The 57,671-nt window shown below is 41.1% G+C and carries 57 protein-coding genes and 6 pseudogenes (2 of these 63 only partly in view); 51 read left to right on the forward strand and 12 right to left on the reverse strand.

The genetic code is table 11. The annotated features are described in order from the left end of the window. Positions 1-235: the 5' portion of an AbrB/MazE/SpoVT family DNA-binding domain-containing protein gene (locus tag BW961_RS09310; protein ID WP_068585555.1), read on the reverse strand. 32 nt of this gene lie to the left of the window's left edge; 235 of the gene's 267 nt are visible here — the first part of the coding sequence; its start codon is at positions 233-235; the stop codon falls past the left edge of the window. Positions 236-662: 427 nt separating this feature from the next. Here BW961_RS09310 and BW961_RS09315 point away from each other — a divergent pair. The 5 genes and pseudogenes from BW961_RS09315 to BW961_RS09335 form a co-directional block, all read left to right on the forward strand. Further along, a pseudogene (locus tag BW961_RS09315) lies at positions 663-1,001 on the forward strand (toprim domain-containing protein); the annotation flags it as partial. A gap of 181 nt (positions 1,002-1,182) precedes the next feature. After that, a complete protein-coding gene (locus BW961_RS09320) occupies positions 1,183-2,817 on the forward strand; it encodes a tyrosine-type recombinase/integrase (RefSeq protein ID WP_068585549.1) in 1,635 nt (544 codons plus the stop codon). 89 nt (positions 2,818-2,906) lie between these two features. Then, positions 2,907-4,862 carry a site-specific integrase gene (locus BW961_RS09325; RefSeq protein WP_139331575.1) on the forward strand — a complete coding sequence of 652 codons (1,956 nt, stop codon included), beginning with the start codon at positions 2,907-2,909 and terminating at the stop codon, positions 4,860-4,862. Between the two features lie 27 nt (positions 4,863-4,889). Then, entirely contained in the window at positions 4,890-7,256 is a 2,367-nt protein-coding gene (locus tag BW961_RS09330) for a site-specific integrase (RefSeq protein ID WP_068585542.1), read from the forward strand. A gap of 56 nt (positions 7,257-7,312) precedes the next feature. Continuing rightward, positions 7,313-7,702 carry a hypothetical protein gene (locus BW961_RS09335; protein ID WP_156510133.1) on the forward strand — a complete coding sequence of 130 codons (390 nt, stop codon included), beginning with the start codon at positions 7,313-7,315 and terminating at the stop codon, positions 7,700-7,702. A 175-nt stretch (positions 7,703-7,877) separates the two neighbouring features. Here BW961_RS09335 and BW961_RS09340 read toward each other — a convergent pair. Further along, positions 7,878-9,020, reverse strand: a pseudogene (locus tag BW961_RS09340) (transposase); the annotation flags it as partial. 39 nt (positions 9,021-9,059) lie between these two features. Between BW961_RS09340 and BW961_RS09345 the strand changes: the two are divergent. Further along, positions 9,060-9,443 carry a GNAT family N-acetyltransferase gene (locus tag BW961_RS09345; RefSeq protein WP_082867479.1) on the forward strand — a complete coding sequence of 128 codons (384 nt, stop codon included), beginning with the start codon at positions 9,060-9,062 and terminating at the stop codon, positions 9,441-9,443. 136 nt (positions 9,444-9,579) lie between these two features. Here the strand turns inward: BW961_RS09345 and BW961_RS09350 are convergent. Next, positions 9,580-10,819: pseudogene (locus BW961_RS09350) on the reverse strand (IS110 family RNA-guided transposase). Between the two features lie 538 nt (positions 10,820-11,357). Here BW961_RS09350 and BW961_RS09355 point away from each other — a divergent pair. The 6 genes from BW961_RS09355 to BW961_RS09385 all read left to right on the forward strand — a co-directional run bounded on the left by BW961_RS09355 (position 11,358) and on the right by BW961_RS09385 (position 17,095). Further along, on the forward strand, positions 11,358-11,702 hold the full coding sequence (locus tag BW961_RS09355; RefSeq protein WP_068585534.1) for a hypothetical protein: 345 nt from the start codon (positions 11,358-11,360) through the stop codon (positions 11,700-11,702). A 142-nt stretch (positions 11,703-11,844) separates the two neighbouring features. Further along, positions 11,845-12,492, forward strand: coding sequence for a hypothetical protein (locus tag BW961_RS09360; protein WP_068585530.1), 648 nt, complete (start codon positions 11,845-11,847; stop codon positions 12,490-12,492). Further along, complete coding sequence (locus tag BW961_RS09365) at positions 12,489-12,962, forward strand: hypothetical protein (protein ID WP_076576755.1); 474 nt, start codon at positions 12,489-12,491, stop codon at positions 12,960-12,962. The genes BW961_RS09360 and BW961_RS09365 overlap by 4 nt, the downstream gene beginning before the upstream one ends. A 33-nt stretch (positions 12,963-12,995) precedes the next feature. Continuing rightward, entirely contained in the window at positions 12,996-13,760 is a 765-nt protein-coding gene (locus BW961_RS09370) for an SMI1/KNR4 family protein (protein WP_068585528.1), read from the forward strand. Between the two features lie 469 nt (positions 13,761-14,229). Next, positions 14,230-15,705, forward strand: coding sequence for a transposase (locus BW961_RS09380; protein ID WP_068585522.1), 1,476 nt, complete (start codon positions 14,230-14,232; stop codon positions 15,703-15,705). A gap of 589 nt (positions 15,706-16,294) precedes the next feature. Further along, positions 16,295-17,095: a class I SAM-dependent methyltransferase gene (locus BW961_RS09385; RefSeq protein ID WP_169810290.1), complete on the forward strand. Its 801-nt coding sequence runs from the start codon at positions 16,295-16,297 to the stop codon at positions 17,093-17,095. Positions 17,096-17,342: 247 nt separating this feature from the next. Here the strand turns inward: BW961_RS09385 and BW961_RS09390 are convergent, their stop codons facing one another. Further along, positions 17,343-18,581: an ISL3 family transposase gene (locus BW961_RS09390; RefSeq protein WP_068585517.1), complete on the reverse strand. Its 1,239-nt coding sequence runs from the start codon at positions 18,579-18,581 to the stop codon at positions 17,343-17,345. A gap of 376 nt (positions 18,582-18,957) precedes the next feature. On the opposite strand from BW961_RS09390, the gene BW961_RS09395 reads away from it, so the two are divergent. Genes BW961_RS09395 through BW961_RS09405 form a run of 3 tightly spaced genes read left to right on the forward strand, consistent with a single transcriptional unit; the run spans position 18,958 to position 23,279 of the window. Further along, positions 18,958-19,893, forward strand: a complete 936-nt coding sequence (locus BW961_RS09395; RefSeq protein WP_068585513.1) for a metallophosphoesterase family protein — start codon at positions 18,958-18,960, stop codon at positions 19,891-19,893. A 25-nt stretch (positions 19,894-19,918) separates the two neighbouring features. Next, a complete protein-coding gene (locus BW961_RS09400) occupies positions 19,919-22,057 on the forward strand; it encodes a right-handed parallel beta-helix repeat-containing protein (RefSeq protein ID WP_068585511.1) in 2,139 nt (712 codons plus the stop codon). Beyond that, complete coding sequence (locus tag BW961_RS09405) at positions 22,029-23,279, forward strand: Gfo/Idh/MocA family protein (protein ID WP_068585508.1); 1,251 nt, start codon at positions 22,029-22,031, stop codon at positions 23,277-23,279. Before BW961_RS09400 ends, BW961_RS09405 begins: the two co-directional genes overlap by 29 nt. Here BW961_RS09405 and BW961_RS09410 read toward each other — a convergent pair. Continuing rightward, complete coding sequence (locus BW961_RS09410; protein ID WP_068585506.1) at positions 23,248-24,159, reverse strand: LysR family transcriptional regulator; 912 nt, start codon at positions 24,157-24,159, stop codon at positions 23,248-23,250. The genes BW961_RS09405 and BW961_RS09410 overlap by 32 nt on opposite strands. 191 nt (positions 24,160-24,350) lie before the next feature. Here BW961_RS09410 and BW961_RS09415 point away from each other — a divergent pair, with 191 nt between their 5' ends. After that, on the forward strand, positions 24,351-24,830 hold the full coding sequence (locus tag BW961_RS09415; protein ID WP_068585503.1) for a DinB family protein: 480 nt from the start codon (positions 24,351-24,353) through the stop codon (positions 24,828-24,830). A gap of 138 nt (positions 24,831-24,968) precedes the next feature. On the opposite strand, the pseudogene BW961_RS09420 reads toward BW961_RS09415, so the two are convergent. Next, positions 24,969-25,375: pseudogene (locus BW961_RS09420) on the reverse strand (Lrp/AsnC family transcriptional regulator). A gap of 150 nt (positions 25,376-25,525) precedes the next feature. Between BW961_RS09420 and BW961_RS09425 the strand changes: the two are divergent. Then, positions 25,526-26,356 carry an alpha/beta fold hydrolase gene (locus tag BW961_RS09425; RefSeq protein WP_244555911.1) on the forward strand — a complete coding sequence of 277 codons (831 nt, stop codon included), beginning with the start codon at positions 25,526-25,528 and terminating at the stop codon, positions 26,354-26,356. A 49-nt stretch (positions 26,357-26,405) separates the two neighbouring features. On the opposite strand, the gene BW961_RS09430 is transcribed toward BW961_RS09425, so the two are convergent. Beyond that, on the reverse strand, positions 26,406-27,923 hold the full coding sequence (locus BW961_RS09430; RefSeq protein ID WP_068585499.1) for an FAD-dependent monooxygenase: 1,518 nt from the start codon (positions 27,921-27,923) through the stop codon (positions 26,406-26,408). A gap of 164 nt (positions 27,924-28,087) precedes the next feature. Here BW961_RS09430 and BW961_RS09435 point away from each other — a divergent pair, with 164 nt between their 5' ends. The 13 genes from BW961_RS09435 (at position 28,088) to BW961_RS09495 (ending at position 36,781) form a co-directional block, all read left to right on the forward strand. After that, a complete protein-coding gene (locus BW961_RS09435) occupies positions 28,088-28,810 on the forward strand; it encodes a helix-turn-helix domain-containing protein (protein ID WP_068585497.1) in 723 nt (240 codons plus the stop codon). A gap of 415 nt (positions 28,811-29,225) precedes the next feature. Next, positions 29,226-29,384 carry a hypothetical protein gene (locus BW961_RS29845; RefSeq protein ID WP_156510132.1) on the forward strand — a complete coding sequence of 53 codons (159 nt, stop codon included), beginning with the start codon at positions 29,226-29,228 and terminating at the stop codon, positions 29,382-29,384. A gap of 19 nt (positions 29,385-29,403) precedes the next feature. Beyond that, entirely contained in the window at positions 29,404-31,485 is a 2,082-nt protein-coding gene (locus BW961_RS09440; protein ID WP_068585494.1) for a DUF5054 domain-containing protein, read from the forward strand. 331 nt (positions 31,486-31,816) lie between these two features. Further along, positions 31,817-32,308, forward strand: coding sequence for a hypothetical protein (locus BW961_RS09445; RefSeq protein ID WP_156510131.1), 492 nt, complete (start codon positions 31,817-31,819; stop codon positions 32,306-32,308). Positions 32,309-32,379: 71 nt separating this feature from the next. Further along, positions 32,380-32,700, forward strand: coding sequence for a hypothetical protein (locus BW961_RS09450; RefSeq protein WP_068585488.1), 321 nt, complete (start codon positions 32,380-32,382; stop codon positions 32,698-32,700). Between the two features lie 59 nt (positions 32,701-32,759). Then, positions 32,760-33,143 carry a hypothetical protein gene (locus BW961_RS09455; protein ID WP_068585485.1) on the forward strand — a complete coding sequence of 128 codons (384 nt, stop codon included), beginning with the start codon at positions 32,760-32,762 and terminating at the stop codon, positions 33,141-33,143. Positions 33,144-33,187: 44 nt separating this feature from the next. Further along, complete coding sequence (locus tag BW961_RS09460) at positions 33,188-33,385, forward strand: hypothetical protein (protein ID WP_076576758.1); 198 nt, start codon at positions 33,188-33,190, stop codon at positions 33,383-33,385. Next, positions 33,382-33,852 carry a hypothetical protein gene (locus BW961_RS09465; protein ID WP_076576761.1) on the forward strand — a complete coding sequence of 157 codons (471 nt, stop codon included), beginning with the start codon at positions 33,382-33,384 and terminating at the stop codon, positions 33,850-33,852. Before BW961_RS09460 ends, BW961_RS09465 begins: the two co-directional genes overlap by 4 nt. Before the next feature lie 375 nt (positions 33,853-34,227). After that, a complete protein-coding gene (locus BW961_RS09470) occupies positions 34,228-34,554 on the forward strand; it encodes a hypothetical protein (RefSeq protein WP_068585480.1) in 327 nt (108 codons plus the stop codon). A gap of 65 nt (positions 34,555-34,619) precedes the next feature. Continuing rightward, positions 34,620-35,162, forward strand: coding sequence for a DUF2004 domain-containing protein (locus tag BW961_RS09475; protein ID WP_068585477.1), 543 nt, complete (start codon positions 34,620-34,622; stop codon positions 35,160-35,162). A gap of 59 nt (positions 35,163-35,221) precedes the next feature. After that, a complete protein-coding gene (locus BW961_RS09480) occupies positions 35,222-35,593 on the forward strand; it encodes a hypothetical protein (protein WP_068585475.1) in 372 nt (123 codons plus the stop codon). A gap of 76 nt (positions 35,594-35,669) precedes the next feature. Further along, positions 35,670-36,437, forward strand: coding sequence for a DUF5713 family protein (locus tag BW961_RS31875; protein ID WP_169810288.1), 768 nt, complete (start codon positions 35,670-35,672; stop codon positions 36,435-36,437). Between the two features lie 5 nt (positions 36,438-36,442). Beyond that, entirely contained in the window at positions 36,443-36,781 is a 339-nt protein-coding gene (locus BW961_RS09495) for a hypothetical protein (protein ID WP_139331582.1), read from the forward strand. A gap of 3 nt (positions 36,782-36,784) precedes the next feature. Here BW961_RS09495 and BW961_RS09500 read toward each other — a convergent pair whose 3' ends face one another. Next, complete coding sequence (locus tag BW961_RS09500) at positions 36,785-37,807, reverse strand: leucine-rich repeat domain-containing protein (protein WP_068585468.1); 1,023 nt, start codon at positions 37,805-37,807, stop codon at positions 36,785-36,787. 120 nt (positions 37,808-37,927) lie between these two features. Between BW961_RS09500 and BW961_RS09505 the strand changes: the two genes are divergently transcribed. The 4 genes from BW961_RS09505 to BW961_RS09515 all read left to right on the forward strand — a co-directional run bounded on the left by BW961_RS09505 (position 37,928) and on the right by BW961_RS09515 (position 40,538). Then, the gene (locus BW961_RS09505; protein WP_076576764.1) at positions 37,928-38,695 is read left to right on the forward strand and encodes an Imm51 family immunity protein; all 768 of its coding nucleotides are present in this window, start codon (positions 37,928-37,930) and stop codon (positions 38,693-38,695) included. Between the two features lie 37 nt (positions 38,696-38,732). Continuing rightward, positions 38,733-39,137, forward strand: coding sequence for a hypothetical protein (locus tag BW961_RS09510; RefSeq protein ID WP_139331583.1), 405 nt, complete (start codon positions 38,733-38,735; stop codon positions 39,135-39,137). Between the two features lie 583 nt (positions 39,138-39,720). Next, on the forward strand, positions 39,721-39,933 hold the full coding sequence (locus BW961_RS29490) for a hypothetical protein (RefSeq protein WP_082867478.1): 213 nt from the start codon (positions 39,721-39,723) through the stop codon (positions 39,931-39,933). Next, entirely contained in the window at positions 39,846-40,538 is a 693-nt protein-coding gene (locus BW961_RS09515) for a hypothetical protein (protein WP_156510130.1), read from the forward strand. The genes BW961_RS29490 and BW961_RS09515 overlap by 88 nt, the downstream gene beginning before the upstream one ends. A gap of 457 nt (positions 40,539-40,995) precedes the next feature. On the opposite strand, the gene BW961_RS09520 is transcribed toward BW961_RS09515, so the two are convergent. Then, positions 40,996-41,304 (reverse strand): DUF7677 family protein, encoded by a 309-nt coding sequence (locus BW961_RS09520; protein ID WP_068585464.1) that lies wholly within the window; start codon positions 41,302-41,304, stop codon positions 40,996-40,998. A gap of 170 nt (positions 41,305-41,474) precedes the next feature. Further along, on the reverse strand, positions 41,475-42,596 hold the full coding sequence (locus tag BW961_RS09525) for an ankyrin repeat domain-containing protein (protein WP_068585461.1): 1,122 nt from the start codon (positions 42,594-42,596) through the stop codon (positions 41,475-41,477). Positions 42,597-43,148: 552 nt separating this feature from the next. Between BW961_RS09525 and BW961_RS30415 the strand changes: the two genes are divergently transcribed. The 5 genes from BW961_RS30415 to BW961_RS09555 all read left to right on the forward strand — a co-directional run bounded on the left by BW961_RS30415 (position 43,149) and on the right by BW961_RS09555 (position 48,332). Continuing rightward, complete coding sequence (locus BW961_RS30415; protein WP_156510129.1) at positions 43,149-43,325, forward strand: hypothetical protein; 177 nt, start codon at positions 43,149-43,151, stop codon at positions 43,323-43,325. Positions 43,326-44,144: 819 nt separating this feature from the next. Beyond that, positions 44,145-45,704 carry a hypothetical protein gene (locus tag BW961_RS09535; RefSeq protein WP_068585454.1) on the forward strand — a complete coding sequence of 520 codons (1,560 nt, stop codon included), beginning with the start codon at positions 44,145-44,147 and terminating at the stop codon, positions 45,702-45,704. 248 nt (positions 45,705-45,952) lie between these two features. Then, complete coding sequence (locus BW961_RS09545) at positions 45,953-47,002, forward strand: hypothetical protein (protein WP_068585448.1); 1,050 nt, start codon at positions 45,953-45,955, stop codon at positions 47,000-47,002. 71 nt (positions 47,003-47,073) lie between these two features. Continuing rightward, positions 47,074-47,562, forward strand: coding sequence for a HEAT repeat domain-containing protein (locus tag BW961_RS09550; protein WP_068585445.1), 489 nt, complete (start codon positions 47,074-47,076; stop codon positions 47,560-47,562). A gap of 428 nt (positions 47,563-47,990) precedes the next feature. Next, the gene (locus BW961_RS09555; protein ID WP_068585442.1) at positions 47,991-48,332 is read left to right on the forward strand and encodes a hypothetical protein; all 342 of its coding nucleotides are present in this window, start codon (positions 47,991-47,993) and stop codon (positions 48,330-48,332) included. An 841-nt stretch (positions 48,333-49,173) separates the two neighbouring features. Here BW961_RS09555 and BW961_RS09560 read toward each other — a convergent pair. Then, positions 49,174-49,395, reverse strand: a pseudogene (locus tag BW961_RS09560) (transposase); the annotation flags it as partial. Positions 49,396-50,060: 665 nt separating this feature from the next. On the opposite strand from BW961_RS09560, the gene BW961_RS09565 reads away from it, so the two are divergent. From BW961_RS09565 to BW961_RS09590, 7 genes are all read left to right on the forward strand, one after another. Then, a complete protein-coding gene (locus BW961_RS09565) occupies positions 50,061-50,828 on the forward strand; it encodes an SMI1/KNR4 family protein (RefSeq protein ID WP_068585440.1) in 768 nt (255 codons plus the stop codon). Positions 50,829-50,983: 155 nt separating this feature from the next. Beyond that, the gene (locus BW961_RS09570) at positions 50,984-51,724 is read left to right on the forward strand and encodes a hypothetical protein (protein WP_068585438.1); all 741 of its coding nucleotides are present in this window, start codon (positions 50,984-50,986) and stop codon (positions 51,722-51,724) included. Positions 51,725-51,744: 20 nt separating this feature from the next. Continuing rightward, positions 51,745-51,933, forward strand: a complete 189-nt coding sequence (locus BW961_RS31140; RefSeq protein WP_244555913.1) for a hypothetical protein — start codon at positions 51,745-51,747, stop codon at positions 51,931-51,933. Positions 51,934-51,971: 38 nt separating this feature from the next. Beyond that, positions 51,972-52,310 (forward strand): hypothetical protein, encoded by a 339-nt coding sequence (locus BW961_RS31145; protein WP_244555914.1) that lies wholly within the window; start codon positions 51,972-51,974, stop codon positions 52,308-52,310. 166 nt (positions 52,311-52,476) lie between these two features. Continuing rightward, on the forward strand, positions 52,477-52,920 hold the full coding sequence (locus tag BW961_RS09580; RefSeq protein WP_068585435.1) for an SMI1/KNR4 family protein: 444 nt from the start codon (positions 52,477-52,479) through the stop codon (positions 52,918-52,920). Between the two features lie 45 nt (positions 52,921-52,965). After that, complete coding sequence (locus tag BW961_RS09585; protein ID WP_082867476.1) at positions 52,966-53,103, forward strand: DUF1963 domain-containing protein; 138 nt, start codon at positions 52,966-52,968, stop codon at positions 53,101-53,103. A gap of 34 nt (positions 53,104-53,137) precedes the next feature. Then, a complete protein-coding gene (locus BW961_RS09590; protein ID WP_068585432.1) occupies positions 53,138-54,052 on the forward strand; it encodes a DUF4261 domain-containing protein in 915 nt (304 codons plus the stop codon). 85 nt (positions 54,053-54,137) lie between these two features. Here the strand turns inward: BW961_RS09590 and BW961_RS09595 are convergent, their stop codons facing one another. Next, a complete protein-coding gene (locus BW961_RS09595) occupies positions 54,138-54,935 on the reverse strand; it encodes a metallophosphoesterase family protein (RefSeq protein WP_068585429.1) in 798 nt (265 codons plus the stop codon). Positions 54,936-55,106: 171 nt separating this feature from the next. Between BW961_RS09595 and BW961_RS09600 the strand changes: the two genes are divergently transcribed. The 5 genes and pseudogenes from BW961_RS09600 to BW961_RS09615 form a co-directional block, all read left to right on the forward strand. After that, entirely contained in the window at positions 55,107-55,253 is a 147-nt protein-coding gene (locus tag BW961_RS09600; protein ID WP_342190354.1) for a hypothetical protein, read from the forward strand. A gap of 141 nt (positions 55,254-55,394) precedes the next feature. Next, the gene (locus tag BW961_RS09605; RefSeq protein ID WP_068585427.1) at positions 55,395-56,189 is read left to right on the forward strand and encodes a hypothetical protein; all 795 of its coding nucleotides are present in this window, start codon (positions 55,395-55,397) and stop codon (positions 56,187-56,189) included. 116 nt (positions 56,190-56,305) lie between these two features. Next, the gene (locus tag BW961_RS31880; protein ID WP_394327617.1) at positions 56,306-56,488 is read left to right on the forward strand and encodes a hypothetical protein; all 183 of its coding nucleotides are present in this window, start codon (positions 56,306-56,308) and stop codon (positions 56,486-56,488) included. Continuing rightward, positions 56,452-56,874: pseudogene (locus tag BW961_RS09610) on the forward strand (ankyrin repeat domain-containing protein); the annotation flags it as partial. The gene BW961_RS31880 and the pseudogene BW961_RS09610, both read left to right, overlap by 37 nt. A 323-nt stretch (positions 56,875-57,197) precedes the next feature. Next, positions 57,198-57,671, forward strand: partial view of a hypothetical protein gene (locus tag BW961_RS09615; RefSeq protein WP_139331587.1) — the 5' portion only. The gene runs 276 nt beyond the window's last position; the window shows 474 of its 750 coding nt (coding positions 1-474); it begins with the start codon at positions 57,198-57,200; its stop codon lies off the right edge, out of view.

Consider the following 57,671-nt stretch of genomic DNA (forward strand, 5'->3'; position numbering starts at 1 on the left):
TCATTTCTTCCATAGCCGCTTTACTAATCATTTTACCCTTGAAATAAATTAGATCCTCAGCATTTCCAGTGAAGATACATGAAGGCTCATATTTTTTAAGTACGATACGGTCTCCATCTACAAATATTTCCAAACCATCTTTAATTTCAATCCCAAGCGTTCTACGTAATTCGATCGGCAATACAATACGACCCAATTCATCCACTTTTCTTACAATACCTGTTGCTTTTAACATTATTTTTTCCTCCTATTGAATTATCGAATTATGATGACAAAAATATATATAAAACGACAAATTTTGCGGTAAACCACTTATTGAATTTTATTCCTATTTCTAGTTTGTTGTCAACCTTTATGTGCTAATAATAGTAATTTATCACGTATTTAGTGTTATTATTATGAATTTTCTTAATCGGAATAGACACAATGTAAGGTTATATGATTCGACAAAATTCAATAAACACCTCGATCCAAGTTTTGTGAAAAAGGGAATTGATATGTGATGGCTTTGATATTCTTAATGTAAAGATATCACTGGATACTAAAAAAGGGAGAATAAGCACTCGGAAACAACTTTTATTAGTTAACAAAACTTTTATATGATACGATAGAGTGCGTTGCATTGAGATGGTGATCATAATTCATTAAGGAGTGACAATCCATTGAAGACACTCATTATTGCGGAGAAACCTGATATGGGTCGAAATATAGCTGCTGCAATTGAACCCAAAGCGAAGAACCACCGATCCTATTTAGAAGGTGAGCAATATATTATTACATGGGCAATCGGTCATTTAATTGGACTAGCAGAGCCGGATGCTTATCATGACAGATATAAGAAATGGAACATAAATGATCTTCCTATTATTCCTGATCCATTTATGCTGGTTCCTAATAAGAGGACATTAGATCAGCTTAAAGTTATTGATGAGTTAGCGAAGCGAAGTAATTTACTCGTTAATTCATGCGATGCTGGACGTGAAGGACAACAAATGGGAAGTAAACAATGTAAAAGATGAAAACCCCTTCTGTTATCATGCGGAAGGGGTTAATTGTTGTTGTCAGAACATTATGCTTTATGTAGAATTAAAGAAGAATATGTCAGAAAGAGTTGGTGAGGGAAGAACATAACCTACTTCATATATACAGTTGAATGAATATTAATACGAAAGGGTGGGGGGAATGGGATATAAAGAACTCTTGGATATAGCAAAGTTGATGACGGAAACGGTAAGATTAATTGCCTTTGCCAGATTTTATAAGAACCTGAAAATAGATGGTTTACATTACATACACCAGGTAGATGGAAGTAAGGCTATTGCGATAAGTAGGCCAGATCATACAACACACCATGAAGCAACTACATTTCTAATGACCCAAATCAATGAAAAGAAGAGTCAGATAAAAACAGTAGAGGGACATGCTCGTAATTTAAAAAAGTTTTTAGATTTTTTAATGATATGGAAGTTAGAAGACGAAATAGATTATATACACCTCATACCAGTTAAGTCTGGAGGTACCTTTCCACTTGAGGTTATTCTCTTAAGCTTTGCAGACTATCTCAGATGTATACCCAATGGGTACAAACCTTTCTCAGAGATAAGAGGTTCTAGTCATAGTATTCAGTGGTCTATGTTAAAATCCATTCCTCTTAATAAGCATGCAATGGCTGAGGGTAAATTGATGCCTGTAGTGCGAAGTGCTCTTAATGAACTTAAGAAGGCAGATTGGAGCGAATATCCCCCGGGTGCATTCGGACCTATTATCTATACAGCTTGTGCCTATCTCGAATTCTTAAGAGACCGAACAAGACGGTATGAGAACTTACCCATAGAGCAAATTCCGAGAAAAGAAGCAAGGGACAATTATTCTTTAATATCTGGTACTGCTGGCAGCAGAGTGCGGATTATTTTTGATGTAGATAATATAGCACGTGATTCTAGTACTGCTGGTCCAAGTGGAGGAAACAGTCGACAAGGTACTCCTCTCGATCGCTCTGAGGTTATAAACGAATCTGATGCAAACTCTTTCTTTGCATTGCTGGATCCCTATGAAGATGCACAAGACCTACTTTTATTTACCATTTTGAGATACTTTGGCTTACGATCAGGAGAAGCTTCTAACATTCAAATTGAACCCTCGACTATCCCTGCAAACCTTAACATGTATCATAGTGCAAGAGAAGGATTAACGATTTCTCTACGTGAAAAGATAAGGTACATTCAAGAGAGCGGGCTTCACGGGAACTGGGTCATTAATACAGGGTGGAAAACGAAGGCATCCCAAAGAGAAGTACCATTAATTAATCACAAGGCGGTTGATCCCTACTCCGGGGAGAAAATCCAATTCCCTACGCAAAATGAGTTTACGGAATTACTTTACTGGGCTCTCGTTCAGCGTCGTGATTTGTTGTCACAATATTCTGGAAAAGATCATGGTTATTTGTTTGTATCGGCATCTAATAATTCTAGAGGGAAGCCATTAAGTGAAAAAGGTGTGTATAGCAAATTTAATAACCTGGCCAATAAATTATTTGCGCATTCTCAAGAAGCAGTGGATGTTCGCTCTTTTTACCCACATACCTTCAGACATCTGTTCGCCACTTCGTTAAGCCTTAGATACCACAGACCGATAGAGGAGATAAGCAAATGGTTAGGGCATTCGTCAGTGACAATAACGGAGAACACCTACATTCACTGGATACCTGAATCAAATTCAGATTCTGAAAAAGGTGAGGTGTCGCATATGAGTAAATTTTACAAACAACAAGCGGAGATTTCTGAGCTAGCGTTGATGGGTACAGAGGAGGAAACATAGTGACATTAGAGTGGGTTCCGCTTACTGCATTTCGTAGATTTCTAAAGGAAACATTACAAATTAATAATGTGAAGAATACATTTTGTTTGATGAATAATGCTGTACTACAGCTTCAGACCACATATCCAAATCCACATGATTGGTTGGCTATTAAACCAGAGGAAAGACTGTCATTTCACGGAGGAGATCGAAGTGAACTTTGGTATGTTATTTTCTGGATTTGGGATTCAGGCTATTGTGAAGGAGAAGATCATGAAGCGAACTCCCGTCGTATCGATATAATTAAATATATTTCCACACGGGGACGAGTAAACCTTGCCGATTTTCCTGTGAAATTAGGTTTGCTCACGAGTGCTGAAACAGAGTTCATCCGAAATAAAGATGTTTCTAAGAAAGGCTTATTAAACAAACTGGCTATACATATAGTGAGCGTCATGAAGCCCTTAGAACAATTTACAGAAGAAGATATTCTCCTTGCTGACCTCATGAGGCCCAATGATAGGCGTTATAATGCTAAGAGTTTAAAGGATCTCTTATACGAGTTAGGACATTCTAACTTACCAGGCAAGAGAAGACAAAGGACACATTTCGATGAGTGCTGTGATCATTCCAAATGGGGCAGAGTGTCAGAAGATTACCGCCAGCATCTGAAGCGTTCAGATGCTTTAGATTATTATATGCGCAAAGCTGGAGCTGCTCTGCTCAAGTTTTATGCTTGGCTTGATAAACGAGGAGAGCCTGATGCTTCTCTTCTTGAATACGAAGACTATCTCGAACTGTTTGACTATTTTTCTTTAAATGAAGAAGGTGATAAATTCTCTTCTAAATACATTGGTAACAGCTTAAGCTTTATCAAAGCTTTTCTAGATTGGGGAAATGGTCTCAATTCCTTTTTTCCAAATCATTTGGACTGGCCAAATGATTTGTACTCAGGAATCCATCGAGAGGCTCAAAGCGAGACTTATGCTGGTGACGGATTAGCATTTGATGATCCGGAATTTCCTTCACTTATGAAGAAGGCAATAGAAAGCTGCCAGCCAGTGGACGAAATTGAAGCATTATGTCGGGCTTTCTGGCTAGTCATAGCGTCCTCACCGGTCCGTAAAACTTATCTGCTTAACCTGCAGGTCGACGATTGTGTGTTACCTCTTCCAAATGCACCAGCAGCATTGGGTTTGTATAGCCCTTATTCAGGTATTGAGAAGGCTAAACATCGAAACGGTCAGTTTCCAATATTAGATTCAAGTGGTATAAGGGCTTTGAATTTTTTACGAAAAAGGGCAGATGAGCATGCATTCCGTCCAATGTGGAATGAAAGAGCAGAGGCCACTTATGTTCACTTATTTCAACTCAAAGAGTTTCCCTGGCTATTAAATGAAAAACAAATATACATGTTTTTTGATAAGATCGCTGAATCTATTGGTCACAAGGATAAAAAAGGGAAAGCTCACGGTTATCGTCATTACCTTATTACCCATATTGCAATTGAAACAGGTAATAGTGCTTTGGCGCGACTTGCTGCAGGACATGAAAATGATACGATGCTAAATCGTTACCTCAGAAGCAATCTCTCTCGGAAAGCCTTGTTATTCGCGACTATGAAGAAATATCAAGATGGTGAAATTGCTGGGCGATTCATTTGGCGCATTTTTGAAGCGCTTGCCGATGATCAGATGGAACCGGATGAGTTAATTAAGGCTCTTGGCTCAGAAGAAATCACGTTAGATGAATTTTTTGCAAAGTTTGGTTTACCTGCACCAACGGGAGTAGGTAAGTGTCTCATTCAGGGAGCTTGTATTTTTGAAGCAAAATGTTTTTCCTGTCATCATTATGCCATACGAAAAAGCGAGGCTGCTCAAGCATTCCGAACGCTTGCCAGACTGACTAAAGAAATGTGGAACATGATGCAATGTAGTAGGGACTTTACAACTCAAAATTCAAAAGCAGCTGGGCTTATGACGCAAATAGCATTGCTTGGTGATATGATTAGGCATTTCGGATATTCAGAAGACCAAATTCAAATGGAGATTATTAAGCAGATTTGAAATGTTTAAACCAGGTTAGGGGGTAAAATGTCCTTATCATTAGCACTTCAGAAAAGCAGCGATATTCCCATTCCTGCTAGAAGAAAGAGATTAATCGAGACTTGGGAACATCTCACCAAAGCAGAATACGCACAGTATCGACCAGTAACAAATTGGTCAAACATTGAGCTTTTGTTACCTTCTCCTGTTACAGAACTATCCGATTCCTCTAGATTTTCTAACTTGATACCGGTACAAAGAGATTATGTTTTACTTCTTGCCTTTTTACAACGGGGCAGTCTGCCTATTGAACTTGCATTTCCAACAAAAATCGTTTTTAGTAAATTTCCGTTTTCAGAATTGCCCAATTTTCATTATTTCGACGAACTATATGACCGTTACTATTCTTCGTTCTACCCAATGGATAGTGAAAAGCAGATTATGAAAGCAAAAAAAAAAATTCAGTTGCTACGGACTGTTGTTTGTTTGTGGTTTGCTGGTTACGCACTAAATGATGGTCTTGGAGGAAATAAAGTAATTACATCATCGGTATTAGAGAAATCAAGTAAGACTGCCAAATCTCATAGAAGCAGTTTGACTATTCTCAGCAAGATGCTGGTTAAAGAAACGGATTCAAAGATAGAAGCTAAGCCATTATTAAAATTCAACGAGGCGGAAAAGAATCTTTGGGCAGCTGCGGGTATATTTCCAACCCAAACGTCTTTTGAAGAGAGTCTGCATAATTTTGCATTCACCTACCTGGTGGGGCGCGTAAACGGTGGAATAACAGAGGATCACTTTAACGATGAGGGGATTTTGTTATTTCGCTATGGCAAGAAGTCGATAAGTCAGAATTATTGGAAATCAGTAGTCAAATATGTCCGTTATTTCGCAATATGTGCTAAGTCATTAGGTATTAACAATCTAAATGAAGTATCAATTAGTAACGTATATAACGACTTGATAAGCCAACTGAAAGGACAGGTTGACAAATCGTTATTTAGAGTGGCACTTCGGTTATGGCTTAAATGGTTAATAAGAACAACAAGTGTTAATTACAATATTGAGCGTATTATGCCTAGTCCTAAGCGTGTATTGTCAAAAAATCATGGACGTGTATTCAGTATGTCCAAAGCATATATTCTTGTTCAGAGTCTGCTAAATGATCAAAACGCACTGGTAAACGAAAATGACATAATGGACTATCGATATAGAAGAGGATGTCTGCTAATCTTAGCAACAGCAGCGCGGCCACAAGAGATTGTTAATCTTCTTCAGGAAGCTAAATTTAAGGATTCTAATGGTGATTACTGGATAAGATTTCATAAGACGAAAACAATTCGTAACCAATCAGGTGGAAAGTCATTTGAATGGGTTCATCAAGTTTCAGTTAAATCTGATGCGGTGAGATGGTTTCATGAATTATTGCATTTTGCTCCATCCGAACCATTGCACTTTCCAATTGAATCCGGTGGGGACGATCTGACTGAATTAAGGCTTTTTGCTACTAAGCATAATGACGGTCCAATCCAGAAGGGTTTTTACAATTTTTTGGCCCGAATTCAGAGAAAACTGTTTCCGGAATTAACCAAGCCCTACTTTACTCCTCATAACTTAAGGGCTCTTCATCTTACATACCGACGAATAATAGGTGATAATGACTTGCTATTGGAACGTCAGGCGGGTCATAGCCATTCGTCTTCCAAGAAGCCGTATACCCAAACAATGTCTTCAGAAGAAGTGGGTAAGTTTGCCGATATATTCAAAAAAGGGGTATGGGGAGATACCCAACATGAAACAAGTGTTGATGATCAAAGCTTCTTAGCAGATAAGGATGTTAATCTTGATGAGATTACAAAGGTATCTAGCAAGTTTGTGGTGACGCAGACTAAACTGGAGGAGGTTCTCAAACTAACACAAAAGGTCATGGAGGCAGCTCCTCTAAAATTCCAAGGTAAAGTTATTGAAACAGAAAGTGAACTCACTGGGGTGGCTGTGGGAGGCTACACGCACAACTGTAACGCTCATGTTTTACTTAACTGCGGACATACACCTGGTCATTGTCGAGCATGTGACTATTATAGCCCTGATGAAGGCACAGAGGATGCGCACCGCGTAGAAGTATTTCGAGAAATGCTGCACTATTATTTCTGTATAGATGCAGAGAAGGAATTCAAATCCACCGGCCATCGAAAAATGGTTTTTCAAAAGGCTGAAGATATTAAAGAACGCTTGGGTTCAACAGAAGGGAAGCTTTGGGTGGATAAGTTTGGTATGAAGCCAAATGAGGCGAAAAAGTTGCATGCTTTGCTCTGGAAAAAAGCGAGGATATATTTCCGTCAAGAATCAAAAATCAATCCCAAACCAAGTACGGATCAGATACTTCAATACATGATTAGTGGGGAGATGACCTAGTTTTGGCCCGAACTTCCGCTTTTACGAACAAGGATTTAGCGTGGGAATGCTCACAATTGAAACGAAAGCTGTTGAATGATGCGAAAAAAGGTCGAATAAGTCGACTATCTAAATCCACTGTTTTTGATTTGCTTGCTGCGCGTCCACGAATTGGTTTGAAAAGTTCCCGAATGCTATGGGCTGGTTCTCATCGTGATTATTTAGAGGGTTGGTTTGCGAAATTAGAAGACGAGATTCAGATTATTTTTGATACATTTTCCGCTGAAAATCAATTTTTGACTCGGCCTGAAGAGCTTGTAAAAGATAACTCACTTCTCGAAGCAAAAGTTGCTCATCTCACACAACTGGTTGTTACTTACAGAGAAGCAATTGATAAATTACGCTTAGAAAATGTAAAGTATAGGGAGTTGACCATTCAACGCTTTGGTCACATTGATGAAATTTAGCCAAAATAATAGAGGTGGGACTCTAATGTCCCAACTCAGGTAAAGCTCATGAGTTACGAAGGTATTAGTGGCCCTCGTGCCAAGTTTGATTTTAGTTTTCTATTTGAATCAATTTCATAATGTTTTTGAATGAAACTTGTGTAAGCCGTAATTTTACGGTCTATTTTTCGAAAAATTAAGCCGCAATCTTGTGGGATTGACTTTTTCTAACACGATCTACGGTTAATTTGCATGCTGTATACACTAAACAAGATAACTGAAAGTCAACGCTTGCCAGTTTTCCTCGATGACGAATGTTGTTGAGCTGAAAATACTCATTCAGATATGCGTTGACACGCTCAACAGCCGTTCGTTTTTTATATAACTCGTAGTAACGGTCACTACCGCGGGCTGGTACGGTGTATTTACGAATATCGGATTCCACTTTTACTTAATGTACTTTCTGGCATTCCCCATCGTTAAATGGACTGCTCCCACATTCCTTTGGTGACGTGTACTTGAGCGTTTCATACTTAGAATTGAAACTATCGTACCTATAGCTCTTTCCTTCTTTGCTGGTAGGGCGAAAATACTTATCTTTTCCTTCGACGGGTTGTTCATTTCGTTTGTTGTAATCAATGAGTGCATAAGCTCCTAGGACCTGCGCTTGCTGGTAAATGGGTACGAGATCGTAGCCTGCATCTGCAAGCACGTAATCCACTTTGAGATAGGGATGAAACTCCGTCAGCGATTTGAGCAAGGGAATGGCCATTTTACCATCGTTGATGTTGCCTGAAGATAGGAGCGCCGTGAGGATATATTGACTTTTAGAGTCAACCAGCAGATGCCCTTTAAAGCCATACCAAAACACATTCTTGCCTTCTGAGTTCTTTTTAATGCCCCATTCAGGTGCAAGTGGAATCTGCTTATTTAGCTCAGATAACGAGTGTTGAAGCTGTTCCTCGACCTTTTTCTTAAACAAAGGCCGATTGGCTTCTAACTCTGCTTGCTCTTTCAGCCATTGATCCCGCTCGGCCTTGGACTTGCGTCCACGCTTTTTCTTTGGAAGTTCAATCGGCAATTCATCTGTGTTATCCGTGGATTGTGATTCTTTTTGAGGATGGCGATCTCTGGCCTCGATATGAGTAGCATCCATGGCAACAACCGTTGCGTCAATAAACCCTTCTTGAACTGCCTGATGAATGAGCTTGTTATGTGTTTCCTGAAAGACAGCTGAATTTTGCAGTTTACGGATCATTCTACTAAAGGAAGCTTCACTTGGGATTCGGTCTGAACCGGTAAATCCACATTGCGTGCTGAATTCCACGCTACGGGCCAATAAGCCTCAAATTGGTGGGGCAGCAATTATTCAAGTGATATGTTCTCAAAATGGTATATCCATCACTTTCGAGAGACTTGTCTTTTAGCTGAAGAAAACGGGGAAATGATAGGATTTATTATGGGATTCTTATCGCAATCTAATCCAGATGAATCTTATATTCGAATCGTAATGGTTGACCCAGCGTCGCGTGGAAAAGGTGTTGGACGAGCACTATATGAGGAATTTTCTAAAAGCGTTGGAATGCTAGGAAGAAGTTTAATCCGATGTGTAACAGCTCCTAGAAAGAAGGAGTCTATAGCATTTCATACGCGTATGGGATTTATCATTGAACCACAGGAACAAGAGTTTGAAGGATTGCCTGTATGTCTTGATTATGACGGTCGCGATGGTATCAGGGTGGTTTTTAAGAAGGAGCTATAATCATTAGTTGATTCAGCTCCCATGAAAATTAAAACTGCAGTCACTGGAAAAGACAATAGTAAATAAGACGCAGCACATTCATTTTTTAAAAAGGGTGGAGCGCCCGAAATAAAGAGATATTGGTTTCTTAAAAGAATTAGGAGACTTCTGAAATGGTTACAGAATAACCTAAGTTTTCTAGTCGCCGAAGTGCGTACTTTACAATAGATTGTTGCTTTTGTTTGTCAAAATAATCTTCACCTAAGTCTACGTACATTTCCTTACGAGTTAAAAGATAGTAGGCAATTCTTAACATTGCATGAGCCACATTTATGACTGCTCGTTTTTTCCCTTTTCGTGCTGCTGTACGTCTATACATGGCGCCGAGATAGTTTTTTGATGCTGCAACAGAATGGGCTGCTTCAACCAAGGCAGATTTCAGATATTTGTTTCCGTTTGTGGTTTTGGCAGATTTCTTTTTTCCTGCACTTTCATTATGTCCAGGTACCAATCCAGCCCATGAGCATAAATGCGCTGCACTGGGAAACTGTTTCCCTATATCCGTTCCGATTTCCGCCAATATTTGTTCCGATTTCCGCCAATATTTGTTCCGCCATTCGAGTGGCTATCCCAGGAATTGAATCTAAACGTTCAACATCGTCATGGAAAGATTCTACCCGAGTAGCAACTTCTTGATCTAGTACCTCGATCTGTTCATTTAAAAAATCAATGTGAGTTAAAATGATCTTTATCATCAGACGTTGGTGAGGGTTTACATAACCTTGAAGAGCAAGTTCGAGATCACTCTTTTTTCGCTTCAGTGTTCGTTGAGCGAAGTTCGCTAATTTCTCAGGATCGTCTTCTCCGTCTGCGATTGCACGTAGCATATGCTTTGAAGAGACGCCCATAATGTCGGAAACAACAGAGCCAAGCTTAATATTTGCTCCTTCTAGAACTTTTTGAATACGATTGTGTTGTCTGGATCTCTCTTCAATGATGCTACGGCGATACCGAACAAGTTCTCGAAGTTCTCGTTGATTTCGGTTTGGAATGAAGCTTGCTTTAAGTAGTCCATGACGGAGAAGCTTGGCGATCCATTCCGAATCCTTGACATCTGTTTTACGTCCAGGCAGTGCTTTCATATGCTGGGCATTCACCACTAAAAATCCAATTCCTTCAGCTTCAAGTAAATTGACAATAGGTTTCCAAAATACCCCTGTGCTTTCCATAGCAACGTGAGTACATTCATGTTGTTTAATCCAATCAATGAGTTGTAATAGATGCACCGTCTTAGTCGAAAACGTTTGAATCTCCTTTCCCTTAGAAGTTAGAATGCATGCAGTAATGTTATCCTTATGAATGTCCATACCACATGCCCGTTCAATGACAACTTCCATCTTAAAATACGCCCTCTCTGCGGCTAAATTAGGTAAGAGGCTGGTGCAACAATCAGAGTAGGATTAATCTCCCATGAGTGCTTCCCGTAAGGGAGCGACAATCTGTGATGCACCGTGATCGTTGGAGTCAGACTAACGGATGGGCTCTAAGGCACCATAGTGGATCGACCTTCCTCTCCCAGCCATAGTAGCAGTATTGACGGATTTTTCGTCCCATTTTCATCATCTGTGGTGCGGCGCTTGCGCTGCATGTATGGCTAACGGGAGAACATTTGCACGGTTACAGCTTGGGCTTAAACCTATCTCTTTTGAGCTATTGGTGCACTTCACCTAAATGGGGGGATTTTCTTGTATAAGTAAACCCTAGCGATTCGGGATCTTTCGGATCTGGTAGCTGCAGATGATGTTACTTGCCTTCGCACCTCGAGAGGGATTGGCAAAGGTCAAATTTTTTCGTCCGATGACAATTTCATTCTTTGATCGATCACATTCTTCATAAATATCGATTGAACAACCGATACTAAATGAGGAGGTATTTATGTACGATTATATAAGCATCCATTCTGAACATTATACGAAGAAAATTAAGTCGAAGGTTTTGGAAGAATACTTAACTTCCCAGTTAAAATTCACAACAGTCAGCCATTTAGTATTTAGGAAAGAAGTCTGTGGGGAGTTTATTAGATTAACAGGAATTCCTGCTAATTCAAATGGAAACTATGCCATAAGCACACTTGAGGGTGTGGAAGAAATAAATTTGATTGAAATTGATGTGCCAATAAACATGGATGACACCTTAGAACTAGTAATATCGGACATCGCTAACGCTATTGTTAAAGAGTTTTCATGGATAATTGATGCGGACCAAGGATTAGATAATTGAACATTTGAAGGACTACCGTGTGACAGCCCTTCACTTCGCTCTCGAATCTGGTAACAAGTTTCTTGTAAATCATTCGGCGATCTTATCCTTTCGTTATAAGAGACCTAGGATACCATAGAATCGTCTGATTGGATGTTTTTCTATGCAAATATTTTTCGACAAAAACTTTTCACTGTCCAGAATCATGAAACTCGTATTCTTTCTATTTCATTTATCAACGCTGCTAGTGATTACGGCAGTAGCCATGGATGAGGAGGCAAATGGTATAGCTACCTATTTTAATATTTCAATGCCTGTTATTGATTTTCTTACTGTGAGCCAACAAGCAATGCTAAGTCATGAAGTTAAATTATATGCCGAAATATTTGTTAACGCACAGGGTGAACGTCAATACTCATCTTTTGAAAGTGGAGAAGTCGATTTGTTCGCCAGCTATTTTAACAATACTGCCTATAACTCTTTTTTCTTTTTCTGCTACCCCATAGAAGATATAACACAAATCAAACAATTTGGATATTTTCATGATACTCCAAGTTCCTATTCTATTGAAGTTGATGGCGGCAGAGAAACGGCTAGAAGTCGTGAACTTATACAATTGCGAATGATATCAAAAAATCCTGACAAGCAGATACTGTCTTTTTATCGAACACTTCAAAGGGACTTGAAGAAAATTTCTGGACTGCAAAAGGATACCTCTAAGAAATATTTTTACATGCCCACGGAAAAAAATATCATTCCTGCTAATCCACAATCACAGAACACAAGAGATCATAGGGGAGGTTTTGTATGAATAATTTTATTGCAGAACATTGGAATCTTGAACAGCATGAACTTCCGGGCATGAATTGCATCGTCTTTCCAAATGGTATTGTGACCATTTTAAATTGTTTCAGTACTTATGACCCCAACACAAAAGAACGTAAATTATATTGCTCTCCCTTGTGTGACACAACCATTGCAAGCATTGCAAAGTATAGTGATGATATTTGGACGATCGTTGATGATTGGACCAGTATTGAATATCTAGGCGGGAAAATCCATGGCGGTGACGGTCAAATGGGAAATGAAGGATTTATTGCATGTACGGATGCTGAAGACCGTTTGGTATGGGGAATGTTTTTCCAAAATTCAAATCCTATCAAACACTTAGAAATCAAAGATAAAGTCCTAATTGCGATTAATGAGCATGCCGAATTACAAATCGAAATCAACTTAGAAAACCTTACCCAAATTAAAATGACTTGCATAAAACCCGATTAAGGTTGCATCCATTTGTATTATAGGAGTGAACGAATGTCAATGATAAAAGAACAATTCATTGAACAAATGATAAACTTGGCGTCATGTAGGACTTCTCCGGAAGAATGGAGCTCTTGGTGGAATAATCATAACGAGCAGTTAGAGTCATTTTTAAATCGTGGTGAATATTTGAGGCTTAAACCTATCATGCATGGGTTCCGATGGGTACCTATTGTGCATAGTCAAAAAGGAGCAATTAAATATTTAGATGACAACAACATCCTTTATGTAAAAGAAAATAGTTATCAGGAAAACTATGAGAATGAACTAAATGAATCCATTAAAGCAAACAGAGAAATGAAGAAACAGCGGTTAATAAAAATAAAAGCTGAATATCCTGAAATTTTTAATCGATATCCTAAGTTCTCAAATTCCTTGCAATACAATTTTGATGAAAGTGATTTCATCCAAGTTGGATTAAACAATGATAAATTCGAAGAATTTAAAATCACCTCTGGTATTAAAATGCCTGAAGATATTACGAATTTCTTTAAAACGGCGTCAGCAATCTCTTTAGAAGGTATTAGAATTGAATTTGAACATATATATCCTCTTGAGCTGTTGGGTAAAACATATTATGTTCTTGGTGAGTTTTGGAAAGAAGCTGATGGCGACTTGGTTTTATGGGATCCCTCTGAATCTAATGATCTAACAAAAATATACTATTACGCCCATGAACAAAACAAAATAAAACTTCTCTCAAAAAGTTTCGAAGATTTAATTGAGAAAGTGTTTGCAAATTACAACAAGAACTTGTGAAGTGTAAACTTTTCAAGAATTGTGATAGTATGGAATCAATAATCTATAACAGTAAAGGTCTGGACAGTGAAAAGTTTTTGTTGAAAAATATATGCACAAATAAATAAACCTATCAGACGATTGTATGGTATCCTTGGTCTCTCATAACGAATGGATAAGATCGCTGAATGGGAAATGAAGGATTTTCTAACTTTTTGAGAGGGTATTCATAACCTCCCTTTTTTTTCAATAGCCTCTCGGCATTCGCCGCGGCAGATGGGACAAGGGTTTTCTTGTACCAGCAAACTTCCTTTCCTCCTACTTCGTAGGGGGATTTTTTCATTAAATTCCTTATTTCATTATGGAAAACATTCTAGGAATATTTGGGTGTTTTCCTCAAAAAAACCTTGACTTTATCTCCATTTTTCCAAAATCGCGTGGAAGGGGTTGTTGTTCAGCCCACTTATCGCGATTGGAGCGTGTTTTGTTTATGAAGCCTTCTTTCATTCCTCATGCGGATTACCAAACTTTTGTTCGCCATCATTTGCAAACTTCTTTTGGTCCCGGCATTGTCCTGATTCACAAAGATTGGCCGCTTGCTGTGAAACTCTGGATGACGGATTTGTCTGCCATCACAACCTTGCTTGTTGATGAATACTCCGATCGAGGTCCTGAGCCTCGTGATCCTGCCTCACTCTTACGATCGTATCTCATCCTTCTCATGACGAATCCGGGGATGGGACTCACGGAATGGGTGAATGAACTGCAACGTACACCTATCTATGCGATTCTCAGTGGCTTTCAACCGGGTGATCTTCCCGGTGTAGGCACGTTCTACGACTTCTTCCATCGTCTTTGGCCAGCTGTAGATAAGAACCTAAGACCCCACTTGCAACGCAAGCGCAGGGGGAAGAAGAAAGGGAAGAAAAAAGGCGAGAAAGCACCTGCCACACCTGGTAGAGTAGAACGATTGGTCAAATGGATGATGCGTCATGCCAACAAGAAAACAACGTTGCCTGCTGATCATCTTTTCCAGTTCTTTCAATCTCACATTCTCTCGGTGTCTGCACGTTTAGGTCTACTCGGGGATCTCTCGGCGCTCAGCTTAGCCGGCGATGGAACACCGATCGTAACTGCCGCCTATCCCCGAAGCAAACCTACGTGTGAATGTCGTGCCCGCGGTATAGTCGATTGCAACCATCATCGTCTTTACTCCCAGCCCGACTGCAACTCGGGCTGGGACAGTGCCCGTGAGAAATACTTTCACGGGTACCATCTGTATATGATCTCCGCTGCAGACAGCAAACACGATTTACCCTTATACCCCAGACTGCATCCTGCTTCCCGGCACGATGCGGTCAGTTTGGTCATGAGTACAGTTGAATTTAGACAACGTTTCACCTTGGGCACGGTAGATAAAATGCTTCTCGATGCCGCGCATGATGCGGAATCCATTTATCTTCTGCTGGAGCATCAAAGCATAGAGCCCTTTATTGATTTGAATGTTCGGTCCAAGAAGAACACAACTAGCAAAGGGCCAAGCAGCATTCAGATCTCGCCCAAAGGGATTCCGATTTGCCCAAACGGAAACCCGATTTGCCCAAACGGAAACGACTACAAGCTCCATCGTCGCAAGTGGCGATGTACACTGACATGTGGCTGTACCACCGCTAAATATGGTCGTACGTTTTACACGAAAACCAAGGATGATCCCCGTCTTTTCACGAAAACGCCTCGCGATTCGGAACAATGGAAGCTCATTTACAAGCGTCGCTCATCCATTGAGCGTTCCAACAAACGCGAGAAGATTGACTACAAGCTTGAATCCGGTGGACACCGCTCTACGATGATGTGGTACATGCGACTCTACAGCATTATGATCTGCCAACACATCGATGCTTGGTACGTCAGCCAGAAAGAAGAATGGGACAAATTGAGATCGTTGATTTGTCCTTCTGTAGCCTAAATTTTTAAAAAATATAGTAGAGAAATTGGCGAAGTCTGCCCTTTTTTGAAACTGGCTTTCATTTTCCAAATTTTCCAGCGAAGTAATCCATGTTTTTCAATTCAACTACCAATTTGGTTCATTTAATGCCGAGAGGCTATTTCATACTGATTGTTTGGGGAGTGAGGATGGAAATGAATAATTATATATTATCTTTTACAAAAAAGTGGCTTAACCTCAAAATCAGTGCTTGACGAGGTGAGCTAATACCTCCATGTTTCCGTCAGAAAATTCGCCTAATAGATGATACCCTGATGCGTATCGCACATACTGATACAGCGAAAAATTGAAATATGTATAGAATCACTAGTGTTCAATTAATAGTTTAGTACCGTAATGACACAAGCGGAGTGCTTAATATTGATGGTTCTGAATCAATAAATGAGATGTGACAGTACGGCTCAAGACATTGAGTCCATTTTTGTCGAATGATTCTATAATTGGAACTTTTTAAGGCCAGGCGCGTATCAATGGTGAATATTAGCTTTTTTACTGAAGTATATGAAATTACAGGAGAAGCAATAAACCTAATAATCAAGGAGTGGCTCGATTGAACATCAAAACATATACAGAATCCAACCGTGAAGCTTGGAATGAAGTAAATCCCATTCATCAGAAGCATAACCCGATCCAATTAAGTGAGGCTTTTCAAGCAAAAGGCTACTCCACGCTTGATGAACACATCACTCGTACATTTCTCCGACTAGGGTTGCAAGGACGTAACGTGGCGCAGCTCTGCTGCAACAACGGTAGGGAAGTATTGTCTCTGGTCAACCTAGGTGCACAAAGCGGCACTGGGTTTGACATTTCTGATCACGCCATTGAGGAAGCCAAGGGGCTTGCCACAACTTCCGGCTTGCCCTGCACATTCGTCCGTATGGATGTTTACGACATTGATAGTGTACATAGTAATCAATATGATCTGATATACATATCTATCGGAGCTCTGACTTGGCTTCCTGATTTGAACAAATTTTTTAAGATTGCCTCTACCTTGCTTAAAAAAGGCGGTTTGCTCGTTATTTATGAAATGCATCCAATGTTGAACATGCTGGCTATGGAAGATGAGCCTGAATTTGAAGATCCCATGAAAATCGCCTTTTCTTATTTCAAAAGCGAGCCGTGGATTAACAATACCGGTATTGATTATGTTGGAAACACGACCTACGAATCTGCAACCAATTATAGCTTCAGTCATACACTGGCTTCCATTTTCAATGCAGTCATTAAAAGTGGCATCCATATCACTGAATATGAGGAACATAACCATGATATTTCTTGTGTTTTTGCCCATTTGGAAAAAGAAGCGAAGCTCCCCATGAGCTACACTATGATTGGGAAAAAAGCATAGTCACCTTTATTGAATATGTAAATACATGTGGAGTGCTCAATATTGATGATTAGAAATTATAATGGGATGTGGCATTTTCGCTTAAGAAATGTTGGGTGATAGGTGTACAAGGCACGTTGCTAAGGGCGTTGATAAAGGAAATCCATATGGAGGCAGACAGAAAGAGTATTCTGCTGTACCAGTCAGCGATATACGGAGATACGTATCGCACATACTGGTACAGCGGAAAGTTGAGTCGCTTGATTATTTAATGAAGTCGATTGCGATTACATTCGACTAAAATGCCTGCTTTGTAGTGTTCACGGTTCCTCATAAAATAATGGCGTCGTTGATAGGCTTTAATACGATTATGACGGCCTTCGACTGTGGCGTTTGTCCAGCGGCAGTGATGGTAATTAATGATCTCTTCTTGCCAATTTCGCATCGTTTTCAGTGTGCTTCTTACTTCGTCATGGTCGAGTTGTTCTCCCTGCTTACACCAACGTTCGAATCCAAGCTTAGCCACTTCAACACTGGATGAGTAGTCATACCATACGGTAAAAGCTTCTTTCCATTCCCATACACGTTGCAGAAGAAGAGAATAACTCAGTAATTCACCCAAGCACTTCTTGCTTTCAGGAGCAAGTGATTCTGCTTTCGGGTTTAAGAGTCGATGATTGGCTTTTAAGCGTGCTTTTGCTCTGGGGGCGAGCGTGTGTTGTACCGATTTGCGAACTTCTTGCAAGGCTTCTATGACATAACCGTGGACATGAAAATGATCCGCAATTCGAATCGCATTTGGAAAACATTCGCTGATCCAAGTATGATAGGCGCGAGCCAGATCCATGACGACTGCTTTAGGTTCTAATAGAAGAAAGTCAGGATGGTGCTGAGCATACGCTCTTAAATCTTCCAACTTTCGTCCGGGTAAAAGGTCGAGCATCATTTCTCCTTTCAGGTCATGGATTCCTGTATTGTAGGTATGTCCTTTTTTGATGGCGAAGTCATCGACACCCAAAACCAATCCATTACTTTCCTTTGCTTGTTTCCAGGCTTGCTCCGTTAGTAGTTCGCATTCCTTCGGCACAAATTCATTATGCATTTGTTGTACCGTGGTCGCCGGCGCTTGCTGCATACGAGCGCTATGTGCAGCTGTGGAACCGAGTGCTTGCTCGGCAGCACGTTCTCGAAAAAGATGGCTGTACCGTCTTTTGGGTCCAACACACAAGTAATCCCAGACAAAGCCAGCCTCGCATTTTGAGCAATGCATTCGAATAGCAGATAAGAGCAAATATACTTTTTTCTCAAATGCTGAAAGATGGCGCACCTTGCGTACTCCGTTGTTTCCCTTGAGGATGACAAATTCATCGGATCGGCAAATGGGGCAGCATTGTTTGGCTGCTACAGGTGTTACTTCTATATGAACTTCATCTGCACTCATCGTCAAAATCTGACAAATTTGTAGCTCTGGTATGTTGAGCATTTCATTGATATACTGGGTCTGCATCTGTCATTTCCTTTTTGTTGTTGGGTAGGACCTACAACAATAGAGGATTGCCAGATGTTTTTCCAATTTCAACCTTTATTCAATTCTTCAAGCACTGATTTTAGTTTTGAGCCTAAAAACAATGACCAAAAATCCACGCCAATTTTTCAATGTAGTTTGCATCTAGAATGCTAGATACGGATGGACAGTAAATGTTGGAATAGGGTGGAGTTTTCATGGAGTCGTCACCTTTTTAATGTTTTGTAGAGGTACAAACATTTTACTAGGTTGGCGACTTTTTTCTATTTCTTATTGGTTAATCAGCAGGCATGAACAAGGAAAAGGCGCTGCAAGTAAACCGTATTAAAATTATGAAAATAGGAATGGGGAGTAAGCGATGAGCAAGAAACTGAGATTCCGTGACGACGGCACTTTCAAGATCGTGCAGTTTTCCGATGTGGAGATTATCGATGGGGAAATCGGCTACGGCTCGAAAACGATGGAAACGATGGAACGCGTCGTTCAAGACGAGCGTCCAGATCTGATTGTTTTTGCGGGGGATGTAATCGCTAGCGGGGCATGTAAAAACCATGCACAAGCGCTATGTGATGCCGTATCGGTTGCCGTGGGTCACGGGATTCCTTGGGCGGCCGTTTTCGGCAATCACGATTCCGAAGTGAATATTACGCGAGAGCAGTTACATTTCTTGCAGCTTTCTCTACCGCATAACGTTGCTCAGCCGGATCCTGAGGGAGTAAACGGCGTCGGTAACTTTGTATTGAACGTATCGGACAATGACGGCAATACGGAAGCCGTTTTATATTTTCTAGATTCGGGCGAATACTCCCCACTTTCTGAAGTTGGGCTCGGTGGCTACGATTGGATTCGACGGAGTCAAATCGCTTGGTACGTTGATCGGTCCCGTGAACGGACGATGAATAATGGCGGCAAACCTGTGCCGTCGCTGGCTTTTTTCCATATTCCGTTTCCTGAATACAAGGAGCTTTGGGATCATCACGTTTGTTACGGGATCAAAAACGATCCCATCTCCTCTCCGGCGCTCAATTCCGGTTTGTTTACGGCAATGAAGGAAATGGGTGATATTATGGGCACGTTTGTCGGACACGATCATGACAACGATTTTTGGGGGACGCTTCACGGCATACGGCTTTGTTACGGTCGCTCAACCAAATACGCATTGACGGAAGGGTTTGTAACAGGTGCACGGGTTATCAAGCTGACGGCAGGGCAGCGCGATTTTCAAACTTGGATTCGGCTCGGCGACGGTTCATTAGTGACAGAGCAGCCGGAACATCATCCTGAAAGCAGATAAGCTGCAAAAGACGGAGGGAATGTAAGTGGAAATTACGGCTTTCTACATAGCTACGGACGGCAAAGACAGCAATCCGGGAACGAAGGAAGCCCCTTTGGCCACGCTGGAAGGCGCACGAGGGGCGATTCGAGTTCTGAAGAACACGTCCAGTCTTCCAGAAGGCGGCATTACCGTCTTCATGCGAGGTGGCGTTTATCGTTTGACCGAATCGTTCCTGCTCGAGGAAGGCGATTCCGGCATGCCTGAGAAGCCAATCGCATATTCAGCCTATGGCGACGAAGAAGTACGTTTGATTGGCGGCGTTGATTTGCCTGCGGACAGCTTTGGGCCTGTTACCGATCCTGAGGTGCGTGGACGCCTGAACGAGCAAGCGAGAGATCGAATCGTACAAATTGATTTGAAGCGGCTTGGTGTTGTCGATTACGGTCGAATCGTGCATACGGGCTTCGGACTTCCGCCTTCCATTGCGAATCCAGAGCTGTTTTTTAACGGGCAAACGATGGCGATCTCGCGTTACCCGAACAGCGATTACGTCAGAATTGAAAATGTCATCGATGCCGGTGGCAATCCGCGAATAGTTGATATGGACCCAGAGCGATTAGCCGAAGAACAGCTGAAAGGCGTGAAACTCGCATGTGCGGATCCACGTCCTTTTAGCTGGAAAAACACTGGCGATCTCTGGATGTATGGCTACTGGTATTGGGATTGGGCCGACGGGAATCTGCGGATTGCTTCGATCGATGTGGCAAATAGGCAGCTGCATACGGAAAGAGCAAGCCATTATTCGGTGCGCGAAGGGCAACGTTATTTTTACTACAAAATTCTAGAGGAGCTTGATGCACCGGGCGAGTGGTATTTGGACCGAATGAGCGGATTGCTTTATTTCTATCCGCCGACGCCGATTGTAGAAGGCAGCAATATTCAACTGTCGCTGCTCGGCGATCCGATGATCCGTCTAGAGGACGTTTCCCATGTTGCAATTAAGAAGATTATGTTCGAAGCTTCACGGGGTTCAGGGGTTCAGATTAAGGGAGGTTCGCATAATGCCGTTGCCGGATGTACGCTTTGCAGGATCGGCGGCTTTGCCGTCGTACTTGGCGAGACGTCTGACAATGGAGTGAATGCCGGCACCGATCACCGTGTACTTGGCTGCACTATTTATGATACAGGTACTGGGGGGATTTATTTGGGCGGAGGCGATCGGTTGAAGCTAACGCCTGGGCGCAATGTGGCCAGCAACAACGACATTTTCAACTACAGTCGTTTAAAGCGGACGTACAGTGCAGCCATACAGCTGAAGGGAGTCGGCAATATTGCTGTGCATAACGAGATACATGACGCGCCTCATGTCGGCATCTTGTGCAATGGAAATGACCATCTGATCGAATACAACGACATTTATCGGGTGTTGACGGAAACGGGCGATGCTGGCGCGATCTATATGGGGCGTGATTGGACAGAACAGGGGAACGTCATCCGCTACAACTACATCCATCATATCCATAACGAAGAGACGGAGTTGCATATTGGCGTTTACTTAGACGATATGGCTTCAGGAACGAAAATTTACGCCAATGTGTTCCGAGACATCGATCTTCCGGTCCTGATTGGCGGAGGTCGGAATAACGAAATGACGAACAATTTGATTGTTGATTGCCAGAAATCGCTGCTTCTTGACGATCGTGCCATGCCCGGTTGTTGGGCTGCCTATCATCTCGACGAAGGGCAAGTCATGCAAGAGAGGCTAGAGGCGATGCCGTACCGGGAAGAGCCTTGGTGCAGTAAGTATCCGAGTTTGATGTCGATTTGGCAAGATGAGCCGGGAACACCCAAGTTCAACACGGTTATGAAAAACATTTTATACCAGACAGGGCCGACTACATACGGCAACTATCCGGCTTATGATGATACGATGGCAATCGCTGAATCTGCTCGAGAATACGGAACGATCGAGCAAAACTTTGTGATGAATGAGGACTTGCTTATTATTGATGAAACAGAGGGGAATATCAGTTTCAATGAGGAGTCTCAGTCGTTTAAGGGGATTTCGTCCTTCGAGCCGATTCCGTTTAAATCGATCGAACTGTGCAAGGAAGAATATCGAGTAGGCAATTTCCACTCTGGGAGGATCAAAGATGAGCCAAATAAGTTCGACAAAAGTTAGATTAGGCGTGATCGGTCTAGGGGGACGTGGAATTAGCCTATTAAGTAACCTACTGGACATGCCAGATGTTGAAATTTCGGCTGTTTGTGAAGTTTTTGATGACAGGCTTCAGGTGGGAATTGAACAGGTTGTAAAATCGGGGCGTCCCAAACCAGAGAGTTTTCATGACTATAGAGAACTGTTAGCACTGCCAAATATCGATGGGGTCGTTATTTTCACTTCATGGACCAGTCATGCCCAAATCGCAATTGCTGCCATGAAAGCAGGTAAATACACAGCAACAGAGGTCGGCGGGGCTTCGTCACTTGAAGAATGCTGGGACCTGGTTCGAACTTCTGAGGAAACAGGTATGCCTTGCATGTTGTTGGAAAATTGTTGTTATGTGCGCAATGAAATGGCGATCCTCCATATGGTCAAAAAAGGGATGTTCGGAGAATTGATTCATTGCCAAGGTGGCTATGAGCATGATCTTCGAGATGAAGTTGCGATGGGTCTTGAAAATAGACATTACCGTTACCAACAATATTTGAACAGAAACGGTGAAATTTATCCCACTCACGAACTAGGGCCTATAGCCAAATACTTGGACATCAACCGTGGTAACCGATTTATGACGTTGACATCGATGGCCTCCAAAGCTCGTGGCATCCATGAGTGGGTGGTAGATCAATTCGGCAAGGATGATGCCAAGGCCAAATTGGCATTCGCCCAAGGAGATATCGTGACGACGATGATCAAATGCGCACATGGGGAAACGATACTCCTAACTCATGACACGACTTTGCCTCGTCCGTATTCAAGAGGCGGCAGAGTGCAAGGGACACGGGGACTTTGGATGGAAGATAACAATTCGATTCATATCGAAGGAAGAAGCCCTTTGCATACTTGGGAGTCCTTTGATCCTTACTTGAAGGAGTTTGAGCATCCACTATGGGAGCAATATATTAAAATGGGTGTTCGGGGCGGACACGATGGCATGGATTATCTTTGCCTTCGAGCGTTTATAGATAGCGTTAAAGAAGGTACTCCAACGCCTATCGATGTTTACGATACCGTTGCTTGGATGGGGGTTACAGCACTATCGGAGCAATCCATTGCTCTTGGTAGCATGCCGGTTCATTTTCCTGATTTTACGAATGGGCAATGGATTAATCGAGCGCCAAGCATGCCAAGCAAATATTCTCTGGATACTATCCCAACGAACGACCAGTTTGATTTATGACGTTTTGAAGAAAAGACTGCAATTCTTGTATAAATATTTTGGCTGCTTGCCCCATGAATTTGTCAGTACGATATAAGATGCAAATGTCTTGACTTGGCGTGGGGTGAAGCAGTTTTACGGCAACAATTTTGTCATTGTTCATATAATCTAGCAGCATTCGGGGAAGTATGGAGGCGCCTATACCTTGTTCGATCAAGGACACAAGCGTCGATAAAGTTGAGCTTACTATCGAATTGTCAATCGCGATTCCTTTTTCATCACAGCACGACTGGAGGACTTTCGAAATCTGATGTTCGGAACTGAACATGACCATTTTTAGCTGCTGAAGTTGTTCGAACGGAAGTGCTTTTGACTTCGCAAGTGGGTGATCAGATCGGATTGCCAAGACAAACTCCTCGTGAAATAAGGGGATAATCGAGATTCTTTCATCTGGCTTGAGTGGCAATGTAGTGACTCCGAGATCTCTTGTGCCGTTAAGTACTTGTTCGTAAACGTCCACGGTCTCCGTAACGCTGATCGCAAGCTTTGGGTAAGTCTTATGGAAATCGATAAGTAAAGCGTCAAATAACAAATCCCCATCTCCCGGCAAAATGCCGATATCCAGCCTCCCACCTTCCATTTTCTTAAGATCAGATATTGCCCTTTTTGCATAGTCCACTTGTTCAAAGATTTTTTGGCTTTGCTCAAGCATAATTTTTCCTGCTTCGGTTAACTTGATCCGCTTGCCAATACGATCGAATAGAGGGAGCCCGAGCTCGTTCTCCAAAAACTTGATCTGCTGACTCAGATTCGACTGCGTGGTACATATGTTTTCGGCCGCCCTTGAGAAATGCATCTCTTTACAAATTGCAACAAAGTATTCAAGCTGTCGAAGTTCCAATGTGCAATGCCCCTTTCGATGATAGATTTTCCTCAACTTGATTATAACGGCACAACCACGATTCCAACAATTTCTAATTTACCATTACTGAAACCGATCAAATGCATCGGAATCTCGTGATTGTTGCGTTGTGTTGCGTCAAGGTAAGATTGAGATGTGAAAAGAACAACTCAAATAGGAGGAGGATTCATATGACACAATCGATTATCAATACGGGGAAAGTGCTTCGTCAGATCATCATCGGTCAGCTTCAGGGTGTATCGGATTCACAGATGGACATCCAGCCGGAGGGCTTCCATAATACGGTTCGCTGGAATGTTGGTCACATGGTGTATTGGTTGGATAAATACGCAACATTAAGTTTCGGCTCCCCATCAGCCATTCCGGCTCAATACGAGACTTTATTTAACTCGGGAACGAAACCTTCGGATTGGACGGTAACACCTCCGTTGAAGGATGAACTGATCGGGATATTAATGGCACAGCTTTCCAGTCTCTCTGAACTGACACCAGAAATGCTCGAGCAGAAGCTACAATCGCCGTTTGAAATAGGTCCGTTTCAATTCGTTACAGCAGGGGAATTGTTTAATTTCGCATTGATGCATGAATCGATTCACCTTGGCGTCCTGATGAGTCAGTTAAAGCTCGTACCCCAAAGTTCCAACATTTGAGTTAAGAGCGATCGAGTGATCCAGGTGAAAGAGTGAGGTTGAGGTGGAGTCATTTAGGATTAACGAGTTAAGGGTAGCACTGTGAAGTTTTCCACGGTACTACCCTATTTTCATGCCCGTTTTCTCACCTAACTTGCTCTATACAATACTTTTATCCTCGAATCTTGTTGATAGAACAATTAGGGTCGTTGAAAATCCGAAAGTGTTGCATGTATCAAGAAAACTTGTTAAAGATTCACTCGTTTCCGTTAACACTTTCATTAACTAGTCCTGTAAAGGTCAATGATCTCAGGAGCCGATTCACTGAAAGCTTCGAAATCCGTGCATTTATTCGATTTGAACAAAATGAATGCGGTTGTATACTTGCCTAGCTTAGATGGAGAGAGCTCCGCCCGATAGCCCATTATTACTCCTTGCTCCTCCAGCTTTCGAATTCTTTCCGTTACTGCTGGCTGCGACATCGCTATGTTTCGGCTCAACTCGGATATGGGAATCCGGGCATTGTTGTGTAGCGATGATAAGATTTTAGTATCGATTTGGTCCATAAATACAACACCTCATTCTTAAAGGTCAACAGTCTAAAGCAACTTAATAATTAATTTTCTAAACCCTGAATGCCTTAGTAATCTTATTTAAATTGTATGTTATCTTTCATAAAATGTCATTATCAAGCGAAACACAAAAGGAGAAGAAGAATGATGACATTGCCATTAAACGAATGTGGAAAGAACGACGGGGTACATTTTTTTACGACAGGAGATGGGCACCGTATTGCATATCGATTCGATGGACCAGCAAATGGACCTGTATTGGTTCTCGCAAACTCAATTGCTACAACGTTTCACATGTGGGATGGACAAATTGAAGAGTTATCGAACCATTTTCGCGTACTCCGCTACGATTTTCGGGGACATGGCGCCTCGGATGCCCCCATAGGAACATATTCGATTGATCGGATGGGAAGGGATGTGGTCGAGCTTCTCGACGCGCTCCATATCAGCAAAGTACATTTCCTCGGACTTTCGCTTGGTGGTTTTGTCGGACAATGGCTCGGCATCCATGTTCCTGAGCGGATTGATCGACTGATTCTGGTCACTACATCCTCTAACTTAGGTCCTCCCGAAACATTCGATAGACAGATAGCCGGCGTATGGAAAGCTGAAAACCTATCAGAAATCGCCGACACGTTTCTTGGTAACTGGTTCCCTCCTCATATGTTGGAGACAGAAGGGGATGTCATATCATCTTTTCGAGCAATGATACTCTCCACGAATAAGCAAGGGCGTGCAGGCGCATATGCTGCGATCCGTGATTCAGATATGCACCGGACCATTGCACTTATTAATAGTCCGACATTGGTGATTGCTGGACAGTACGATAAGGTGACTCTTCCTAGTCATAACGAATTAATCGCTGCAACGGTGCCTAATGCGAAATATGTCTTGCTACCTACAGTCCATATGCCGAATATAGAGCGTCAGGCCGATTTTCTGAAGGCAGTGTTCGAATTCTTGCTCCTGAAATAAATGGGTAAAGATTTCATTTTGAAGAGCTTTTATATCTAGTTATTTTTACCTATTGTAGAGGCGCAAATCTTTTTGCCACTCGGTAAAAAGATTCCTTCCAGTCGTTCGTGATGATGCTTCCAATGTAACCATCTGGTCGGATCAAAATCAAGGTGTCCCCAGTGATGCCATAAATACTTTGCATTTCACCCGAAGCATCATGAAGTCTCATATCATCGTCTCCACTGCCATGACCAACGGAATAACGTTTCAATTCCGCACCTCCTGGCGACCATTTCAGTTCTTGAAGTGCATGGGTAGCGTTCGTACCAAAGGCTAGAAGCGTAAAGTGCGGCCCTTTATAAATATCGAATAGACGTTGAACACCATCTGCTCCGGTACAAGGTGCGTCAGGTGCCCTGTCACCAACCTTTAGCGTCTTGGTTGCTGCAGCGTCAGAAGGGGCAAGTGGTCCAGCATAATAGGTGATGCCTAGTTGGCGCTCCTCGTCACCGCGCTTGAGGGCGGAGAGACGTAGCTTATCAATGCCTGCATATAGCTCGCTAGACTTGCCAAGTACACGTGCGGCAATCGGCAGTCGTTCCTCTTCGTAACTATCAAGAAGACTGTCGGGAGCACCAGCGAGCACTTGACCGATTTTCCAACCGAGATTATAGGCATCCTGTACACCAGTGTTTAGTCCCTGTCCACCTGAAGGGGGATGAACGTGAGCAGCATCACCTGCCAGAAAAACTCGGTCCAAGCGATATTTCTTAGCAAGACGAATATTAGGCCGAAATACCGAGGTCCATGTGATGTTATGAAGCCTTAAACCAGTGAGCTTGTCGAATAGTAGGATTAGTGCATCTTCATTAAGGTCAGGCTTTTCGTTTGGCGTGAGTCGAATCATAATCTGGAATTGATCGGAATGAGGCAGGGGACATGCGGCGACGGTTTTACCGTGCGTACGTGCCCATATATGCCACCGATCACGAGACAGTCCGTCAATTGTTGCATCAATGATAAGTGAACGATCAGTGTCAAAGGTTTCTCCAACGAATGGAATGCCTGAAGCCTTACGGACGGTACTCGAGCCACCGTCAGCTCCAACTAAATATTTGCTGCGAACCACTTCTCCCGATGAAAGTGTTGACGTCACGCCGTTTGAATCCTGTTCGAAGTTATCAACGCTAGTATCGAAATAAATGGACAGCCCAAAGCGGTCGATCAGGCGATGCAAAATCGCGTCGGTTCGGTTCTGAGGCAATAGCAAAATATTCGGATAAGGAACGCTGGAAGTCGCCTTTATATTCTGCATCATCCGCCAAGGCAAGGTAATGGGACCAAGATGGAAGCCCGCGACGGGGTAAGGACCGCCTTCAGCGAGAGCTTCATCAACTACGCCGAGATCGTGGAACACCTCCTGGGTCCGTGGCTGGAGACCTTTGGCACGAGATCCCTTGAAAGCGTGCTGAGCTTTATCAACTAATCTTACTGTAAGCCCTCGCCGCAGTAGGTCAGCAGCTAGCGTTGAACCTGTAGGACCAGCGCCGGCGATGAGTACATCAACATCATGGATTTCAGTCATTTTGTATTACCTCCAAAAACTTATTGTTTCCAAGGAAACGTAACGTTTCTTATGAAACAATAATAATGCTAAGGGTAATCTTTTGTCAATATTGTTTCCGTGGAAACTTTATTTATTATTTTTCCCTTGTTATACTGGTATCACTGATATCGGAGGGGAACTAAATGAGCAATCATGCAATTGACAAGCAATTAAAAGAACACTTGATCAAGGAACTAATAGAAAAAGTTAGTGCGATGCAGCATAAATTTCAATCCGAAGATGACGAAGAGAAGGACTGGCTGATTCAAAATAGTCCTAATCCTGTCGTTGCAGAGTTGGTCAAAGAACTGACAGTTATGATGCTGCACGTTATTGACGCGATTGGTAAACTCGAGCCGGTAAATGGGATTACCATTTCTAAGCAATTAGGGATTTCCAAAGGGAGTGTCTCCAAAATCACCAAAAAACTGGTAGATAGAAAAGTCATTCAAATTGAGTATCTGCCAGATAACAAAAAAGAAATTTTGTTTCGAACTACACCAATGGGAAACGAGATCTATCGTTTGCATATAGCCCTGCATCATCAAATTGAAATCGGGGTTAATCATTTTTTACAACGGTATAGTGAAGAAGAGCTACGTTTTCTCGTTAATACGTTTCAAGAAACGTTAAAAGCATCTTGGGTTTTATCGGAGTCAAATGAGGAATTTAACGCACCCATTCAGAGCGACGAACGCACCAAGAATGCGCAAGTAACAGACACGATCCTAACTGCTACAGTAAACAAGGAAATGGAAGAGATTGCGGAAATGCTAAACAATCTGGATTTAAGTAACTTAAAAAAGGCAAAAACGATACTTAAAAATGTCTTTTTTACGGACTATACGGACTCTGTGGTTGAATGAAGGGGATTTTGTGTCAATTCACTACTGAATTGATTTGAATATCATGAAAAACTTCATCCGTATAGTTAGAAGTGAAAGCAAGTAACAAGCTCTCCGGATGAATACAAAGGTACCCAACGTCTAGATACTTTTTCTAAGTGTCATGGCGATGGGTACCTTTGTATTTTGAATAACGAATAGGGGATCCTTTAATTTTCATAACTGAATAGAGGTTCTAATCAAGCATAGATATAGAAGATCGAATTCTATACAATTTTCTTTTTTGAATGTATATTTTAGAGAAATGTTAAAAATTTGTAGCTGAATTACTCCGGAATTTGAAGGGATGTTATGTTTTTATTCTTTTTGAAAGGAATGGGACTTGTTACGATGACATTAGATCAATATGAATTATAAATTGGGAGTGGACCATTTATTGAGAAAAATTACAGCAATTAGAGTCGGCGCCTGGCAACATGAGGCGGGAACTTATGCGCCTTACTCATTGAGCAATCCAGAATTGATTCAATTTTTTGCCGTTGTTGATGCAGACCAACTGCGTAGAGAAATCTTTCGCAAATGTCATCACATATAAATAATAGGAGGGCAAATTTATGACTACAGTAAAAAAAGTACACGTTATTTTCAAGACCCATCTGGATATGGGATTCACGGATCTAGCTGCTAATGTGGTTGATAAGTATATGAAATTGTTTATTCCGCAAGCCTTGTCGTTGGCTGAACGAATGGAGAGAGAAGACGGACAGTCGAAATTTATTTGGACCGTTGGGTCTTGGTTGATCGAGGAATATTTGCAAACCGCTTCGGAAGAGCAGAGGAATGAGATGGAGCAGGCGATTAGAAGAGGCGAAATTGCTTGGCACGGTCTTCCTTTTACAACCCATACGGAATTGATGGATCAAACACTGCTTGAATATGGCGTGTCGATTTCTAAGAAATTGGATCAACGATACGGGAAAAAGACCATTGCTGCGAAAATGTCGGATGTCCCCGGACATTCGATCGGCATCGTACCTATATTGGCTAAATACGGAATTCGATATTTACATGTAGGCATAAATCCTTCTTGCAAACCTCCATGCGTGCCGAAAGCGTTTGTTTGGAGGGCGAGCGGCGGATCCGAACTGATCGTGAACTATGCGGATGATTATGGTCAAGCCTTGAAAGTGGAAGGACTTGAAGATGTGCTCTATTTTGCCCACACAGGTGATAATATGGGTCCACCGTCTATTGAAGAAATAGAGGGGATTTACAGGCAATTGCAATCTGAATACCCGGATGCTGAAATTGTCGCGTCGACACTGGATGCATTTGCTGAAAAATTGCTTCAATGTAAGGATGTCCTACCGGTTGTCACTGAGGAAATTGGTGATACGTGGATCCAAGGTACGGCTTCCGATCCGTTGAAAGTGGCTCGATTCCGCGAATTGCTAAGACTAAGGGATAAATGGGTAAGTACGGGATCACTAGATCCAGAGAGCGAAAGTTACGGTAAGTTTTGCAATCGACTCTTGTTAATACCTGAACATACCTGGGGGCTAGATGAGAAAAAATATTTGTCGGATAACGTAAATTACGCTGCAACAGATTTCAAAGCGGCGAGATTGAAGGATCACATTAAGAATGAAGAATTGCAAGGTCCGTATTATGAATTTAATCAATTTGCACGAATGGATCGCAGCTATCGGCATTTTGAAAGTTCGTGGGAGGAACAGCGCGCATATCTGGAACAGGCAGTGTCAGCGCTTAGTTTGGAGTTACAAATCGAAGCAAAGAAAGCATTAGACAGTCTGAATCCTGTCGGTATGAATGATTGGAATGACGGTGAAGACATTGAAAATATTGAAATGAACCGCGTCTATACGTTCGGCAAATTTCATGTTAGTTTCGCTTCTGACGGTTCAATCGATCGATTGGTTGATACAAATGGAAAAGTATGGGCAGACGAAGATAACAGGTTGGCTGTCTACCGATATGAAACGTTTGGGAAAGAAAACTACGACCGCTATTTTAAGGAATATACGATTAACCTGAAACAGCATTTCGAATGGGCGATTCCAGATCACGCCAAGCCAGGAATTGAATTTGCCATTCCTGTACCGGAAAATAAGCAGTACCGTCCAATTCTAAGAAGACTTCAGTTGGAAAAACGAGAGGGCACCGACAAAGTATATGCGCATCTAGAGATGCCAACCGATTCTAGTCAGTATTACGGCGCACCCCATAAGCTCGTGATCATATACACGTTCCATCATAGTGATTATGACATCGATGTGGAGCTGAACTGGATGGATAAACCCGCGTGCCGTTTGCCTGAAGCTAGCTGGTTCTCGTTTGTACCTAGCGTTGACAATCCGAATAAATGGACGATGGATAAACTAGGTTCACAGATTTCGCCATTAACGGTAGTAAAAAACGGCAATCGAAATATGCACGCTGTAAATTCGGAACTTTATTATGAAGGTGCAGATGGGAACCTGATCATCGAGACGTTGGATGCTCCAATCGTATGTCCGGGTGAAACTAGATTGCTTCAATTCAACAATACGTTCGCTCCGCTAGAAGGTGGATTTCATTTTAATTTGCATAACAACGTATGGGGGACGAATTTTCGCATGTGGTTTGAGGAAGATATGAAATTTCGCTTCCGTATACGGTTGAGGTCTAATCGTTAATCGATGCGACGAGTACACGAAGGAACGTGGACTAACCAATGGCAAAATCTCAGTAAAAAGCATCTAATTGCATTCGTTGCAGAAAGATCGAGACTTGAAGGCAGAGTCGTATCAATGCCGAAACTTTAATTGCTCTCTGGATTTCCGAAGGGCAATTAAAAACTTGCTAGTCTTGCGGCGGCGTATGATTTGCCAGTCGTTCCACATGTCGGAGATATAGGAGAAATACGCACTATTAATTAATATTTTGGATGTGGAGGGAAATGTTATAGCTTCCTATTTTAATATTTCAATGCCTGTTATGGATTTTCTTACGGAGAGCCATCAAGCAATGCTGCGTCACGGAGTTAAACTATATGCCGAAATATTTGGTAACGCACAGGGTGAATGTCAATATTCATCTTTTGAAAGTGGAGAAATCGATTTGTTCGCCAGTTATTTTAATGATACTGGATATAACTCTTTTTTCTTTTCCAGCTACCCCATAGAAGATATAACTCAAATCAAACAATTTGGCTATTTTTACGATACACCAAGTTCCTATTCTATTGAAGTTAATGGCGGCAGAGAAACCGATAAAAGCCGAGAACTTATACAAATGCGAATGATAGCAAAGAATCCTGACAAACAGATACAATCTTTTTATCGAACACTTCAAAGGAACTTAAAGAAAATTTCAGGCTTGCAAAAACATACCCAAAAGAATTATTTTCACTTGCCAACCGATAAAATTATCATTCCTGCTAATCCACATTCGCAGAACACAAGAGATCATTGGGAAGACTTTTATCTTTCAAAACTTGAGAGTGCTGAAAAACTCTGAAAGTAATCAAAAAGTCCAGATTTGATATGGGGAATATTTTTTGAAAATACATGCTCTGTAGGAGAGAACGAATGTCAAATATAAAAGAAGAATTGATTGAACAGATGATAAACTTGGCGTCTTGTAGGACTTCTCCAGAAGAATGGAGCACTTGGCGGAATAATCATAACAAGCAGTTGGAGTCATTTTTAAATCGTGGAGAATATCTGAGGCTTAGACCTTGTGTGCATGGGTTCCGATGGTTACCTATTGTGCGCAGTCAACAAGGAGCCATTAAATATTTAGATGACGGCAACATCCTTTATGTAAAAGAAAATAGTTATCAGGAAAACTATGAGAATGAACTGGAAGAATTCATTAAAGCAAACAGAGAAATGAAGAAACAGCGGTAATAAAAATAAAAGCTGAATTTCCTGAAATTTTTAATCGATATCCTAAGTTTTCAAATTCTTTGCAATATACTTTTGATGGAAGTGATTTCATTCACGTAGGAGTAAATTATGATAAAGTCGTACAATTTGAAACCACCTCTGGTACAAAAATGCCTGAGGAGATTGCGAATTTCTTTCAAACGATGTCAGCAATCTCTTTAGACGGTATTAGAATTGAATTTGAAAATATATATTCTCTTGAGCTGTTGGGTAAAAATTATTATGTTCTTGGTGAGTTTTGGAAAGAAGCTGACGGGGACTTGGTTTTATGGGATCCTTCTGAATCTAATGATCCAACAAAAATATATTATTACGCCCATGAACAAAACAAAATAAAGCTTCTAACAAAAAGTTTCAAGGATTTAATTGAGAAAGAGTTTGCGTTATACAACAAGAACTTGTGAAGTGCTATTCGATTTGACTCTTGGGGCCCGAGAGCAATTCAAGGGTGTCTCCTATTGCAGAGATTTTGCAAACCAGCTATGTCATCTCTATGGATGGTTCCGGCAATCCAATTATAATCAACGATGTAAGAAATGATTTCATTTGTTACCACGATAACGGCGAGAGCGAGTTATTAGCGGATTCAATCGAGACGCTGATCGAGGACCATTTTTATGAATGGCGAAAGGAAGATTTCATGTGAATATTAGTATTGCGGACCATTGGAATCTTGAAAAGAATGAATTGCCCGGCATGAATTGCATCGTCTTTCCTAATGGCACGATAACAATTTTAAATTGTTATAGCATATATGACCCCAACACAAAAGTAAGAGAATTTTTTTGCTCTCCCTTGTGTGACACAACCATTGAAAGCATAGCAAAATATAATGATGACTATTGGACGATCGTTGATGAATGGGTCAGTATTGATTATCAAGATGGGAAAATCCATGGTGGTGACGGTCAAATGGGAAATGAAGGATTTATTACTTGTACGGATGCTGAAGAGCGATTGGTATGGGGAATATTTTTTGAAAATTCAAACCCTATAAAAAACTTAGAAATTAAAGATAATATCCTAATCGCCATTAATGAACAACATGAATTACAAATTGAAATCAACTTAGAAAACCTTACCCAAATTAAAATGACTTGCATAAAATCCTAATACCACGATATAAGCAATTTCTAACTTTTTGGGAGGGTATTCATAACCTCTCTTTTTTTCGTACATCCATTCTTGACTTTTGAAATCAAAAGTGAAGAATGGATGTGCCAGGCAAGCCATTAGAAAGCTAAAGAAATAATAAAGATAGCCCGATAGTATTGTAGTGAACACATGGACTATCCCCTCAATGTTCCTGTTATGAAATATTCTATTTTAGACGGACACATCCTAGACATATCGACTGTTTAAAAAGAAAAGGCTCAAGGTGTAGGAAGCGTAACTGCAAACTTCGATGCCAAGTCAAAAGAGGTTTTAATTGAGGAACTTGTTCCTAGCTCAGCTGTATAAAAATGACTATATTTGAGGTGTGGATTTATGAGGAAAGAGGACGCGCTCAATGTAATTTACAACTATATTCTTGGTGAGGACTCCATTTTAGTATCATTAAGAATGGGTGATGGGTTAAATGAACTGCATTACAGTCAGTTAATAGAAGCAATGAAGTTGTTAACCAATGAATATAAAGATAAATTGGAAGTTCCTAAAAAACTTGCTTTGTGTTTTGTCGATATAAGTAATTTCTTTTATTTTAACGAGGGCATATACTCCTCGGAAGTACAAGATAGACTAGAAAATGCAGTTCATGAAATATCTCAAGTAGCTAATGAATTATTTGAATCGAATATGGATAATCAACAATAGACTAAAGTGCATGTTTTATAACCTATGTAAACAAGCTACTATAAGATTAAAGGAGCAACAAAATAATGAAACAAATACCAAGCACGAAATTTCCTGAAATAGCGTACATACCCGGCGAATCTATTTGGATAGATAACTTAATTCCTGATAACAAGATCCAGGTTTATTTGAGTGTGTCGGAAAAAATTACACAAAATGAGATCGATATCGATCATGTTTCCCATGCACTAGATCACATGGATGAGTTGGTAAACAAGGCTCGGGCGCATCTAAGGGATATTATTCAAAATACAAAAGACCCTAGTTATAAGTTGCTTCATGATTTCTTTGATTTTCATCGATTAGAAATGGATGATGAAAGCTTAAAAGTCATGTTTGGGATGGAGCAACCTAGAACTATAAGTGAGTTAGAGATGGTTAACCTACTTATGCTAAAAAGCTTGGGAAGCAGCTTGGGCGAAGGTTGGTTGGGAAGAGAATTTGAAAAAGAGCTAAAAAAACAGATATTCATCATGGATTTTACTTTTGACCCAGAGTATACGGATCAGTTGATCGTTGTTTATTTGGATGCGAACTATAACATATTGACGATTAGCCATGAAAGTTAAGATCAAGAATTTAGGAGCCTAAAAAATCTTTTGTGCGTTTTGGAAGAAGGTTTAGCGTTATGAAAAAAATATTAAGGATAGTTTTGCTGGAAGATGATTTATTCAAAAACCTTGTTTGTAAGATGGAAAAAGTTTTCGGCATTAGATTGCCATACGAAAATAAAAAAGGTCGATTTATTTCTGAAGGTGACACAGCTACTTATAAAGTCATACTTGTTGATCGAATAGACGACCTTAGTGATATGTTGTGCGATGAACATCACACTTTAGATATACATATCGATATGGATAAATCCTTCAACTATGAAAAGTATGAAGAAGATGTTGTGAAAAAATTGGAAAATGGTAAAATCAGATGGAAATATGGTATTTGGACTAAAATGACAGACGCTGAGGAATATCGTAAAATATATCCTGTGAAACGAGTATGAACAAGATTGTGATATGACTCAAAATTGTTCGACTTGGATAATAGTTAAGATCTTACAAACGAAAAGAGGCAGAGAAATGGAAAAAGACACTATCGCACAACTTATTATTTGGCATCAAGAAGATGAACATGAAAAAATAGTAGATCGAATTATGGAAATTCCCCAATCAGATAGAGATTATGAGACAGTCAGTTTATTGGCAAGAGCAATGAATAACCTGGAACGTTACGATGAAGCACTTCAACAGCTTTTGGCTATTGCAAAGCTAGGTGAGAATGACCCGCTTTGGCATTTTCGTGTGGGCTACTCCTACTATTATCTTGAACAATATGAGGAAGCACTAAGAGAATTTGAAATTACAAATAAGCTCGATCCAGAAGATAGAGATACTTTGACATTAATAAATTGGAGCCGAAATAATATCGACCGAAAGAAAAAGAAACTTGATCAATCTGCCTCATTGAAAGATCTGAATGTACAAACTACGGTTAATGAAGCAAGTAAAGTTCCCTTTGGACAAGATAATGGCGGTGCGTCAATTGAATATTTAAAAGATATGTATAGGGATGGATACTTCCCTAATTTTCTTGTAGATAAAGTCAAAGCTGAACTTGTTAAAGTTGTTGAATTTTTGGAACAAGGAAATCAAGGTATTGAAGAAACTCAAGCAAAGCTTGATTTCGCCATCCAAGCAATCAATGAACTTGCAGAAGAGTTTGACGAAAATGACAGCGAAATTGAAACAGTTGCGAGAGAATCAATTGCACAAACTGTTGGAAATATTTTGGCCTTTTTCGGTATCGAAATAGATACAGAAGAAGCCATTCGTGAACGTGATTGGTAGATGCTATGAGAGAAAGTTTAAAACAGTTTCTTGCATATAATGATTCTGATGATGAGTTAGAATATTATATTCGAATGCATGCAGATTGGAATGAAGAATCATTTGTGAAAATGCGACAGCTAATTAGAAAAGTGATAGAAGACTATTCGGATGATGATTATTATCCTAAAACCTTTGTATATTATTGTATGAAAAGTGTCGAAAGAATAATTGGGATCATTTCACGTATAGAATTTTGTAATACATGGCCGGAGGGCTTTACAAAAGAAAGTTATAAAGATTTTATAACAGCGAGAATTGATCAATTAGAGTTGCTTCAAAAAGAATTTATCGGTTCGTTGTAGCAGCTACATCAATATACGAGAGAGATGAATCGAATTCATCTTTCTTTGTATTTTTTCCTTAGGCATACAATCCATTAAAATGTCCTGTTTACCTGAATCAATCCATTTTTTTCGCATGATTTCTATGCGTTTCTTGTTAAAATCAATATATTGAAAATCCAACTGTTTCAGCTTAGGCATGTCTGATAAAAAATCAAACGCTTCCGCCTTGATCTTCGTATTGATTTCCTTCAACTCTAAAATTTCCAGATTTGTTGCAGTTTTTAAGGCATCTATCTCTATCAGCGATTTCATGTTTTCCAGTTCTAATTGTTTCAAGTTATCCATAGCAGAAAAATCGCATAGCTTCTCCACTCTGGATAAAGACAAACTCAAAAACTCCAAATTCTCGAATCTACTCAAGAAGGAAACATCCTCTAGTTTTGCAATGGATGATAGCTCTAACATCTTCAAGGTTCGAACGTTGAGTATATCCAGATCACAATTCACGTTACAGTTATCGATTAGGAGATACTCTATGGGGATCTGTTTGATAAAGTTCAATTGTTCAACCGTGCACTGAAGGACTAAGCTGCTAAGATTTTTACAGTTTCCTACGGGAGACAAATCATCGAATTTGCCACTTAATTGCAAGTGTTCAAGTTTTTGGAAACTACTTATAAAATCGATTGATAGTCTTTGATCAGAATCAATTTTCAAAAACTCCATGTTTTTTAGGGCCTGAAGTTTATTTAAATCTTGCTTTTGTTTCATGCTTAGATGCAAGGCAGTTACGTTTTTCAATCCAGCTAGGATGTCTACCATTTCATCTGAAAAATCCCCTTTATTTCTGTAACTCCATATGTGCAAAATAAGATCAGGACGATGGGATAGGACCATTTCATCTATTTTTACTAAATCTGCCAATTTATCTGAATCAAAAGCAAAACTGATCGTAGCTCGTCGCCTTAGTTTTTCAACAGCTGTTTTCATTTTTTTAGGCGTCCAAGGCACACCATGCATAGCATGTATCCACACTTCACTCATAAGATTACCCCTCGCTTCATTTCTCATATAATTGCAATTGATTGAACTTCATAGATCATATGGGTTATTCTAATATATGGCAATCATTTTTTGATTAAAGTAAGAGGAGAGGATACAAAGATGGATAAGGATTTATTGAAACAGCTCACTCTTTGGCATAACAAGAGCCAGCATGCGAAAATCATTAACAAAATTATGGATATACCCGAGGTAGACAGAGACTATGACTTAGTTTGCCTTTTGGCAAGAGCATTGAATAATCAAGAAAATTATAATGAAGCTATCCAATATTTTTTATCTGTGCAAGAGCAAGGAGAGCACGACTCTCTTTGGCATTTCCGAATAGGATATGCTTATTATTACCTTAAACAGTATAAGGAAGCGATCGTTGCTTTTGAACAAGCTGTAGCACTAGATCCTGAAGATTCACATGGCAGGACGTTTTTAGAAATGAGCCGCAACGCCGCTGCTAGAGCAGGAAATGAAACCATCCATATAGTAAATGTTGAAAAGGGGATGAGGATTGGGACTGACCCCCGTTTGTTAGAAGTTGAAGAAAAAATAAACCCATTTGGGCTAGTTGCGCACAATGATGGAAGCATATCAATGATTTTAGATGTTGGTAAATATAAGCATGAAATTTTTCAAACACGAGCCGAAGAAGGATGTGAAGGCAATGGCTATGATTGGGGTTCATTAGCAGCCGTATTTCTTGAAGAAAAAATGCCTCACTTAGTTGATATCATACGATTTGACCCAGAAGCCGATACGTTCTGCGTTTATACAGACAATAAAGAAGCCATACTTAGTTTTGCAATCGCCTTTAAGGAAGCATGTGAAGATGATTCATTAATGAAAGACCTATTTTCACGAGCTGTAATAGACTAAGGAACTATTTTGCTTAATCTCTGTAAAAGCTAAAATTGTGATGCAAATTGCAGTTCACTCATTTCTAAAAGAAACAAAACTATCAGAGGAAGAATTGAAGCAAACCCTAACATACTTGAACAAAAAAATAGATATTATTGGCACAGATAATGTTGAATTACGAAACCCTTTAAATCTTGACGAATCCGTTTTTTACTTTAGAGATAGGGAAACTCCCTTAACTGGACAAGAAATGATTACAGGGGATTATTTGATTTTTGATTCTACTGGTCACAATGAGGATATGTTCATTAAACAATATAATTCTATTAATGAGCTAGAAGAAGAGATTACTGCTGGAGGGAGGATAACCAATCCATTTACAACATTTCAAATTGCCATTGTTTTGGGGAAAGTTCGTCACTTCAATATCACATTTACAAATGGAGACGAGTTAATCTAATTTCTTCGTAAATTCATAACTATACATAAACTATTTTCCATTTATGTCGTATTGTTGGTTTTTTCGAAGATTTCAAAACATACGTAAAGGGCGTCTTAAGCCCATTTTACGTATGCCCGCTATATTCAATAGTAGGTTCTTCGATGATAGTTTTTGAGAAATTGTATGAAAGCTTTCATTTACATACGTTCATGGCTAACCATCTTCTCTTTACGAAATAATTGATAAATACAACTGTAAGGTGTTAAAAAAAACTCCTCCAAGTTTAGGGAGAATGAGATTTACATTCTGCAGAATGAAGACTATAGCACCGTTGGGTGGATGCGTCACAGTCATTTTTGGGATGATACACCTGTTACAATCCTATGTAGAAATCTCTCAGCTAATGAAAATATGGAAATATACCGATAAGAAGTAGTAGCTTTACAGTAGCATATAACTTTCTAGAGGTGATGAGCGTATGGGAACATGGAGTGCTGAGGTTTTTGGTAATAATTTCATCCACATATTTCCCAAAAGTGACGCATTTGCTTCCGAAGTCGATCGGTTGTCGCAACAATGAATCCGAGAGCAGGTGGATAGCATGCTGGATTTGGCCAGTCATGTATGGAGCAAATTGGATGGTCCTTTCGGCTCTGCCGAGAATGTACCGCAGTTGATCAAGCAGTTGCAGAAGCAGTATGAGGAAGCTGTAAAAGATGAATTATATTGGGAGCAGTTGTTTCATCAAAACACCATTATTCAAGCACACTGGCCGAGATCGCCCGTCGATCGCAGAGTCTGGAGGTCAAGCTAGATATTTTCGTGACTTGTGGCCTGTTCGAAGCCAATCGGAGCGAAAGCAGCGGAGCCGGCTATGAGCTGCCGGTTGAGCTACAGCCGCTAATGGATCGAGCCGGTATGGTTGTGTGTATGGATATCTACAACAGCTATGTGACCGCTATCGCAGAACTGGCCGGTTATAGCTCAGATGTGATGTGTTTTGCGGCTGAAGTCGGCAAAGACAACGGAGAGAAAAGGTACGTCATCGCGGCCGATGCAGCGTACCGAGGTTGGAGGGGAGCGGCTGAAGTTCTAATCACGTTCAGTGAAGGCGACGAATATGTGGTCTCTTGTCTGTCCTGCGGCGAAGATATCTATATTTGGCCTTCCCCTGAAGACGACAAGCTACTGGCTTATCGGAGCGATCCTGTATTTCATGCTGAGCAGGAATCTATCTCCATTACGCCGTCCCAGGCGATCAGGGACAACGAATTGGTCGTATTGCAGCAGCTTTGCTCCGACATAGGAGAAAGCAGGCTCATGCGCCACATCCCGTATTTGGCCGGGCAAGTGAGCTGCCCTTCCTGTGGTGCTTCGTGTCAGATCTGGCCCGGATTGACGAACATGTACGAGTCTTAGCATTTTCCCGTAGGTCTATAGATTGATTCAGAACTTTCTTTATCGAATGGAATTTGTAACTCTTCATGCATTTATATAATACGATATTGATCATGAAGCCATGAAGAGACCCGATTCTCGTATTAAGTTAATCGGGTTTCTTTCATCTATGTGGTTATTTTTGTTTGAGAAACTTTACTGCATTTTCTAATCTTAATACAGGTACATCAATTTCAAAACACATTCGTAAGGTAGTATTAATTGAAGAATACGAGATGTGCTTTGGGTTGTTATGCTCTTTGATTTTTATATGGAAGAAGAGTACATGACTCAGGTTCTACAACTATTGGACGATATCAAACATGAAGGATATTATGTTGAAATGGCTGTAATATGGGAAATTGTTGTAAGAAGAAAATAAAGTTTTAGACTGCCGCTTATTATTGAGCTATAGTTCTTCGTTAGAGCTTAATGTTGTCTAATAAAGATCAATTTCCCAGTCTTCAAATTCTGGTTCAACCTTATAACTACTGTCAACATAACTTCTAATATACTGTGCTGCTCTCATTTCTGCATATTTGGCATTACAAACTATCCCTACTTCATCCATCTCGATTACATTTGCAAATATGGCATATGCTTGTTCTAGTGCACTTGGTTCTTCAAAAATACAAGAATAATCAATACCCTCAAGAAGTGGTAATCCCACTGTACCGTTTGCTATCCAATATGAAAATGTTCTAAGTGCTCCACTAAAGGAATTACTTAACTTTTGTATAGTCGCCACCTCCAAATAGTAAAAGGTATCTGTAAAATTGACCTTTTAATATTAACTATTCTATTCATCATTTGCATTATCCTGCCAGATAGATTAATGCCCATTCCCAGTCTAATACTATATTAATGGCGGTGTTAATCAACGGCGTGCAAGCCGTTGTTATGTAGATTATGCTTATACTATTCACCGTAATCGCCATTCAGAATCTTTTCCATATGAACGGCAGGCTCTTTTATAAAGTCCTCAAAACTGCACATATTGCCAAGTTCCTGATGTTCCATATCATAATAAGCGATTTTTTTCGATTTTGGATTCCAAACAAGCGATATGTGGTCATAATCACCTGTAATCTTGGAGATGCGCAACAGCTTTTGTCTTTCAAATTTCATTGGAACAGTTTCAATCAATGAAAAGAAATCAATAAAACCAAAGTCACAGTCCTGCAATTCAATATGCAACTGCTCTCCTTGTAAAAAATCAAACAGGGATTGTGGAAGTTTATATGGTTTCAATTCATCCATTTTGTTTTGAATGCTATGAAATTCCACTGGTTCTAATGCTTTAAAATATTCCGCCATTTCCAAATCGTCTTTTTCAACTGCAATGCTGTAGGGTCGCATACCGTCTTTTTCGGCTATAGTAACATCTGCACCATGTTCTACAAGATATCTTACCATGTGCATATCCATATATCTCGCAGCAACACAAAGCGGTGTTGGTTTATACGGAAACACTTGGTCAGGTTTGTTATAATTGATGTCGACACCATGGGAGATAAAAAAGTCAAGCACTTTATAGCTTCGTGTTTTTGGATCGCTTGGTACTACTCCGCTTTGTAAAGACTGATGACCCCATACAGCCGACCGGAAAGCCTCTCCACCATATTTTTCGACCTTATGACCGAGTTCATGAATAAGTTCAAGATGTTCAAATTTCTTGCCGATTAACGCCTGTTTAAAAGCATCTGACTTAACATTGTTCAGCAAATCTGTTTTCGCACCGTTCGCAACAAGAAAACGAATTGTTTTTTCATTGCAATACCGAACTGCGATTAAAAAACTGGGGTTGTCTTTAATATTTAGGTTTGCACCATGCTCAGCCAACCATTTAACGGATTCTAAGCTTTCCATAATTAAAGCAACATCAAGTGGTGTTAAATCGATAGATGAACCAATCTTAATTTCTTTATCAATATTATTCTTTTTGAAATATTCTTCAAGTGCAGAAAGGTTTCCATCAATTATATCGGTTACGATTTGCGGTACTTTTTTGAAATCGCCTATGTCTTTTATTTTTATCATTAATTATTCCTCCGGCATAATATAAATTTTCTACGCTTTAACCTTTCTTGAAAAAGCGACTAAAAAACCTTTAGGCTGTTCAAAAAACTGTTTTTGCATAGTTCCTGCGAACGTCCCTTGTACCTTCATAGCTATCCACCTCCTAAGTTTCTTTCCTTCTTCCACCACTCGTCCTCTTCGAAACCGTAAGTCACACTGTCCCACAGTTGTTCCGGTTCTGAAGTAAGAGCTTTCTCAATTAGCATTTTGATGAATGGAAACTTTTCGTCGAGATGAGTTCATTTATTTCAATATCACGTGTATCCAAATTTACCCACTCCTTTCACAGAGAATCATACTATATCTTGAACGGAGTTGCCACTCAATTAGGTAGTAGACATGCGGGAACAGAGGAGGGGAATGTCACACCCAAATCTAAATTATTATAAATATTTACTGGTAGTATCAGTTAGACACATCTTAGAAATCTCACAGCAAATGAAAATATGGAAATATACCGATAAGAAGTAGAAGCCCTACATTAGTGTAAAACTTTCTAGAGGTGATGAGCGTATGGGAACATGGAGTGTTGAGGTTTTTGGTAACGACACTTCGTGTGAGATCAAGGAATATTTCAATGAGCAGTACAATCGGGGTTCTGAAGTTACTCAAATTGTAAGCGAGTTACAAGAAAAATTTACTTATAGCTTAAATAATACAGATGATAGAAACAATGTATTATTTGCGTAATCCTACTGCCTTTGGGAAACGAAATCCTTAGAGGATTCGCTGTTAGAGCAAGTCGCTCAGATCATTGAGAGTGGGAGTGACTTAACTGTCTGTGAACAGCTTGGGGCAAATGTACAATATATTAACAAGCGAAAAAAGTATTTACATACATTTGTCGCCAAAATTAGCGTACCCAAAAGTATAGCAAAAAAGAGGGTTAAGCCACCTACGCAAGTTGAAAGTGATTATCACAACGGCAGCTGCCTTACTTTTCAATATCCCAGTGGCTTATACGGCGGCATTATCATTATCGACTGCGCCTTTTATCGTAACCGAGGTTCAATGCGCATAGCATTCACCGATATTGAGCAGCACACTGAACCCGATTATAACGATTTTCTAGCCTCTCGCCTGACCAATTTCAGCTGGGAGGGAGTATGCGGAGAGGCAAACAAGTATGCCGCCTTTGAGGGTAAGACTGCCCGCATTTCTACCTATCCGTTGAGCTATGGTCATGCTAAAGAGCGTGTATCTTAATTTTGACTATAACGATATGTTCTTCACAATTGTGGGCGAGCTCCCTAAATACACCCAATGCCTACTATCTACAGTTGGCATTGGAGTCCAGTACAATCTTGCTTATCCTGAGTTCGCCATCTCTATGAAAAAGACATTACTATATTGGAAGCAAAATGAAGACCTATACAGTAAAAAAAGTTTCTAAGGAAACGATTACTAAACTAAATAACTTATTAGTTCTCAATAAGTAGCTGTACAGGGAGTCTGAACGTTGGCTTCAGCTTGCCAATGACCGCATTCGAACACTGAAAGGAGTAACATATGTCGATACAACCAGGTGATGTATTCGGATTCTGGAATCCGCAATTGAACGCTTATGTCGCATGTCAGATTACGCATATTGTGCCAGCAGACAAACCGGACGAAAAAGACGGCTATGCTGCATTGATGCTGCATTGGACTGGGAGGGAGCTTCTTTCCATTGATCAGCTGAAACAAGTTAAGCCGCTTGTGATCAATTTTTATTTTTGGAGTGATCATCTGGATCATCTCATTAGCGCAGGTCCAATTCCTCCAGAGTATACCTATATTGGAAATTTCGAGGTCCTTGTGGAAGAGCAGCCGAATAGTTATGGAGGCTGGAATTCTGGGAGTAAGATGTATCGTCAACTGGAGTGGGAGCGCATTTCGGAGGACAAACGACTTAACTTCAAAGCTGCCAGCAAGTCAGACAGAAGCCAACAGGTGGAAATTGCCGGAGAGATGGTGCAATTGAACACCCGATCGCTTTATATGAACCGAATTCCGGACCTAACCGACTACACGGAACTGGACCGTCTGCCTTGTTTGACATATTTGACTGTTTTTGATTGGAGCTCCGCACTAGAGAACTATGTAAGAACACATGATTTTATCTACAAGCTGGAGCTGGAACTCCAGACAGCCGTGGAACGGATTGATTTGCAGCACACACTCATCACAGAATTCACAATGAAGCCGCAAAACATCCATGAGCTGATTGTTCCTAAGGACATGGATCGAATGACGTTTGAAGGAAGTTTGCAGCATGATGTTTATATCAAGCACGAGCGGGAAGGGCGTGGTATCACGCTTCGATTGAATGGCGATGCGGTGAAGACCTATCGTTTCTTGTGGGGTCTCAAGGATTTGTCTGTGCTGGAGCTTTACTCTGCCGATGACATCGATCTGGGAGACGTCATCGATCGGTTTCCTTCGCTACAGAGCTTACGTATGTGGGGCAAACCAGGCTACATTCGTGGTATGGAGCAGCTGTACAAGCTCGAACAGCTTCAAATGTTCACGACGGTGGACATGTTTGGCTTTTCAGGCGAGCAGTTTCCACATCCACATCAGTTGCCTCAGCTACATACGTTGTGGTTGACCAGCTTGCCGGATGATGCAGCAAAGACGATCAAGCAAGCCTACAAACAAGCAGCGAAGCAAGGTCTGGATTTATCCGTTCACCAACCGCGCAAGCCGGATTGGCTAGCTGATAATCTCGATAACCCATTTCGGGCGTGGGACGGTCGAGATGGAATTACACCTGTACAAGCGAAAAAGGCTGCCTCGCTGTATAAACAGATACGCGGGCAACTACGGGAGTTTGCGGCTCAGGCGCAAACAGGTGAAATGTCCTCCAAGGACGTGCAGCTGCAGCTCGAACACACCTTTTCCACCTATATCGAAGGGTTCAATAAACTAGACAAGCGCAAGGTGTTTATTTATACCGAGGAACGAGAGGAGATTTTTGGTGCCCTAACTCCGCTTATATCCGGGCTTGTTAAGGAACTTCAGGCGATTCAGATCGAAATTGATGAACATTCGCTGTGGGAGTATACCGACCAACTCCGCGATTTTTGATACGAACAAAATTAGTTGACTTACAGATACAAATCAGGTTTGACGAATCAGCAATGGTTGGATGGTTTACAAAATCACTATAATAACCCTACTATCCAGAAATTCACTGGGGATCTGTCTATCATTAATTCAAATGGTACAAAAGGGGAATTGATAATGAAAATTGTTACACCTGCTCAAGCTTGGGAAGAAACGAAGAAATGGGCGTCTCAACAAGGGTACCCAATTAATTGAACGAGGTGAGACTAATGTTAAATACAGCTATTTGGTTGGAACAAGATTATTGTTCCAACCAAATAAAAGATGCATATTTGAAATCTAGATTTTTCAATCTTAGAATACCTTTTAGTGAACAACAGAGTGAGTATGAAGTTTGTAGATTTAAACTTATTGTTGAAGAAGTGAGGGGTGATAAACAACTATTGTTGGATTCTGCTGTGTTAGGTGAAAAAATAGCAGAAGCGGAGTATAAGAGCGTATCGTTTTCAGAAAATGATATTATATATTATTCACATGAGAATAATTTCACGGATAGTGAGGATAAAAACATTCAAACAGCTATTATCGAAGGTGTATTACGCCAAAAAAATCTTTACCAAAGAGAAAACATAGAATTGTCCGGGGAGTATCATGTAAATATTCAAGTTTTTCGAAAAGAGATATCTCAGCCAGATTTTTTATCAGTGGAAGCACCACCCATTTTAACAGACTACGAACAAAAAATTGAAACAATTACTGTGTATATACTGATTTTCAAAGACTCTATTGATTTGAAAAAAAACAGTAAACTTAGTAGTACCTCTGTTTACGGTAGCTTGGGAAACCTAGGCTTTTTTATGGTTGATCTTGATTTATTTAGTGAATTTATAAGAAGTGAGGTTGGTGATGGGGCAGTCAATCTTGTGGATTTATTTACAACAACTGATCTGGTTGATAAATGTTTTGAAGAGGGGTTATTGATAATCACTTGGGGGATAAAGCCATGGCACTATTATATTCACGCAATGAATAATTCAATTATATTCGATGAATGTATTGTCAGTGGAACTTACAAAATTAAAAATAATACCAAAAAATTATCTGTAATTCCAGGGAATGAATTGCTTACATGGCCTGAGTGTCTTGAAAAAGAATGGCCTACAATTTGTATAGAGGGTGACGGTGAAAAAATTGTTTTATCGCTATGTACTTATTCTGGCAATCTTGGAAATGAAATAATTCCTTTGTATACACTTCATAGAAGTGAAGAGCCTGTAGAAAATATTGAACCGATTATTAACTACAATTTTCTCGATTAATACCACTAGCGCTGAAATTGATCTTTATCACGCAAATTTGGGAGGAGAAATCCGTAGCAAGGAGGATAGCGATGAAAGCATATCAGAAGTTTGTCATTTATTTCTTGGATGACCCGACATGGGAGAAGCGAAAAGACGGGCCGCCGCTCGAATTGTTCGACCGCATGACGGCGGAAGAACGTCAGGCAGCGGAAGAAGAGCTTCTCAGCATCGTAAGCCTGCGTGACAACTGGCCGGTCATAGCGCTCGGCTATTTGCGATCGCACAAGGTGAAAGACATTTTGTACGAGCTTCTTCCCGGAGCCGAAGGGGAAATGAAGGTTGACATTGCGCTTGCGTTATGGCGCATCGGCCGTGATGAAGAACTCGTGGACATCGCACTTAACGCAAGCCGTACGGAGGAGAGCCCTTTTCAGCTCATCAACATGCTCTATTGTCTGGCGCAGTTTGGAGTCCCCGAAACGGAAGAACGGATCGAACAACTGCTCGATCACGAAGACGATCTCGTTTCCTACAATGCCAGGCAAGCGCTGCGCCAGCTTCGCAAGAAACGCAAATAGTATATGTTAAATGAGTCGGGAATCGATCAAACTCAAAGTATATTATTCTTTCTATAAGTGTTCAAAACGGCGGCCTATTGAGCTATACCAGCTAATAGCTTGTGAACATTTCTAGCAAAGTAATTTCGAGAATAAGAGCAGGAAGATGTCCAAAAGTATGATCGACGTCTTGAATAACTTGAAGCAACTTCAAGAGTCCTTCTCGCGTATGTTCGAATTGAAACGTCCCTTTGAATGATTTTCCACGATCTAAAAAAGCCTGTCCTTGGCTTTCTTAACGTATAGATTTATCGGTAGCCCCTGAAGTTCTTCTTGTCGCTCCATAGTGCAGTTATTGCTCAATCGCTAATAATTAGAGACATTATATGGAACTTACAAAATGGATTTACGTTTGTATTATAAAGTAAGTTGAGATAAGGAGTTTTTAGATGGTTCCTACATACGGAAAAATTGCCATTTTTCTATTTATAATAATTATTTTTATTGGAGTTAGATTTGCTATACAAATCCGAAAACATCAGGGGAAGATGAATAAAAGTGAAATAAAAGATAAAATCCAATCAATTGAAGGAACGATAGTTACTATTCAAAAAGTCCGTTCAAATCAGACTCCTTTTAATAAGCCTTCAAGGGCTAAAGATTTCGGTGATCATTATCAGATAACGTATGAATTAAATGGAACTCAACATACTGCTTGGTTTCGCGCTGACAGAGCTATTGTTCAGATACCAAAACCTCCGAACCCAGAAAAATGGATATTAACAAAATAAAAGTATGATCACTTATTAACGAAAACTAAGCTAACGGGAAAGTATGACAAGTTCTGCTATAAGCGCCAAACAGCGTGAAAAGCAGAAGATTACAATGAGTAATCTTAACTTTACAACCGAGGATGGGAATGATGGAACCAAGTATCTCGAAACCATCCCGCCAATACTCCTGCGCGCGTCATGTTTAACAGAACATGAGGTGTGAAGTACAGGTAGATTCGGCAGAACGAAGGCTGGAGCCATTCTAATAGAAAAGGTATGCCAATGGATATGCCGCGCGGCTGAAAAACTGGATATGGTGAGAATGTTCAAACAGACTGAACTGACGAACTTCCGAATGTACAGGTCTAAAGTTAGAGCATGTGGAAACATATGCACCATCAAACGATGGGGTGAGGGGCGTAAAGTAAGAATTTTTCCTATGAAATACGCTATGCCGAACAATGGCGGAATGGTCTCACAGGCTTAGAGGAAGCACCTAAGTCCAGAAAGAATAGCTAGGATTAAGGGACTTGGAAAGCAAGGGACGTTGCAACAAGGGCTGTTACCCGAAACGGTTGTTATAAGGCGCATGCCGAAATACATTAATCCTTGTGAGGGCAGGGGCGAGGAGAGAATGAGGTTATTTCATTTTCTAAACCGTTGTGGGGTTCAGACGATAAATTTGCACTTGTACATAGAGACTTTGATCGAATTATTCCGCCTTCATTTGATTTGTAGGTATATATTTAAAAATGATCATTGAACTAGCGCAGAACGATAACAAGTAAGTAGGTGGGAAGCACGCCAAATAACCCTCCAATTCTATCATTTTGGAAGGTTATACCAAAATACTGCTGTTTTAAGTTAACCGAAATGCCTTTTTGCTTTTAATAATGGCATATAGCCAATGAACAAGTTTATTTGCACAGGCTACTAGTGCCACCTTGTGAGGCTTTCCTTCAGTTCTTTTGCGTTCGTAAAACTCTTTGAGTCGAGTATTGCGAGATCGAATCAGTTCGCACTGAACAGCCATAACTAGCGCATATCGAAGTTGCCTGGAGCCACGTTTGGTTATTCGATTTAAAAGGGAGTTTAAGTTCAGTTGATTTATAAAATTCATTATTCAATAGAAATGACGATTTAATTGAAAGCTGATTAATCAGGCTAATGGAAAGAATTTTTAATTCTATTGAATCAAACCATAACTAAAAAGTTGTGATTTGATTCAATAGACTTGAGTCAGAGGAGTAATAATCCATATTTTAGAACTAGAGAGCAACTCACAGATGATAAATTTGGTTTATATCCCTTTTACCGTCTCAACACATGTGGAGTGCTGTGTGTTGCTCATAAGAAATTTTTGATAATGGCCACATTTACCTTAAAAACAAAAACAAATATAAAGAACTCAAGTTGATCGTTTGATCATTACTTTAGTCCTTTTATTTTAAGTGAAGTAAAGTAAAGTAAAGAAAAATTTAAGATAAGTTGATTGATGAAAGAGGATAATGAATTGGAAGTTGAGTTAATAATTCTTAAGTGATAACCTTTTATTTGGGTATGAGCAAATAGGCGTACGTATATATTCCAAGAATTTGATAAGCCCCGGGTAACTTCTGTTTTGCTCTCATCCAGGTTAGAGTGTGTGTGAGAAATAACATAAATTATTACAACTATTGCCAGGTCGTGTATGATAAACGGCAGGAATATGCAAATGAATCTGATGAATAAGAGTGGTGAATAACTTTGGAGAATTATGATAAGGAAGTGGATGCTTTTATAGAGAAGATGCAAGCCGCTTTAGAGGAGATGCGGGGACAAGATCCCGAATTTTACACCAAATATCCCGTGTCTCTTATAACCGAAGCAGAAGAACAAGCAATACGTATCGTTTCTGACAAATGGCGTCTGCCCGATGAATACTTGTACTTTTTGAAGCATTATATTCCCGAATCTGTTGCTTGGAGCACGGACGAATATATCAATCTTACTATTTACGGTGCCAAAGACATGCTGAAAGGTCAATGGGGATACAACTATAATCCCGTTACGAATGAAGCCATCTCGGACTGGCCTAACAACTATCTGGTCATTGCTACGGATGAAGGCGACCCTTATTGTATCGATCTATCCAGAGGGGACACCGTCATTTATACTGCGGAGCACGGAACGGGCACCTGGGATTTTTTCATAGCTTATGACAATCTTGTTGAGTTTCTTCATAGCGTCTTGTTGCCGCCACGCAGTTCCGGGGAGTGGGATACAGGCGAAGAAGTACAGTACAAGTACTACAAAGTATTTATTATAGGTGAAGGTAGCGATAAGATAAAGACACTGATGTTTATCAAAAAAACGTTCTCCTGCGATTATTCGCAAGCTAAATCCTATTTGGAGGCGGCGCCTCTGCTCGTGTATAAGGGAATTGATCTGGGTGCCGAGAAGACCGAGGCTCAACTGAAAAGCATCGGTGCGGATTATGAAATGCATAAAATCAGTTTGGAGGAATTTTTGTAGGGTAATAAACGGATCTAATGCTCCTGCTGGAGAAAGCAGGGGCTAATTGACCTCAAGTTCCCTTGATTCCACTATTGTGTGCAAATTTTGATGCTTCATACCATTTGAGATTCGTTTATGGAAGAAAGATCGTTCAAGAAACAGGAGGAGTATTTATGTATATTGTATCTCGGCCAAAGCCGCTGTCTGATGACCGAAACCAAGCGCTTGTAGAGGAAGATGCGACTTCTTTTCCGCCGGGCTACCTCCGATTTTTGCGGCGATTCGGCGCAGGGACTTACAGAGGGTGGATGAATATCTGTTTACCGGATACGGAGGTGCTTAAGCCTTTTGCCGAGTACGATTTATGGGAACATGACGCAGACAGCCCGATTATGCAACAACAGATCAGCCAGTGTGTCGCTATAGGCACAACGGTGGACGGTGATTTTCTGGCGGTGCATCCTCAGACGGCTCAACTGCTCTGGCTGCCTCGGCATGCTGAGCGCTTGAAAGTACTTTCTCTGCAGGCGAGGGAGCAGGAAGACGAAGGGATGTACGCCATGGTGCTGGACGAAATATATCGTCAGGTTTATGGAAGCAGCCAAGAGGGAGCCGTTTATTATGAACCGTGGTCGGGTTCTCAGAGCCATCTCTTTTTACGCTTGCCGCCGGGGCAGGATCAGCTTTCGCTGCCGGAGCTGGCCGGAATGTGTCGAGCGGCTTTCCCGCCTGATCTGTCAGTTGAAAACATATATGCTTGCCACCTGTTCTACCGGCAACTGGGGGGCTATGTAAGATTTAATTATGCCAACAAGCAAGAGGTGGCCGTCATGTATGAGCAAGATGCACAACAGTCGTTTGCCGTTATGGAGCAATGGCTCTTGTCGAAAGGGTGCGAAACGCATTTAAAATAGACTACAGGAGGGAAGTTTGAATGAAAATAGCTTTTTATTCAGTTACATATGGAACGTGTGTAGGTCAATTGAGAGGTGAACTGTTACCGTTAGAAGAATTAGCAGAAACATGGAAGTTTCCGTATGATCTTATTTTGTATTGCGCGTTTTACCTGAAAGTAAAGGTCGAAAAACATTTAGACGATTTGATAGCGGGGATAATTCTCTAGGATTAGACATCAGCATAAGCTATGAGCAGTATCAACGGATGTCTAAAAATGAGCAACGTGAGGCATTAGGTATTTATCTCTATAATTATATGTCGGAGTCTGTTGCTAAATATAAAAAGTATGCAGATAAAGAAACACAATATCGATTTTTAGCCCAGGTAAAAAATTGGATGTTGGAGAACAATTGGCTGAATGGAAAGATAAATAAAGCACAGGAACTTCTTTCGCAAGACATGGGACTTCATGAAGTCTGCCAAGAATTGCAAATGCCATTAGAAGAAATCGAGTATATCTTTCTTCGCATGAATGACTATGAGCCAACAGACGTTCATCCTGATAACATTGTAGCAGGAAAAGCTCCATTATATAATTTGTAAGAGGCAGGGAATACATCCATGTGACCTTTTGTCGAGACCGTTTACGACGATGATGGAGATGTGATGCCCGATATTCTGATCAGGACGCAACCGGCGAAAGAAATCGAAGATTTCGCGGACCAACGGTAGCCGATTTGAATGAATTGGCAGGGAGGGCGATTAACCAATGAAAGATGCGTTAATGGAGAGATTAAAGAGTTTCCTTCATCGGGAGGATAATAGCACACTAATAGGCATTCCGGCGAGCCAAGAGGAAATTGCTGAGGCACAGCAGCGGCTGAATGTAAGCTTTCATGAGGACTACGTACATTTTATCCGGACGTTTGGTGGAGCGTATGCAGGTCTTGCGGTATATGCATTTTCTAATGGCTCTAGTCTCGGAAAAGAAACGGTTGTCGATTTGACGCTGGGGTTCCGAGAGCAATTCAAGGAGCTTCCCTTTGCAGAGGTTTTACGAACCGGTTATGTCATCTCTATGGATGGGTTTGGCGATCCGATTATAATCAATCAGGCAGGAAAGGTTTTCATCTGTTATCACGATACTGGGGAGTTCAAGTTATTAGCGGATTCATTCGAGGCGCTGATCGAGGAAAATTTTTATGAATGGTGAGTAGTCCAATTCGGTATTTTCAGGTGGAAAACCCTGGATACGTTGATGCTTCTTGAAATCGAATCGGACGACGATGTTGGGTTTTGCTGGTGGGATGCCGGCGTGCTGCATTTTTTTATTCTTAAGGAAGATTTAGTGGCACAACGTTTCGACCGTACATATTGCTCGCTATATTCAAGTTAAAAAAACTGACAACCTGGGAAGGAGATAACGTAAGATGAACGATTTGCTTGAAGAAGAAAATGATTTTGGATTTGCGCGGGTCTATACGGTTGAGCTGAAATATAGGCAGCAGCCAAAACTGGACCTACAGGTGATCTATGCAAATATGGAACGCTATACAGGTCAAACCGAGCAGCCGGAAAAACAGGAGGAGCAAGCTGCCGGGCTTGCGGTTTGGGAAGCTTATGAAACCGCTAAGGAGCAAATGCTGCATTTTTTCCATTTAAATTATAAGGTTCAATATTCAGACGGCGAAATACCGGCTCAGACCAGCTTGATGAACACGAGTAATCGACCGGCTTCGGACTACGAAACGGCGATTCAGCAATGTTGGCACTGGGAAGAAGCCGCTCAAACCATAAGCGAATGCAAGTACTCTTTGCGTCTGGTTGACATGATGGCATCAGGGCTGGAACCGAAGTCAAGATTGCAGCTGTTTACAGGTGTACTTCGAGCGGTTCTGGAAGCGGCCCCCTGCGATGCAATCTACTTCAGGGAAAGCGACAAACTTGTGGAACCAACGGCGTATTTGGCTGCAATTGAGGAAGGTTCTATTTTATACGGAGCGATGAATATACGTTTTTATAATGTGGAAGGGACTGGAAGCGGACGTAAGGAAGGCTTGATGGATTCGGTCGGGCTAGCTGCGCTTGGTATTCCTGATGTTCAGTGCCATTATTATGATCTTGATCCTAATGAGGTTGCCGAACATATAGCGAATATCGGGTACTATTTGTTTAATAAAGGAGACATTATCGACGACGGGGAAACGGTCGGTTTCACCGAAGACATGCGCTGGCGCTGCGAACATCAATATTCACTGGCGGCACCTCGTCGCATCGTTCTCGACCTTGATCTAGGCGAGCCTTATTACGCAGGAAAACAGGGTCACAATCAAGCGGAAGAGTAGTATGTACCGAAAGTGTTAAAGGCGGGAAATGTAAACGCAGCTCGATCATGAGCTGCGTTTTTTTAGGTTCGCTCCGGCTCGTTTTTTACCTTGTGAATATAAACACTTTACCGTCCGCGTTGCATATCTGCGTCCCGTTCGAAAGCTCAGCGATATGTCGTTCCCAATGCACATGCCCGCAGAACACAAGCGTCCTTTCCTCGGCTTCCAACGCTGAACGTATTCCTGCATGGCCCATCTGGTCGGATAACCCTCCCTCCGGCCCCTGATGAAGCAGCAACAGATCAGGCTTTTTACGCAAAAGCCGTTTCAATGTAAGCAAATAGTCACGCTCAGTCATTCGATTCGGCTTGTCCGATCTTCCGATAATCCCTCCGAGCCCTGCTAGATCGATTTCGGCAGCACTCTTCCTATCGGGCTCTTCAAAAAAGTAGACTTGTTCAGATTCAGCCAATAATCGCTTCGTTTCGTCGTTGAACAGGTCATGATTGCCGGCTACTCCGGCCACCGTGCCAAAAATTTGGCGAAATGCAGTCCAAACGGAACACGGATCTCCGCCGCCTCCCCGCTTCTCTGGATCGGCGTACAAATCGCCACAGAGCAGCACGACAACCCGATCTGGATCGATGTCGGGCCTGTCGATGGACAGCAGAATCTTCAGTAATTCAGGCGTCACTTCACCGAGCAGCTTCGAGCCCCCTGGCTCTTCCACGACGCCCTGGAGGTCGGAGGTTACGATCAGGGCATCGACTGAAGCTGGAAGTCCTTCGATCACTCCGTAATACACCGGAAACTGTGCCTGAACGATCCCTTGGCCCCCCGATGACGCCGTAATATAGGGAATAAGGTCGGCTGCTTCCGACTCAATCCGCTTAATTCTCACGTTGAACTCCCCTCACCTTCGTTCTTTTTCCTATTCCGATTGTCATTTCCGCTCCATTCACTATATCATACCTAGGCGGAAGTGTTGAGGTATTTTGAATTAGGACCTGGTACATTGGAAAAAAGAGGCTAACATTAGGTATAAAAAGCGGAACGCGTAATGAAAGACCGCATGCGGTTGGCTTTGGCGATATTCGCCCACAAGGAAGACAAAACCCTTGTCTTGGGAGCGTACGGCTGCGGCGTGTTTCGGAACGATCCGGAGAAGGTGGCTGGCTGGTGGCGGGAGCTATTGGACGACGAAGGCTTCGGATCGTAATGGTTATGCAACAGAGTAATTCATAGCAGGTGCTGTGGGCCGAAAGCTCCTTGCGAACGGTAGTTAAGCTCGCTAGTCTGGTAATAGAAATGATGAAGGTGCATGTCATTACGGTTTTGGACCGGACAAGGAAGTGATGTTTTGGATAAAAAGGCGAAAAAAATTTTGCTGGACACCTTCTGGTCTTCCAGCGGGTGGAAGAGTAGGCCGAATGCTTTTGCCGGCGAGGATTTCGATTATGCCAATAGCAAAGGGCTGATGTTCGATCCCATAACGATTAAGCATGATGAATTGGTTAATCGGCTGCAAGAATTAAATCAAACGATAACCAAAGAACGGGCAGCGGCTGCGTTTCTGCACAGTCTGTCTACGAAAAAAGTCTATTTGCGAAGCGCTCTTTCGAGCTGGGCTCTGACTTCCGGATTACCTCCCCATACATACGGACAGCGGAGCGTAGTGCGGCCGAATTACAGCAACTGCGGGGATTGCAATTTTCACGGGATAATGTCTGACCGGGATTATGTAATTGAGGATTTGAACGTGCTGAATTTCGAGCGGGTTAAATGGGGAGGTATCCGCTTGAACCACCTTCTTTATTGCTGGCTGGATCTCGAACTATTCAGTAAAGAAGAAGACTACGAGGTTACCAATGAGGATGTTGCCATACTCTGCAAAATGACCGAAGCGATTCAGGGCTGTGCCGATCATAAAAGTGCCAGGCAGTTGGAAAAGCGTTGGAAGGATGCGATTCCTTCAAGTAAGCAGGAGCGGGATGTCATTATGGAAATATGGGGATATGCCGGGTTGCTTGTTGAACGCGATACGCCCCGTAAGCTTCGAGGCGGGTCACATGATTTTAACTCCGTCGCGGGATGGCAGGGGAGTGACGGTTACTCTCGGGAAGCGATGGAGTTTTACTTCGGCGCGTTTCTGTAGGTAATTATGAATTAACTTATATATACCTGCCCGCCCTAATAAGCCCTAAGTCTGTTGTATTTTACCAAGCGGTTCTCTATACTCTTCATAAGACTTGGGGCGGGAGAGGGTAATGGATGATCACTCTGAAAGATATAGGGAAGTTCGCAGAGCTGCCGGAAATTGCGATGCATATATACGAAGGAAATATGCCGGCTCTGGAGACTGCAATTGCGGCAGGCTGGGATATTGAAGAGGGCATCGTACTTAGCAAATATACGACGTTGGCAATAAGCATACCGAGCTGGCTGACTATTTGAAATCTTTGGAACCCACCGAGTTTCATGATGTGGCGAATAAAAAGTACGAGCTGCAAAAATATAAATTGTCCGATGAACTGGCCGGCTTTCTTACCGGAGACAAGCTTCGCCTTGAGCTCGCGCCGAATGAATACGAAATCGCGTATATCGATTTCTTCACATTGACCGATACGATTGAGATGAAGGTCGGCCGGCAAAAGCTGCTGCGTCTGTCAGCCGATATCGATAATTACTCCCATCTGTATCTAGTGTGGAATCCGAAGAAAAAAGGTCAAATAGGCTGTTATGACGTGGAACATAAGGAGTATGCGGACTTTTGCAGCTTTGCGGAGTTTCTGGCGCAGCCTGAAATGTACCTTATCAAGTATATGGAAGTTGAATTGTAAATGAAGAACCGCTATCTATCACGCCCGTAGAGGAGGACAGCAGCGGTCTTATCGCATTCATGGTAATTAATAGTCAACAGCCTCACACCCATAACGAGAAGAGGTAGAATAATGGAAAAAGCCCTTTTGGAGCAGCTAAACCTTTGGCATCGAGATAAAGAATATGAAAAAATTATAGCCGCAATTTTGGAAATGTTTATTTTCTTTTAACACTTAGCGTACGTTTTTCGCGTTTCGTTGGCGGTACCTCAATGAGAGAACTATGCTACCTTTCAAACAATCGATAAGCTAAACGGATAAAAAAAAGGGGGGGGAAATAATTAATGCAAGAAAAACTAGAAAATACACATGCTATGTGGAATGACAAACTGTTTGAAGAATACAAACAATGTGTTAAAGAAAAAGTTGTTGCGTCTTTTATTGGTAGTTTTAGTTCCAATAAACCTGAGTTAAGATCGGCTTTATCTGTATTTGCAGTCATGCAAACATTCCCTGATCATCCATTTGTTATAAGAGATACTCAAGATTTAAGAAGAGAATCTCCATGTGGAATCTGCTCTACAGCATACGGTTATCCAAAGGAACTTGACGAAAAAGAAATAGAAATGTTAACTATGTGTTTAAACGCAGGCGGATTAATAGGGCATCGCCTTTCTGATTATTATTATTATTTGCATCATTTCAATACAAATAAAGAAATGGAAAACATACAGGTTAACGAACAAGATATTCTCATTTTTTCTGAAATCATAGACATTATACTTAAAGCCGATGAAAATGAAACCTTAAAAAAAGAG

Source organism: Paenibacillus macquariensis, assembly GCF_900156375.1.
GTDB classification, from domain to species: Bacteria; Bacillota; Bacilli; order Paenibacillales; family Paenibacillaceae; genus Paenibacillus_AQ; species Paenibacillus_AQ macquariensis.

What these genes read in the sequence shown, in the direction of transcription:
- BW961_RS09320 (WP_068585549.1), top strand. Translation starts at nt 1,183, where the DNA reads ATGGGATATAAAGAACTCTTGGATATAGCAAAGTTGATGACGGAAACG.
- BW961_RS09325 (WP_139331575.1), top strand. Translation starts at nt 2,907, where the DNA reads ATGAATAATGCTGTACTACAGCTTCAGACCACATATCCAAATCCACAT.
- BW961_RS09330 (WP_068585542.1), top strand. Translation starts at nt 4,890, where the DNA reads ATGTCCTTATCATTAGCACTTCAGAAAAGCAGCGATATTCCCATTCCT.
- BW961_RS09345 (WP_082867479.1), top strand. Translation starts at nt 9,060, where the DNA reads ATGTTCTCAAAATGGTATATCCATCACTTTCGAGAGACTTGTCTTTTA.
- BW961_RS09355 (WP_068585534.1), top strand. Translation starts at nt 11,358, where the DNA reads ATGTACGATTATATAAGCATCCATTCTGAACATTATACGAAGAAAATT.
- BW961_RS09360 (WP_068585530.1), top strand. Translation starts at nt 11,845, where the DNA reads ATGCAAATATTTTTCGACAAAAACTTTTCACTGTCCAGAATCATGAAA.
- BW961_RS09365 (WP_076576755.1), top strand. Translation starts at nt 12,489, where the DNA reads ATGAATAATTTTATTGCAGAACATTGGAATCTTGAACAGCATGAACTT.
- BW961_RS09370 (WP_068585528.1), top strand. Translation starts at nt 12,996, where the DNA reads ATGTCAATGATAAAAGAACAATTCATTGAACAAATGATAAACTTGGCG.
- BW961_RS09380 (WP_068585522.1), top strand. Translation starts at nt 14,230, where the DNA reads ATGAAGCCTTCTTTCATTCCTCATGCGGATTACCAAACTTTTGTTCGC.
- BW961_RS09390 (WP_068585517.1), bottom strand. Translation starts at nt 18,581, where the DNA reads ATGCAGACCCAGTATATCAATGAAATGCTCAACATACCAGAGCTACAA.
- BW961_RS09395 (WP_068585513.1), top strand. Translation starts at nt 18,958, where the DNA reads ATGAGCAAGAAACTGAGATTCCGTGACGACGGCACTTTCAAGATCGTG.
- BW961_RS09405 (WP_068585508.1), top strand. Translation starts at nt 22,029, where the DNA reads ATGAGCCAAATAAGTTCGACAAAAGTTAGATTAGGCGTGATCGGTCTA.
- BW961_RS09415 (WP_068585503.1), top strand. Translation starts at nt 24,351, where the DNA reads ATGACACAATCGATTATCAATACGGGGAAAGTGCTTCGTCAGATCATC.
- BW961_RS09425 (WP_244555911.1), top strand. Translation starts at nt 25,526, where the DNA reads ATGATGACATTGCCATTAAACGAATGTGGAAAGAACGACGGGGTACAT.
- BW961_RS09430 (WP_068585499.1), bottom strand. Translation starts at nt 27,923, where the DNA reads ATGACTGAAATCCATGATGTTGATGTACTCATCGCCGGCGCTGGTCCT.
- BW961_RS09435 (WP_068585497.1), top strand. Translation starts at nt 28,088, where the DNA reads ATGAGCAATCATGCAATTGACAAGCAATTAAAAGAACACTTGATCAAG.
- BW961_RS09440 (WP_068585494.1), top strand. Translation starts at nt 29,404, where the DNA reads ATGACTACAGTAAAAAAAGTACACGTTATTTTCAAGACCCATCTGGAT.
- BW961_RS09445 (WP_156510131.1), top strand. Translation starts at nt 31,817, where the DNA reads ATGCTGCGTCACGGAGTTAAACTATATGCCGAAATATTTGGTAACGCA.
- BW961_RS09450 (WP_068585488.1), top strand. Translation starts at nt 32,380, where the DNA reads ATGTCAAATATAAAAGAAGAATTGATTGAACAGATGATAAACTTGGCG.
- BW961_RS09470 (WP_068585480.1), top strand. Translation starts at nt 34,228, where the DNA reads ATGAGGAAAGAGGACGCGCTCAATGTAATTTACAACTATATTCTTGGT.
- BW961_RS09475 (WP_068585477.1), top strand. Translation starts at nt 34,620, where the DNA reads ATGAAACAAATACCAAGCACGAAATTTCCTGAAATAGCGTACATACCC.
- BW961_RS09480 (WP_068585475.1), top strand. Translation starts at nt 35,222, where the DNA reads ATGAAAAAAATATTAAGGATAGTTTTGCTGGAAGATGATTTATTCAAA.
- BW961_RS31875 (WP_169810288.1), top strand. Translation starts at nt 35,670, where the DNA reads ATGGAAAAAGACACTATCGCACAACTTATTATTTGGCATCAAGAAGAT.
- BW961_RS09495 (WP_139331582.1), top strand. Translation starts at nt 36,443, where the DNA reads ATGAGAGAAAGTTTAAAACAGTTTCTTGCATATAATGATTCTGATGAT.
- BW961_RS09500 (WP_068585468.1), bottom strand. Translation starts at nt 37,807, where the DNA reads ATGAGTGAAGTGTGGATACATGCTATGCATGGTGTGCCTTGGACGCCT.
- BW961_RS09505 (WP_076576764.1), top strand. Translation starts at nt 37,928, where the DNA reads ATGGATAAGGATTTATTGAAACAGCTCACTCTTTGGCATAACAAGAGC.
- BW961_RS29490 (WP_082867478.1), top strand. Translation starts at nt 39,721, where the DNA reads ATGCTGGATTTGGCCAGTCATGTATGGAGCAAATTGGATGGTCCTTTC.
- BW961_RS09525 (WP_068585461.1), bottom strand. Translation starts at nt 42,596, where the DNA reads ATGATAAAAATAAAAGACATAGGCGATTTCAAAAAAGTACCGCAAATC.
- BW961_RS30415 (WP_156510129.1), top strand. Translation starts at nt 43,149, where the DNA reads ATGGGAACATGGAGTGTTGAGGTTTTTGGTAACGACACTTCGTGTGAG.
- BW961_RS09535 (WP_068585454.1), top strand. Translation starts at nt 44,145, where the DNA reads ATGTCGATACAACCAGGTGATGTATTCGGATTCTGGAATCCGCAATTG.
- BW961_RS09545 (WP_068585448.1), top strand. Translation starts at nt 45,953, where the DNA reads ATGTTAAATACAGCTATTTGGTTGGAACAAGATTATTGTTCCAACCAA.
- BW961_RS09550 (WP_068585445.1), top strand. Translation starts at nt 47,074, where the DNA reads ATGAAAGCATATCAGAAGTTTGTCATTTATTTCTTGGATGACCCGACA.
- BW961_RS09555 (WP_068585442.1), top strand. Translation starts at nt 47,991, where the DNA reads ATGGTTCCTACATACGGAAAAATTGCCATTTTTCTATTTATAATAATT.
- BW961_RS09570 (WP_068585438.1), top strand. Translation starts at nt 50,984, where the DNA reads ATGTATATTGTATCTCGGCCAAAGCCGCTGTCTGATGACCGAAACCAA.
- BW961_RS31140 (WP_244555913.1), top strand. Translation starts at nt 51,745, where the DNA reads ATGAAAATAGCTTTTTATTCAGTTACATATGGAACGTGTGTAGGTCAA.
- BW961_RS31145 (WP_244555914.1), top strand. Translation starts at nt 51,972, where the DNA reads ATGTCTAAAAATGAGCAACGTGAGGCATTAGGTATTTATCTCTATAAT.
- BW961_RS09580 (WP_068585435.1), top strand. Translation starts at nt 52,477, where the DNA reads ATGAAAGATGCGTTAATGGAGAGATTAAAGAGTTTCCTTCATCGGGAG.
- BW961_RS09585 (WP_082867476.1), top strand. Translation starts at nt 52,966, where the DNA reads ATGCTTCTTGAAATCGAATCGGACGACGATGTTGGGTTTTGCTGGTGG.
- BW961_RS09590 (WP_068585432.1), top strand. Translation starts at nt 53,138, where the DNA reads ATGAACGATTTGCTTGAAGAAGAAAATGATTTTGGATTTGCGCGGGTC.
- BW961_RS09600 (WP_342190354.1), top strand. Translation starts at nt 55,107, where the DNA reads ATGCGGTTGGCTTTGGCGATATTCGCCCACAAGGAAGACAAAACCCTT.
- BW961_RS31880 (WP_394327617.1), top strand. Translation starts at nt 56,306, where the DNA reads ATGATCACTCTGAAAGATATAGGGAAGTTCGCAGAGCTGCCGGAAATT.